This window comes from Agromyces sp. NPDC055658 (genome assembly GCF_053618155.1).
Map to the genome: position 1 here is coordinate 56,698 of NZ_JBSHHD010000010.1, position 51,194 is coordinate 107,891.

A 51,194-nucleotide genomic window follows, 5' to 3' on the forward strand; every position below is an offset into this window, starting at 1 on the left:
GGCCGCGGGGGCGAAGTCGATGCCGACCGCCGTCGCGCCGCGGTTCACGAGCGAGAGCGTGTCCGAGCCGAAGTGGCACTGCAGGTGCAGCACCCGGACGCCCTCGAGGCCGTCGGGATGCAGCCGGTCGATGCCGGCCGCGGCGATCGGGTCGAGCACTCCCCCGCCGGCGCGCAGCGGCGCCTGGTCGTAGAAGTCGCTCGCCAGGTGCACCCCGACGCGCTCGTCCCAGTTGGCCCGGTTGTCGTCGAGCCACTCGCCGTCGCGCAGGTCGAAGCCCATCGTCAGTCGCCTGAACCGCCGTCGGTCGTGCCGCCGTCGGTCGTGCCGCCGTCGGTCGTGCCGCCGCCCGACTCGTCGGTCAGGGCGATCATCTTCGAGATGATGTCGGCCAGCTGCGCGTCGGCCTGGCCGTATGCGGTCCAGTCGCCCTCCGCGAGTGCGGTCTTCTTGTTCTTCAGCGCCTGCTTGGCCTGGTTCAGCAGCGCCTGCATCTCGTCGCTCGGCGTCTCGGGCGTCGTCGGCGTCGAACCGCCGTTCTCGCCCTCGCCGCCCGGCTCGGGCTCGACGTTCTCGTCGCCCGTGGTCGCGCCCGAGTCACCGCCGAACAGCACGTTCAGCGCCTGGTCGAGCGTGTCCTGGAAGGCGATCTGGTCGCCGAACGCGACGAGCACCTTCTGCAGCAGCGGGTAGCTCGTGTTGCCCGTCGACTTCACGTAGACCGGCTGCACGTAGAGCAGTCCCCCGCCGACGGGCACCGTGAGCAGGTTGCCGTTGATGACGTCGGACTGGCCCTGCTTCAGCAGGTTGAGCGACTGCGACACGCTCGGATCGGAGTTGAACTTCGCCTGGACCTGGCCGGGGCCGGGCACGTTGTCGTCCTCGGGGAGCGTGAGCAGCCTGAGCTTGCCGTAGCCGTCCGACCGCTTGCCGTCTTCTGCACCTGCGTCGGAGTCGACCGCGAGATACCCGCGCAGCACGTTGCGGCTCTGGTCGCCCCGCGCCTCGGGGATGAACGTCGAGTAGAGCGAGTAGGCCGGTGCGTCCTGGCCCGGCATCTGCATCGTCAGGTAGTACGGCGGCTGCAGCAAGGCGGTGTTCGCGCCCGCGGTCGGCTCCTTCGGCGTCGTCCACGCGTCTTCGCGCGAGTAGAACGGACTCGCCTCGGTGACGTGGTAGCGGCCGAGCACGGCGCGCTGCACCTTGAACAGGTCGGACGGGTAGCGCACGTGGCTCATGAGCTCACCCGACATCTTGCTCATCGGCTCGACCGTCGTCGGGAAGACCTTCTGCCATGTCTGCAGCATGGGGTCCTCTTCGTCCCACGCGTAGAGCGTGACCGTGCCGTCGTAGGCGTCGACCGTGGCCTTCACCGAGTTGCGGATGTAGTTGACCTCGTCGAACGCGAGCGACGGGGTGAGGCCTTCGCTGTCGGCGATCGCCTCCGACATGCTCACCTTGTTCGAGTACGGGTACTGGTCGCTCAGCGTGTACCCGTCGACGACCCACACGATGCGCCCGTCGACGACGGTCGGGTAGGTGTCGGAGTCGAGCGTGAGGTACGGCGCGACCTTCTGCACGCGCTGGATCGGGTCGCGATCGTAGAGGATCTGCGAGTCGGTCGTGACCTCGTCGGAGAGGAAGATCTGCTCCGACTGGAACTTGAGCGCGTAGACGAGCTTCGTGAACACGTTGTCGAGCTTCGGCCCGCCGTCGCCCGCGAAGGTCGTCTGCGTCTGCTGCTCGTTGTCGCCGCCCGCCGGGTAGTCGAGCTCGATCGGATCGCTGCCCTTCGGGCCGCCCACGATCGAGTACTGCGGCGATCCCTCGCCGAAGTACACGCGAGGCTCGAAGTCGCCGAGCGTGCCCGACTGCGGGATGCCGGACTGGATGAAGACGGGCTGGCCGTCGACCGAGCGCTGGTTGCCGGCCGCGGCGACGAGGCCGTAGCCGTGCGTGTACACGAGGTGCGAGTTGAACCAGGTCTCGGCGTCGCCGAGGCCCGAGAGCTTGACGTCGCGGACGGCGACCACGGTGTCCTGGGTCTCACCGTCGATGTCGTAGCGGTCGACGTCGAGCTGCTTCGGGAACTGGTAGTACTGGCGGAACTGCTCGAGCTGTTCGAAGGCGGGCGAGATCACGAGCGGGTCCATCAGGCGGATGTTCGCGGTCGTCTCGGCGTCGGAGCGGAGCGCGCCCGGCTCGGCGTCGGTCTTCGCCTCGAACGGGATCTCCTCGACCTCCGCGACGCCGTACGCGTCGCGGGTGAGGTCGATGTTGCGCTGGATGTACGGCGCCTCGAGCGACTTCGCGCTCGGGTCGACCTGGAAGCGCTGCACGACCCACGGGTAGAGGGTGCCGATGAGCAGGCTCGTGACGATGAGCAGCGCCGTGCCGATGAGGGGCAGCCGCCACCTTCCGATGATCGCGGTCACGAAGAAGAGCACGGCGACGACGACCGCGACACCGGCGAGGATGCCTCGGCCCGGGATCACCGCGTTGACGTCGGTGTACGCGGCGCCCGTGATGAGCGAGCCCGATTCGGTGACGGTGGCGTACTGGTCGAGCCAGATGCTGATGCCCTGCAGCAGGAGGTAGATGCCCGCCGTGACCGCGATCTGGATGCGCGCCGACTTCGAGATGACGACCTCGCGGCCCGAGACGCGGATGGCTCCGTAGAGGTAGTTCGTCGCGATGACGAGCAGCACCGAGAGCAGGACGACCGCCGACGCGAAGCCGACGACCCCGCGATAGAAGGGGAGCTCGAAGATGTAGAACCCGATGTCGAGGCCGAACTGCGGGTCGGTCTGCCCGAACGGGGTGCGGTTCAGCCACGCGAGGGTGACCTCCCAGCGGCTCGAGGCGGAGACACCGGCGAAGACGCCGAGGACCACCGGGATGCCGTACATGGCGAGCCGGCGGAGCGGCTCGAACACCTCCTGGTAGCGGTCGAGCTGCGAGTTGAGCTTCGCGTACACCGGGCGCGTGCGGTACGCGATCTGGATCGAGCCCCACACCGGCAGGGCCATCGCGAGGAAGCCGATCACGAACAGCGAGGCACGGGCGATCCACTCGGTGGTGAGCACCGAGAGGAATCCGAGCTGCTGGTACCAGAGCACGTCGGCGTAGAGGCCGGTGAACACGAAGAACGCGATGACGAGCACCACCACGATGCCGATCGTGATGGCGATCGGCGCGCGACGGCGCGGAATCCTCGGTTCTTGCGGCTGTGCTGACACTCTCGGCCTCATGTTCGGTCGGGATGGGATCGGGACTCCATCCTAGAGTCGCGATGCTTGGAATCTGCTGGTCAGGAGGCGTCGCACGACGGGTAGGAACCCGTCACCTCGCCGTCGGCGAGGTCCTCGACGATCGTGCGCGCCTGGTCGAGCGTCGACACCGCGAAGACGTTCAGGCCGTCGGGGACATGCCCGACCACCTCGTCGCAGTTCGACTCGGGCGCGAGGAACCAGTCGGCGCCCGCGCCCTCGGCACCCCACAGCTTCTGGCGGATGCCGCCGATCGGGCCCACCCGGCCCGCCGAGTCGATCGTGCCGGTGCCCGCGACGACCTCGCCGCCGGTCATGGCGCCCGGCGTCAGCTCGTCGACGATGCCGAGCGCGAACATCATGCCGGCGCTCGGGCCGCCCACGTTGTCGAGCTGCAGTTCGACGTCGACCGGGAACTCGTAGTGCATGCGAACGCCGACCCCGAGCACGGGCGTGCCCCCGTTGTCGACCGGTGTCACCTCGACGGTCTGCTGCTCGCCGTCGCGCTCGATCACGATCTCCGCCGGGTCGTCCGTGCCGTGCTCGCCGACCGCCTCCTGCAGTTCGCCGATCGAGTGCACCGGGGTGCCGTCGAGCGAGACGATGACGTCGTCGGGCTCGATGACCCCGGCCGCGGGCGAGTCGTCGAGCAGCGACACGACGGTCACCTCGCGGGGGAAGTCGTAGCCCAGCTCCACGAGCGCCGCCGCGATCGCGTCCTGCTGGGAGTCGACCATCGCGGCCTGGTTCTGCGCATCGCGGTCGGAGTTCGACACGCCGGGCGGGAAGACGGCCTCGATCGGCATGACCGAGCGCGTGCGGTCGAACCATGCCGTCATCACCTCGATCCAGCTGGGGGTGTTGCCGGGCTTGCCGAACACGGAGACCGTGAGCAGGTTGAGCTCGCCGTCGGTCGGGTAGGTCGTCTCGCCGGGGATGTGGATCAGCGGCACCTCATCGCCATCGGCGTTCTCGGCCGAGCCGAGGGTGTCGTAGACGGGACCGGGCGCCTCGATCACGTAGGGCGACGGCATCACGGCGAAGACGAGCCCGATCACGACCGCGACCGTGACGGAGCCCCAGCCGATGCGCTCGCGGAGCGACCACTCGTGCCGGTGATGCGCCGACGACGAGTCGTCGGAGAAGAGGGCCATCGGGCATCCTTTCGCGCCGATCGCAGCGGGTGCGGGGGTTGCGGGGGCGGCCAGGCCGGCGCTGTTCGCGAAGGGCGGACACCCGAAGAGCCAGCCTAGGCCATTTCCCGGTCGCCACCCGGGATCGTCGCGTTACGGTTGAAGCGACGAGACGTGGAGGTGGCGCACGTGGCCGATCAGCAGGGTGAACCCGGCGACCGGAGCCCGGAGGACGAGTTCCGCGAGATGCTGCGGGAGCTGCTCTCGGGTGCCGGTGGCATCGACCCGTCGAAGCTCGCCGGCGCGGCCGGCCTGCCCGACGACCCGGCGAGCGTCGCGGCGCTGTTCGGGCAGTTGCAGCAGGCGATGAACCACAGCGGCGACGGCATCGACTGGAGCATCGCCACCCGACAGGGCGAGGAGCGCGCCGCGGCGGGCCAGCAGCAGATCTCCGACGCCGAGCGGGCCCGGTTCGACCAGGCGTTCCAGGTCGCCTCGCTGTGGCTCGACGAGGCGGTCGACTTCTCGTCGCTGCCGCAGACGCCCGAACTCCTCACCCGCAGGGCGTGGGTCGCCGCGACGATGCCGATCTGGACGCAGCTGGCCGAACCGGTCGCCCTCTCGATCTCCGACGCGCTCACGCGCGTGATGCTCGAGCAGGCGCCCGAAGAGATGCGCGGCATGATCGAGAATGCGAGCCGCATGCTGCGCGGCATCGGCGGCACGCTGTTCGCCATGCAGCTCGGCCAGGTCGTCGGCCAGCTCTCGACCGAGGTCGTCTCCGGCGGCGACGTCGGGCTGCCCCTGCTCGACGACTCGCGGGCGGCCATCCTGCCGCAGAACGCCGCCGAGTTCGGCCAGGGCCTCGACATCCCCACCGACCAGGTCGAGTTGTACCTCGCCGTGCGCGAGCTCGCGCACGCTCGGCTCTTCCGCCACGCGCGGTGGCTGCGGCTGCACTTCATCACGGCGATCACCGCGTTCGCGAAGGGCATCGACATCGACACCGACCGGCTCGAGCAGCTGGCCGAGGGCTTCGACCCCTCGAACACCGAAGAGCTGCGGCAGGCGGTCGTGTCGGGTGCGCTGATCCGCCCGAAGAGCGAGGCGCAGCAGGGCGCCCTCGCCCGCCTCGAGACGATGCTCGCGCTCGTGGAGGGCTGGGTCGACGCCGCCACCGCCGACGCGACCGGCCGACTCCCCCGTACCGACGCGATCGCCGAGACGATCCGACGGCGACGTGCGTCGGGCGGCCCCGCCGAGTCGGCGTTCGCGACGCTCGTCGGCCTCGAGCTGCGTCCGCGCCGCCTCCGCGAGGCGACCGCGATGTGGCGGGCCGTCACCGACGCGGTCGGCGTCGAGGCGCGCGACGCGCTGTGGGCGCATCCCGACCTCCTGCCGACGGCCGACGACCTCGACGACCCGAGCGGGCTCATCGCACGGCTCACCGGTGCCGACAGCGCCGAGAACGAGGCCGACGACGAGTTCGACCAGGCCCTCGAGCAGCTCCTCCGCGGCGAGACGCCGGCCGGCCCCGGAGAAGACGGCGAGTCGCCCGAGGCCTGAGCGCTCATCGCACGAGGGCACCCTGTGGAAGGATTCCGCGGCGGTGTCGGGTCCTGGGGCATGCTCTCGGCATGGCTCCGCGAATCGATCCGGCCCTCCCGCTCGTCTGGCGCTCGCCCGTCGAGCTGCAGCTCGGCGCCGAGACCCCGCGCGTGATCATCGACGACCCCGGCCCGCTCGAGACCGGGCTCATCGGCCTGCTGCGCCACGGCGCGAGCCTCGCGACGGTGCGCACGATCGGCGCCGGCCTCGACGGGTCTCCCGGCGACATCGATCGCGTGCTCGCGCTGCTCGCGCCGGCGTTCGTCGCGGACTCCGACGAGGCCGACGACGCCTCCGACCGTGCACCCGCCGAGACGGGGGCGCGGGCACTCGTCGTCGTCGACGGGCCGGCACCCTTCGCCGCGCGCCTGTCGGCCATGCTCGCCCATCTCGGCCACGCCACGACCACCCCCGCCGAATTCGACGGCGCCACGGCCGCCGCGGTGCCTGCGCTGGCGGTCCTCGCCGCGCACTGGGTCGTGCCGCCCTCGCAGCACCTGCGCTGGCTCCGGGCGGACGTGCCGCACCTCGTCGTCGTCGATGACGACCGGGGCTGGCGCGTCGGGCCGCTCGTCGAGCCCGGCCGCGGGCCGTGCGTGCGCTGCCTCGAGCTCGAGCGACGCGATCGCGACCCGGCATGGCCGGTGATCGCCGCGCAGCTCGCCGGTTCCCCGGCACCGTCCCTGCCCCGAGGCATCCGCGCGCTCTTCGACGCCGCCGTCGCGGCGGCCGGTGCCGTCGACGATCGACTCCGGCGCGGCGACGAATCGCTCATCGCGGCGAGCCTCAGACCGGGCGAGACGTCGCCGTCGACCTCCTATCGGCCGCATCCGGAGTGCGGGTGCCGAGCTCCTGCAGGAATCGCGACGGCTCCCGCTCCCCTCGCTGGCCGTCGCCCTGCCGGGCCCAGCTCAATCGCAGGCGTCGCCGTGCCCGCGTGAGGCCGACGTAGAGCAGTCGCCGCTCCTCGTCGATGGCGTCGAAGCCCTTGGCGTACGCGATCGGCAGCATGCCCTCGTTGAGGCCGACGAGGAACACCTCGTCCCATTCGAGGCCCTTCGCCGAGTGCAGCGTCGCGAGCGTCACCACCGCGAGCGCGGGCTCGTGCTGGGCCTCGGCGCGCGCGCGGAGGTCGTCGGCGAACTGACGGAAGGTCGTCCCGGCGGGGGCGTCGTCGACGAGTCGGGCGATCGCGTTGAGCGACTCCCACCGTGCGCGCACCGCGCCCGGCCCGTCGGGCGCCTGCACGCTCCAGCCGAGCGAACGCAGCACGTCGCTCACCGACTTGAACAGCGGTTCGCCCGTGATCGTGAGCGCGGCGGCCCGGAGCGCGTGCACCGCCTGGCGCACCTCGGGCTGGTCGAAGAACCGCGCCGCGCCGCGAACCCGCGACCCGACGCCGACCTCGTCGAGCGCGTGCTCGAGGATCGCCGACTGGGAGTTGACGCGCATGAGCACCGCGATGCGATCGGGCGTCACGCCCGCATCGACGCGATCGCGGATGAGCGTCGCGACGCCCCTCGCCTCGGCGAGGTCGTTCGCGTACTCGGTGACCTCGGGTTCAGGGGCATCCGCCCGCCCGTCGGTGACCGCCTCGAGGCGCAGGGCGCCCTCGCGGCCCCGCATCAAGCGGTTCGCCGTGTCGACGATCGGCCCGGTCGACCGGTAGTTGCGCTCGAGCCGCACGATCGTCGCATCGTCGTAGCGGCGCTCGAAGCCGAGCAGGTAGTCGCTCGTCGCGCCGGCGAACGAGTAGATGGTCTGGCTCGCGTCGCCGACGACGCACAGCTCGGTGCGATCGCCGAGCCAGAGTTCCAGCAGGTGCTGCTGCGCCGGCGAGACGTCCTGGTACTCGTCGACGATGAAGTGCCGGTAGCTCTCGCGCACCTGCAGCGCGACGGATGCCTCGGTCTCGATCATCCCCGCGGTGGTGAGCAGCACGTCTTCGAAGTCGATCATGCGCCGCTCGTCCTTGACCTGCTCGTACGCCTCGACGAGCTCGACGAACTGCTCGATCGTGAGCCGCCCGGGGGCGCCGCGGCCTTCGAGCCGGGCGCGATACGCCTCGGGGCCGTGCAGGCCGACCTTGCGCCACTCGATCTCCGCGGCGACGTCGCGCAGGGTCGGCGTGTCGACCTTGAGGTTCACCCGCTCGGCCGCCTGCCCGAGCGCACGCCCCTTGTAGTCGAGCACGCGCGGCGCCGGTCCGCCGACGACGATCGGCCAGAAGTGGTTGAGCTGCGCCAGCGCGGCGGCGTGGAACGTGCGTGCGCGCACGGCACCGGCGCCGAGCGCCGCGAGTCGCCCCCGGAGCTCGGCCGCTGCACGGGCGGTGAAGGTGAGGGCCATCACCCGCGCGGGATCGTACGAGCCCGAGGCGACGCCGTAGGCGATCCGGTGCGTGATGGCCCGGGTCTTGCCGGTACCGGCGCCGGCGAGCACGCAGACCGGTCCGTGCAGCGCCTCCGCCACGATGCGCTGCTCGTCGTCGAGCCCGTCGAGCAGCGGGTCGCCGGTGGTGCGGGCGTCGACGTCGGTCACGTGCCCGACCGCTCGGCGACCGCGGATGCGCGGTCGGGTTCCTGCGGGGCGGTCTCGACCGGGCCGCCGTACCACTGTTCGATGAGCCACCGGGCGATCGAGGTCGCCCCGGGCAGGAGCACCCCGCCCCACGCGTCGGCCAACTCGTCGCGCGTGAACCACCTGAGCTCGAGGATCTCCTCGCCGTCGGGGGTCGCGGTCGCCGGGTCCGCGCCGGGGGCGACTCGCGCGGCGAAGCCGAGCATGAGGCTCGCAGGGAACGGCCACGGCTGCGAGGCGCGGTACTCGACCCGGTCGACGGCGATGCCGGCCTCCTCGGCGATCTCGCGCACGACCGCCTCCTCGAGCGACTCGCCCGGCTCCACGAAGCCGGCGAGCAGCGAGAACCGGCGCTGCTCCCACAGTGCGTTGGAGCCGAGCAGCAGGCGGTCGTGGTCGTCGGTGACGAGCATGATCACCGCGGGGTCGGTGCGCGGGAACAGCATTGCGTCGTCGCGGTCGCAGCGCCGGACCCATCCGGCCTGGCCGGGTGAGGTGGTGGAGCCGCACCGAGGGCAGAATCCGTGCGCTGCATGCCAGTTCGCGAGGGCGAGCGCCTCGACGAAGAGACCGGCGTCGAGCGCGTCGACGGCCGTGGCCACGGCTCGGAGGCCCTGCCAGCGCGCAGCCTCGGGCTCGAGCGCGGCGGCCGTGTCGTCGTCGACGACGCGCGCCTCGTACGCGAAACGCGGATCGCGACCGAGGTAGATGCGCAGGTCGCCCGCCGGGGCCGCCGACGGCCGACGCAGCTCGAGCGCCGGCGCCGACCCGTCGACCTGCTCGGCCAGCAGCACGCGGTCGCCGTGCACGAAGAGCACCCGCGAGGCCGGGTCGGCGTCGAACGAGGACTCGAATCCGGGAGCGGTGCGGCGCCCGGCGTCGCGATCGATCACGGCCCGCGCGAACGGCGGCAGCGGGTCGTGCTCGGTCACTGGGCCCCTCTCACTGCGGTCTGCGGGAGTCGCCACCGCGGCTGCGGAGTCAGCGGGAAGGTGTGGCGGTCGCCCCTCGCCCGAAGATGCCTGCTTAAGCTGAATGCCATGGCCAGACCCCCTCTCACTCTAGCCGCGTTGGCCACGGCGGCGGTGCCCGGACTCGAGGTCAACGCGGCACGCGCGCACACGCGCCGCAGCCACGGGGCGTACGACGCCGTCGAGTTCCGCACCACCGACGGGCGCCACCTGATCATCCGCGTCCCGCGCACGCAGGCCGCCGAGTCCGAGCAGTCGGCCGACCTCGTCGCGCTCCGCGCGCTCACCCCCGGCATCCGCAGCAGGCTGCCGTTCGCCGTTCCGACGTTCGTCGGCCAGGCGCCCGTCGACGGCACGCGCGCCGTCGTCACCGACTTCCTCGAGGGCGGGATCTCGACCCCCGATGAGCTCACCTCGCACGACCGCCTCGCCGAATCGGTCGGCCTCGCGATCGCCGCGATCCACTCGCTGCCCGCCGGGTTCGTCGGCGACGCCGGCCTCACCCGCCAGTCCGCCGACGGCGCGCGGGAGTCGGTCGTCGCGCTCGTCGGCCGCGCCGCCGACACCGGGCACCTCCCCGCGGCGCTGCTGCGCCGGTGGGAGGAGGCGACCGACGACGACACACTGTGGCGGTTCCGCCCCACGGTCGTGCACGGCGGGCTCACCGCCGACGTCATCCTCAACGACGGCGAGACCGTAACCGGTGTGCTCGGCTGGTCGGGCCTCGCCGAGGGCGACCCCGCCCGAGACCTGCACTGGCTGCTCACCTCGCGCGGGGCGGCGGCCGAGCGGGCGCTCGGCGCGTACGTCGCGGCTCGCGAGGGCGGCGCCGACGCGCACCTGCCCCAGCGCGCCCTGCTCTACGGCGAGCTCGAGCTGGCGCGTTGGCTGCTGCACGGCGTCGACGAGCACGACCAGGCCGTCGTCGACGATGCGATCGGCCTGCTCGACGGGCTCGTCGAGAGCGTGCACGACCGCTCGAGCGAGCCGCTCTCGCCCGAGACGGGGCCCATCCTCGCCGTCGGCGATGTCGAGCGGATGCTCGACGAGACCCCTCACGACCGGCTTCCCTCCGACCGTGGCGGCGCCATGCTCACCGACAGCTACGACTTCTCGGCCCTGCAGTCGGGCGAGACGCCGATGGATGCCACGGCCCCGATCCCGCTCGACCTCAGCGACTGGGGCGATGCCGCCCCGCCGCGTTCGCCGGGGACCGCGGACAGCTCGAGCGAGGGGACGGACGGCGCCGGCGCTCAGGCAGGTGACGACTCGCGTGACGACGCCGACGACCAGGCCCGGCGCAACTCCGCCTCGTCGTAGAGGGCGTCGGGGCGGATGACCCGATCGTCTTCGACGAAGTAGAACACCGCGTCGACGGTCGACGGATCGACTCCGGCCCAGTGGGCGTACGCCAGTCGGTACAGCGCGAGCTGGGTCTGCTTGAGCTCGAGGTCGCGAGCATCGCGCGGCGCCTTGCCCGTCTTCCAGTCGACGACCTGCACGGCGATGCCCCGCGCGCCCAGCTCCGACGACGGGTCGACGTCGTAGACGGCGTCGAGCTTGCACACGAAGACGTTCTCGCCGAGCGGAAGGTGGAGTTCGAGCTCGACGGCGGCCGGTCGGCGGTCGCCCCACTCCGATGCCGCGAACCGCTCCTGCAGCGCACGGAGCCGATCGGGCGAGTCGTCGACGAGTGCGCCGCCGGCCGGGTCGTCGTCGAGTTCGACGAGCAGCGCATCGAGCTCGTCGAGCCCGGCCGGGGCGCTGCCCTCGATCGCGCCGATCGAGCGCTGCTCGACCCATTCGTGGAACAGCGTGCCGATGCGGGTCGCCCGGAACGGGCGCTGCGGCATCGGCCGGCGCAGCGCCGCCGCGACCTGGAGCGGGTCGTCGACGTAGTCCTTGAAGCGCGAGGCGGGGACGCGGACGGGGATCTCGGGCGCCGCGTCGGGTTCGTGCCTGCGCCGGCGCTCTTCGAGGAGCAGCCGGAGCTCGTCGGCCAGCCGCGGTCCGATGCCCTGGCCGGTGGGTCGGGTCGCCGCGAGCCGCACCGCCTCGGCCGCCGCCTCGACGGCATCGCGACGCCGGCCGAGCGGATCGAGCGGCCAGCGAACCCGCTCGGTCGAGCCGGTTCGCGGGTTCTCGGCTTCGGCGGGGGTGCTCGGCAGCGCATCGGCCGCGATCACGCCCGCGACCGCGAGTTCGCGCAGGAACGGGCTCGGCTCGCGGGCCGTCTTCTGGGTCGACCACCACGAGCCGGTGAGCAGCAGCTCGGACTTCGCCCTCGTGACCGCCACGTAGGCGAGTCGGCGCTCTTCCTCGGCGTGGCGCTCACGGTTCTCGTCGGCGAAGGCGGTGACGGCCTCGTCGAACTCGGCCTGGCTCTGGACACCTCGCCACTGCAACTCGGGCAGCTCGTCGTGGTCGCCCTTGAACTCGTTCGGCAGCTCGCCGAACGACAGCCAGCCCTTGGTCGAGCGCGGCTTCGACGGCACCTCGGCGTCGACCATGCGGGGAATCGCGACGAGGTCCCACTCGAGCCCCTTCGACCCGTGGATGGAGAGCAGCTGCACCGCCCCCGGCTCGGGTTCGTCGTGACGGGGCGAGAGCCGATCGCGCTGCTCGGCCTCGGTGAGCCACGCGAGGAACGCCCCGAGCGTCGGCTGCTCGGCCATCTCGACGAAACCGACGAGCAGTTCGTCGAACGCCTCGAGGCTCGGCGCTCCGAGCGGCTGCGCCGCGTTCGCGGCGACCTCGACGTCGAGCAGGAGCTCTTGTTGCACGAGGTTCACGAAGTCGACGAGCCCGAGTCCCGCGCGGCGGCGCAGCGACTGCAGCTGCGCTCCGGCGCGGCGCATGCGCGCGAGGCCGACCGGGCTGAACGCGCGGAGCGCCGAGTGCTGGTCGGGCGCCGTGAGCACGAAGTCGAGGGCGTCGACGATCGAGGGCGACTCGTCGACGGCGATCGACGAGCGCAGCCCCCTGCGCACGTCGTCGTCGAGGCGTCGCATCGCGAGGTCGCGGTCGGCGAGCCACTTGGCGAGGCCGCGGAGTGCATCGAGGTCGGCGGCCCCGATGCTCCACCTCGCGCCGCCGAGCACGCGGACGAGCTCGGAGCCCGCCGACGGATCGTGGAGCACCCGCAGCACGCACACGAGGTCGGCGATCACCGGCTGGTCGAGGAGACCGGCCATGCCGAGCACGTGCACGGGCACGCCCCGGGCCCGGAGCGCCTCGGTGAAGACCTCGGCGTTCGCGAAGGTGCGGCAGAGCAGCGCGCCGCTCGGGCGATCGCCCGTTCGGCCGAGGCGCGTCGCGAACCACTCGGCGACACGGGCGGCCTCGGCCTCGATCGTCTCGGCCCAGGCGACCTCGAGCCGGCCGGGCCCCGCGAACGGCGAGGCCGTGAGCGGTGCCTTCGGAATGCCGGCGTCGAGCGGGGCGATGAGCACGTTGGCGGCGTCGAGCACGATGCGGGGATTGCGCCAGCTCGTGGAGAGGTCGTAGACGGCCGCAGCGCCGGTCGTGGCGAAGTCGCGCCCGAACCGGGCGAGGTTCGCCGCGCTCGCGCCGCGCCATCCGTAGATCGACTGGTCGGGGTCGCCGACGGCCATGACCGGATGGTCGGCGAAGAGTGCCGACAGCAGGCGGGTCTGCACGACGCTCGTGTCCTGGTACTCGTCGAGCAGCACCGTGCGGTAGCGCTCGCGGTGCGCCGTCGCGACCTCGGGGTGCTGCTCGCAGATCGCGAGCGCGAGCGACACCTGGTCGGAGAACTCGACGAACCCGCGCTGCTGCTTCGCCGCAGCATAGGCGTCGGCGAGCTCGAGCAGCGGCGGAAGCGCCCCGACCACTCCGAGGGCGTCGACGAACGACGCGAAGTCGGTGCGCTTGCGCGGCGCCTCGATCGGCAGTCCCTCCATCTGCAGGAAGTCGCGCACCATGACGCGCACGTCGCGACTGTCGGCGACGTTCTCGGCGAGCGCCCGGCTGAGGCCCAGCACGGCGCCCGTGACGCGGTCGAGCGAGGCGTCGAGCTCGACGAGGCGGGGATCGGCCGATGCCTGCGCGACCGACCGCGCCAACTGCCAGGCCGATGCCTCGCCGAGCACCGAGGCGTCGGGCTCGCGACCGATCAGCATGGCGTGCTCGCGGTAGATCGCGCTCGCGAACGCGTTGTACGTGCCGACGGCGGCGGACTCGAGCGGGTCGAGCACGACCTCGGCGATGCCCTCGTCGACGAGTTGCCCGACTCGCTCGCGCACCCGCTCGGCGAGCTCGCCGGCCGCCTTGCGGGTGAACGTGAGCCCGAGCACCTCCGGCACTCCGACATGGCCGTTGGCGAGCAGCCACACGACGCGGTTCGCCATCGTCTCGGTCTTGCCGCTGCCGGCGCCCGCGACGACGATGCTCTGGCCGAACGGGTCGGCCTCGATGACGGCCCGCTGCTCGGGCGTCGGCGCGTGCAGGCCGAGTCGCGATGCGATGTCGAGCGCGCTGAGCCCCGCGCCCGTCGACGCCGATGACGCGCTCACGCGGACACCGCCGGGATCAGGTGCACCCGGTACTGCCAGGCGCCGAACCTCGAGCCGAAGCCGAGCTCGGCGGGCCCGTCGAAGCCCGACGCGGCCATCGTGCGCGCGACGTCGGCGAGCCGCTCGCGGAACTCGCCCTCTGCCTCGTCGTCGAACGGCTGCTGCGCCCGCTCGGTGTAGCCACGGCCGTGCGCCGGTCGTGCGACGTAGACGAGCTTCGCGCCGCCGAGCGATCCACCGCCGGGCACCGCCCCTGACCTGGCGGCCAGCTGGTACGCGGCGAGCTGCGGATGCGCCGCCGTCTGGGCCGCCGTCGGCGGGGTCCGGCCGGTCTTCAAGTCGACGATCACGGTCGTGCCGTCGGGCGAGACCTCGACCCGATCGATCGTGCCCGTGACGCGCACCCGATCGATCTCGAGCGTGAACCGCCCCTCGGCCTCGAGCAGCACCTTCTCGTCGTCGGCGAAGTTCGCGAGGTAATCGGCGGCGCCCTCGGTCATCTTGCGCGCGCCCCGGCGCTCGCGCTCGGCGACCCAGCCCGCCTCGAAGCGGAGTTCGTCGAGTCGGGCCGACACGCCCGCCCAGAGCGTCTCGACGCTCGTGTCGCCGTCGGCCCGGGCGCCGGCCTCTTCGACGACGGCGTGCACGATCGTGCCGATCGAGGCGGCGATGCCCGACGGGGGCGACGCGACGTGATCGATGAACCAGCCGAGCGGGGACTCCTCGACGCGGTCGATCTGCGACGGCGAGACCGCGACGACCGCCTCGGGGTCGCCGTCGAGGTCGACGAGCGGCGCCGAGGTCGAAGGCTCGGCCAGCCCGTACCAGTCGTCGGGATGGGCCCCGGCGACGCCGGCCTCGGCGAGCAGCGCGAGCGCCGCCGGCGCCTCGCCCGACGGCGACGCGACCGACTCGCGACGGAGCGCACCGACGAGGCCGCGCAGGTGCAGCGGGCGCGAGCGCGGCGTGCGCAGGCGGTCGGGCGCGTAGCCCATCAGCATCGAGGGCTGCTCGTCGTCGTTCGCGGTGCAGCTCAGCACCAGTTGCCGCTCGGCGCGCGACGCCGCGAGTGCGAAGAGCCGCAACTCGTCGCCCCGCACCGCGGCACGGGCCTCGGCGACCGTCTCGACCGACGGCACGGGCGCCCCGGACCGGAGGGCGCTCGCGGTGCGGGCGAGCAACCCGGCGTGCAGGAGCGTGCCGCGCGGGCGCAGGTTCGGCCATACTCCGTCTTGGAGGCCGGCGACGACCACGACGTCGAAGGCACGGCCGATGAGCGCCGGCGGCGTCGTGACGACCACCGACTCGGCCGCGCGCTGCGGCGCGAGCGAGTCCTCGGGCAGCTCGCTCGCGAGCACCTCGTCGATGAACCGGACGGCCGGCGCGTCGGGCTCTCGCTCGACGAACCGCTGCGCCGCGGCGAACAGGGCGACGGCGGCGTCGAGCGACCGGTTCGCCTCGTCGGCGAGCACGCCGGTGCCCGCCGCCTGCGGACCCCATTCGGCCGCGAGGGCGCTCGCGTTCCACACCGACCAGAGCAGCTCCTCGACCGTCCGGCCGCGCGCGGCCTCGGCTCGGGCGGCGGCCAGGAGCTTCGCAAGCCGTGCGGCCCGGCGCGCCGGTGCGGCGTCGATGGTGTCGAACCCGCCGGGTGCGGCGAGCGCCTCGACGAGCAGCTCGTCACCGGTGCGATCGCCGCCGCCCGCGAGTTCTTCGTGGCGGAGGGCGAGGCGGAGCCGCCTGAGCCCCACTGCGTCGAGCCGCCCGATCGGGCCCGTGAGCAGGCTCACCGCGAGCTCGGGGGTGAGGGGTTCGCGGTCGAGCACGAGCGAAACGGCCGAGAGGAGCGCGGCTGCCGCCGGCGCATCGCGCAGCGCCGTGCGCCCGGCGCCGCCGGCGGTCGGCACGTCGGCGAGCGCCAGCCCGCGCTCGAACGCGGGCACGTCGCCGCCGGAGCGGAGGACGACGGCCATCTTCGACCACGGCACGCCGTCGAGCAGGTGCCGTTCGCGGAGGAGCGCGGAGACCGCGCGGCACTCGGCCGCATGCGACGGCGCTTCGAGGCCGACGACGGACTCCAACGCGGGGCGGCCCTCGGCCGCGTCATCGGTGCGGTCGTACCGGTCGCCGCCGCGCACCGGCCGCGCCCCGCGACCTTCGTCGCCCGCACCGGCCCGGTCGCCCCGCTCGACGCCGGCGGCCCGGTGCGCCCCGCCGAGCGCGGCGCCGATGTGACCGGTGGCCGACTGCACGACGGCGCGCAGGGCGGCGTCGCCTCGATGCACCGTCGGCAGCACATGGCGTTCGACCGGCGCCCCGTCGAGCACGCCGGAGAGCGCACCGAGCAGTTCGGGCCGGCCGCCGCGGAATCCGTTGCTCGCGACGTCGGGATCGCCGATCGCGATCACCTGCACGCCGCGCGCGGCGAACGCGCCGAGCAGCGCCGCAGTCGCCTCTGTCGCCTCCTGCGCATCGTCGACCACGATGAGACGCAGCGCGGCCAGGCGCCCGAGGGCCTCGGCGGATTCGGCGTCGACCGTGCTGCGCCGCACGATCGCCGCGGCGAAGGCGGCGAGCTCGGCCGAGTCGTACTGGGTCGGGCGCACCTGCGCCTTGACCTCGTCGTACTCGGCGAGGAAGTCGGCGGCGGCCACCCATTCGGGCCGCCCGCACCGCTCGCCGAGTCGGGCGAGGGCCTCGGCGTCGACGCCGTGCTCGACCGCGCGCATCATGAGGTCGCGCAACTCGGTGCGGAAGCCCCGCAGCGCCCGCACCTCGGGCGAGAGCGGCTCGGGCCAGTCGGGCCCGAAGCCGTCGCGCACGCCGCCCTCGAGCAGTTCGCCGATGATGTGGTCGTGCTCGGCTCCGGTGAGCAGCGTGACGGGTCGGCCGGTGTAGGCACGCACGAGCTCGAAGGCGATCGAGTTCGCCGTCCTCGCGAGCGGCCCGCGCGTCGTGAGGCCGAGCCGCACCGCGAGCGCATCGCGCAGCGAGGTCGCCGCGGTGCGCGTCGCGGACACCACGAGCACCTCGTCGGCCGTGCCGCCCTCGCGCTCGATGCGGTCGGCGACGACCTCGATCGCGAGCGTCGTCTTGCCGCTGCCGGGCGCCCCGAAGACCGCCGCGTGCCCGCCGGAGACCAGACGGCGGACGAGCTCTGGAGCGGTTCGGGTGCCCTGCATGCCGGCAACGTTAACGGGTTCCGCCGACAGTGAACGCGAACGGCTCGCGCCTCGGCGATGTGTAGGGTTTCAGCAAGAGCAGAAAGGCGTACCGTGGACGTTCGCATCGGCATCCAGAACTCCCCCCGTGAACTCGGGTTCGAGACCTCCCAGTCGGCCGCCGAGGTCGAGCAGGCGGTCGCCGCGGCGCTCGCCGGGCAGGCCCCCCTGCTGAAGCTCGCCGATGACAAGGGCACCGTGTACGTCGTGCCCGCTGCTGCGCTCGCGTACGTCGAGATCGGCTCGGAGGAGTCGCGTCGCGTCGGATTCGTCGCCTGACGATGGAACTCCTCTTCGTCACGCTCGGCGGCGCCATCATCGGCATCGCCGCGCACTTCCTCTTCCCGCTCCGCAAGCTGCGGGGCGTCGCACTCGTGCCGGCGATCGGCGCGGGCGTCGCCGCCGTGGTCTGGGTGGCGCTCACCTGGCTCGGCTGGCCGTGGGACGGCGGATGGATCTGGGTCGTGTCGCTCGCCGCATCGGCGATCGCGTCCGCGGCCTCGGCCTGGCTCATCGGGCCTGGTCGCCAGAAGGCCGACGACGCCCGCTTCGAGCACCTCTCCCGGCACGGGCTCGGCAAGGCCTGACGGGCGTACCTGCCCGATCCGAACTCGTCCGTGCCCTCTGGCACGGGGGCGGTGTCAGGCCGTGAGCCCGAGCGCGTCCATGCGGCGGGTGTGCTCCGCGATGAGCTCGGTGAACACCGGCTCGACGCGATCGCCCGTGCGGTCCGCCGGCTCCGAGCCCCGCAGCGCCGAGCGCGCGATGAGCAGCGTGTCGCCGACGATGCTGCGTCCCCAGAGCGCGAGCCGGTCGGCGAGACCCGGTTCTGCCTCGATCGCGGCACGCAGTTCGGCGTCGAGCACCTCGCCGATCCCGCCGACGGCGAGGATCGACCGCACCCGCGCACGCAGTTCGACCGGCAGTCCCTCGGCCAGGCGGGTGAAGTAGTCGTCGAGCATGCCCGACGTCACGTGGATGCCGAGCATGAGCTCGTACTGGTCGGCGCCCGCGGTCGACTGCCCGAGCCGATCCGTCGCGGGCGCGAACGGCGCCATCACCGCGTCGGGTTCGACGTCCAGCCTGCGCAGCTCGGCGATGAGGTCGTGGTGCTTGCGCAGCGCGACGCCGGCTGCCGAGCTCAGCCGCTCCTTCGAGTGCATGGCCGCTGCGCCGATCACCGCCTGCGACAGGCTCTCGAAGAACTCGAGCTGGATGTACGCGGCCTGGCCGAGGAACGGCACCGGGTCGGGGACGAGCTCGGTGAAGTCGACCTTGGTGACCTCCGTCGGCGCGACCCGCGGACGCAGCCGCGGCAGCTCTTGACGCACGCCGCGCCGCTTGGACCAGAACACCACGCGAACAGCCTATCCGAGGCTCACAGGGAGTCTCCGATAGGGTGGTGGGGCATGCGGACGCTGGATCCGCGGCCGTGCGCCCGGGGATGAGTCGAGGCGCACCTTCCGACCTTCACTCTCGAAGCACGACCGACAGGCAGATCTTTGACCACTTTCACCGACCTCGGCATCGCGTCCGACATCGTCGACGCGCTCGCGGGCAAGGGCATCATCGATGCCTTCCCCATTCAGGAGCAGACCATCCCCCTCGCCCTCACCGGGCAGGACATCATCGGCCAGGCCAAGACCGGCACGGGCAAGACCTTCGGGTTCGGCCTGCCGCTCATCCAGCGCCTCGGCGACGACCCCGAGCACGGCGTCAAGGCGCTCGTCGTGGTGCCGACGCGCGAGCTCTGCGTGCAGGTGACCGAGGACCTCGAGCTCGCCACCTCGAACCGGCCCACGAAGATCGTGTCGATCTACGGCGGCAAGGCCTACGAAGGGCAGATCGAGCAGCTCAAGGCCGGCGCGCAGATCGTCGTCGGCACGCCGGGCCGCCTCATCGACCTCGCGAACCAGCGCCTCCTCTCGCTCGCCGACGTGCGCGAGGTCGTGCTCGACGAGGCCGACAAGATGCTCGACCTCGGCTTCCTCGCCGACATCGAGAAGATCTTCTCGAAGGTGCCCGCCGTGCGGCACACCATGCTCTTCTCGGCCACGATGCCGGGGCCGATCGTCGCGCTCGCCCGCCGCTTCATGTCGAAGCCGATCCACATCCGGGCGACCGACCCCGACGAGGGCCTCACGCAGGCGAACATCAAGCACCTCGTCTACCGCGCGCACTCGCTCGACAAGGACGAGGTGATCTCGCGCATCCTCCAGGCCGACGGCCGCGGCAAGACCGTCATCTTCACGCGCACGAAGCGTGCCGCCGCGAAGCTCGTCGAAGAGCTCAACGACCGCGGCTTCAACGCGGCCGCCGTGCACGGCGACCTCAACCAGGACCAGCGCGAACGCGCGATGGCCGCGTTCAAGGCGGGCAAGAAGGACATCCTGATCGCCACGGATGTCGCGGCCCGCGGCATCGACGTCGACGACGTGACCCACGTCATCAACCACACCATCCCCGACGACGACAAGACCTACCTGCACCGCGCGGGCCGCACCGGCCGCGCCGGCAAGACCGGCATCGCCGTCACGTTCGTCGACTGGGACGACCTGCACAAGTGGGCGCTCATCAACCGCGCCCTCGAGTTCGGCCAGCCCGAACCGACCGAGACCTACTCGTCGAGCCCGCACCTCTACACCGACCTCGACATCCCCGCCGGGACGAAGGGCCGCCTGAAGCCCGCCGCCCCCGCGGCGAGCGCGACGCGCTCGAGCACGGCCGGCCGGACCGAGGGCGACGCCGAGCGTGCTCCGCGCAGCCGCAACCGCCGTCGCACCCGCAACGGCGTGCCCGCGGGTGACGGCCAGGCGGTCGAGACCTCGGGCCAGACCTCCAAGGATGCCTCGGAGAAGGCTGCCGGCACCGGCACGCACGATGGCAAGGGCAAGGAGCACCACGACGGCAACGCCGCGCCTCGCCGTCGCCGTCGGCGGCGCGGCGGCAGCTCGGGCGGCGGGCAGACCGCCGCACCGGCGGCGCCGCAGGGCTGACCCCGACACCTCCACCTCGCGAGCGCGCAGGCCCCGTCGATGACGGGCGCCCGCGCGCTCGCGGCGTCTCAGCGCCCCACGAGTCGACGCGCTTCCGACGCCGCGGGCCTATTCGGGCGGCAGCACCGGCGCGCTGCCGCGCGCCTCGGCGACGAGCCGAGCGACCACGTCGGCCGCCGTGCGGCACTCCCCCAGGCGGTTCGGCTTGCCCGCGCCGTGGTAGTCGCTCGACCCGGTGATCTCGAGCCCGAACCTCGCCGCCAGTTCGCGCAGCCGGGGCTTGGCGTCGGCGCGGTTCTCGGGGTGGTCGACCTCGAGGCCGAACAGTCCGGCGTCGACGAGCTTGGCGAGGCGAGCGGGCGGCACGACCTGTTCGGCGCCGCGTGTGCCGGGGTGCGCGAGCACGGGCACGCCCCCGGCGGCGCGGATGAGGCGCACGCCCGTGAGCGGGTCGGGCGCGTAGTGCGGCTGGGCGTACCCGGCCCGAGGGTGCAGGATGCCGGCGAAGGCCGCCGAACGGGTCGCCGCATGCCCTCGGGCGACGAGCGCGTCGGCGATGTGGGGCCGTCCGATCGTCGCCCCCTCGACGGTCTGGTCGAGCACGTCGCTCCAGCTGAGGTCGTAGTCGCGCGCGATGCGCCGCACGATCTCCTCGGCGCGGGTGAGACGCGACTCGCGGATGCGAGCGGTCTCGGCGAGCAACGGCTCGTCGAGCGGGTCGACGAGGTAACCGAGCAGGTGCACGCTCGTGAACCCCTCGCGGGTCGACAGCTCCATGCCGGGGATGAGCGCGACGCCCGTCCCGGGCACCGCGGCGGCCGCCTCGGCCCAGCCGCTCGTCGAATCGTGATCGGTGAGCGCGACGGCCCGGAGCCCGGCGGCCGCCGCCTGCCGCATCAGTTCCGCCGGCGACTCGGTGCCGTCGGACACCACCGAGTGGGTGTGCAGATCGGCCTCGCCGATCGCGGCAGGAGCTCGCGACATCCCCCTATCGTATCGAGGGCGCCGTTCTCGGGGCCCTCTCAGAACCCGGCCCCGTAGGGTGGGTGGAATGCTCCCCCGCATCCTCGGCTGGGTCGTGATCGTCGGCACGGCCGCCCTCGCCGCCGTGCTCCTCTGGCCTCAGGCGTTCGGCTTGCAGAACCAGTGGATCGCGGCGCACGTCGTGGCGCTGCGCGGGGTCGCCGCCGTCTGCGGGGCGATCGTCGCGGTGCTGTTCCTCCTCCTCGCGATCCCGCGCCGCGGTCGTCGCTTCGCGATCGCCATGGCGATCGTGTTCGCCGTGTTCACCGCGGGCCAGGTCGCGGTGCTCGCGGTGCGTGGCACGGGCGGCGCGGCCACCGCCGCTGCCGACGACCGCGCGGCGGATGCCTCGGGGCCCGAGGCGTCCGTCACGGTGCTGTCGTGGAACACCCTCGGCGAGGTGCCCGACGCGTCGACGATCGCGGAGCTCGCCCTCACGGAGGGCGCCGACGTCGTCGTGCTGCCCGAGACGACCGACTCGCTCGGTGAGGAGGTCGCGATCGCGATGCGCGAGGGCGGCTCGCCGATGTGGGTGCACACGCAGGCGTACGACGACATCGCGAAGGCCCGGTCGACGACCCTGCTCATCAGCCCGGAGCTCGGCGACTACGAGGTCGTCTCGGCCGACTACCCAGGCCCGCCGGGCAATACGAACACGCTGCCGAGCGTCGTGGCCGACCCGATCTCGGGCGACGGGCCGCGCATCGTGGCCGTGCACGCGGTCGCGCCGATCCGCTGGGAGCTGCGGAACTGGCGCAGCGACCTCGACTGGCTCGCCGAGCAGTGCACCGGCGAGAACGTGATCATGGCGGGCGACTTCAACGCGACGGTCGACCACTTCGCCGGGCGCGGCATCGACGGCGGCGACCTGGGGCGCTGCCGGGATGCCTCGGTGCAGGCGCGCGCCGCGGCGCTCGGCACCTGGCCCACCGACCTGCCGCCGCTGCTCGGCAGCCCGATCGACCATGTGCTCGCGACGCCCGGCTGGGCGGTCGAGGACTTCCGCGTGATCGAGTCGCTCGACGACGCCGGCAGCGACCACCGCCCGGTCGTGGCGACGCTGACCCGGGCGGGTTGACGAGCCCCGGACCATCCGCCAGCACTCGGGGCCGGTGCGAGAATGGGGGCATGGCGAACTCGAGCGACACCTCCACCACCGAGACCGCGGCAGCGGCGAACCCCTCCGGCGACGAGGCCGGACGCAACGCGAACCGGTCGACCACGCCGGGCTCCGAGGGCTTCAAGGCGTTCATCTCGAACGGTTGGGCCGAACGCGCCGAGACGCTGCCCGAGGCGCGCCCCCAGGCCGCGTACGCCGCCGCGCGCCGCGCGAAGGTCTCGGCCGAGTTCCCGGGCCGGCGGCTCGTCATCCCGGCCGGCGACATGAAGCAGCGGGCGAACGACACCGACTACCCCTACCGGGCGCACTCGGCGTTCGCGCACCTCACCGGCTGGGGGTCCGACTCCGAGCCCGGCGCGGTGCTCGTGCTCGAGCCCACCGGCGACGCCGGGCACGAGGCGACCGTCTACTTCCGCGAGCGCGCGGGTCGCGACTCCGAGGAGTTCTACGCGAACGCGGCGATCGGCGAGTTCTGGATCGGCCCGCGCCCGTCGCTCGCCCACGTCGCGGCCGACCTCGCGGTCGCGACCCGCGACATCAGCGCCTTCGACGCCGTGGTCGACCGGATCGACACCGCGACGCTCGTGGTGCGCGAGGCCGATGCCGCGCTCACCGAGCGCGTCGACCACGCCCGCATCCGATTCGCGGCCGAGCGCGTGCTCAGCGAGAACGCGCAGGACGCGGCGTTCTCGCTGGAGGTGGGCGACGAGCACGAGCCCGACGGCGAGCTCGCGCGCGTCGTGAGCGAACTGCGACTCGTGAAGGACGACTTCGAGGTCGCCGAGATGCGGGCGGCGATCGCAGCCACCGAGCGCGGCTTCGGCGAGGTGCTCGCCGAGCTCCCCCGCATCACCTCCGAGGTGCGCGGCGAGCGCGTCATCGAGGGCGTCTTCGCGACCCGGGCTCGGCTCGACGGCAACGACGTGGGCTACGGCTCGATCGCCGCGGCGGGCCCGCACGCGACGATCCTGCACTGGACCCGCAACGACGGGCCCGTCGTGCCGGGCGATCTCGTGCTGCTCGACGCCGGCGTCGAGATGGACACGTACTACACGGCCGACATCACCCGGACGTTCCCGGTCAACGGCACCTTCTCGCCCGTGCAGCGCCAGGTCTACGAGGCGGTGCTCGAGGCAGCCGACGCGGCGTTCGCGATCGTGAGGCCGGGCATCGTGTTCCGCGAGGTGCACGCCGCGGCGATGCAGGTGATCGCGCGCAAGACGGCCGAGTGGGGCTTCCTGCCCGTGTCGGCCGAGGAGTCCCTCGAACCCGAGAACCAGTTCCACCGCCGCTACATGGTGCACGGCACGAGCCACCACCTCGGGCTCGACGTGCACGACTGCGCGCAGGCCCGCCGCGAGCTCTACATGGACGGCGTGGTCGAAGCCGGCATGATCTTCACGATCGAGCCGGGCCTGTACTTCCAGCCCGACGACCTGACCGTGCCCGAGGAGTTCCGCGGCATCGGCGTGCGCATCGAGGACGACATCCTCGTCACGGCGGACGGCGCCGAGAACCTCTCGGTGCGCATTCCGCGCACCGCCGACGAGGTCGAGGCCTGGGTGCGCGGCGCGAGCCGCTGAACGATGCGTTCGCTCCCGCCGTCATCGGGCGTGCACTCGCCGTCGCACGGGCGGTGAGTGCACGCCCGACGCTCGCAGATCAGGTGCGCTCGACCGTCGCCCGCCTCGCCCGCCACCAGGCCCAGAACCGGGCGAGCTGACGCTTCGTGAACGCCGCGGCGCGCTTCGCCCAGGCGAACTCGGTGCCGAGGATCGCGAGACCGAGGAAGACGACGAGCCAGCCGGGGCCGGGGAGCGGTACGAGCAGGAGGCCGGCCACCGTCACGATGCCGCCGAGCACCCCGACGAGCACGCGGTAGGCGCGCTGCAGGCCCGGGCGGCGACCGATCGCCTGCCGCAGCCGCCGCAGCGCCCGACGGATGGGTCGGTCGGGCCGCTCGGCAGCGGCGATCTCATCCGCGATCTCGAGTTCGAGGGCGGGCCGCGAGGCGTCTCGTCCGGTGGTCATGCGCGTCACGATATATCGCGAGTCTGGGAGCTCCCCGGGTCTGGCGGGTCGCGCCGGGGCACGGCTAGGGTCGGGACGAACCCCGATCGCACCAACGTGCTGGAGGATCCATGTCGCACCGCCGCAGCACCCTCGCCGTTCTCGGCGCCGCGGGCCTCGCCCTCGCCGTCGCCACTGCCCCCGCCGTCGCCTCCGCCGCACCGGGCGAGCCCGGCGCACCCCGGTACAGCGCCGGCTCCGACGGTGCGGGCGACCCGTACTTCCCGCTCGCGGGCAACGGCGGCATCGACCTCGTGCACCTCGGACTCGACCTCGACTACACCCCGCCCGCACCCGAGCCGGCCCCGCTCGAAGGGCAGCTCGACGGCGTCGCGACGATCGACCTGCGCGCGACGCAGGACCTCGACCGGTTCGACCTCGACCTCCGTGGGCTCACGGCGACGACGGTCACGGTCGACGGTCACGCCGCGCGATTCGAACAGACCGACAACGAACTCGTGATCACCCCGCGGCCGAAGCTGAAGCGCGGGCACGACGCCCGCGTCGTCGTCGAGTACGGCGGCACGACGACGAGGCCCACCGACATCGAAGGCGCGCTCTACGGCTGGGTGACGACCCGCGACGGCGCCATGGTCGTGTCGGAGCCCGACGGCGCCGCGACCTGGTTCCCGGTCAGCGACCACCCGACCGACAAGGCCGCCTACGACTTCGAGATCACGGTCCCCGAGGGGCTCGTCGCCGTCGCGAACGGCAGCCTCACCGGGTCGGACACGGCCGACGGTCGCACCACCTGGACGTGGCACGCTCCCGACCCGATGGCGGCGTACCTGGCCACCGCGAGCGTCGGCGACTACGTGCTCGACGACTACACGACCGCCGACGGCCTCCGCATCATCGACGCCGTCGACCCGGCGCTCCCGGCGTCCGCATCGGCCGCGCTCGCGCTCACGCCGCAGATGATCGACTTCTTCGACGACCGCTTCGGGCCGTACCCGTTCGTCGCGTACGGCGCGATCGTCGACGACGACTCGGTCGGCTACGCGCTCGAGACCCAGACCCGCTCGTTCTTCTCGCGCCGCGCCGCCGAGGGCACCGTCGCGCACGAGCTCGCCCATCAGTGGATGGGCGACCACGTGAGCCCCGGCCGCTGGGCCGACATCTGGCTCAACGAGGGCTGGGCGACGTACGCGTCCTGGATGTGGGCCGAGCACCAGGGTCGCGCCACCGCCGACGAGAGCTTCGACGAGGTGATGTCGATTCCGGCCGACGACGAGTTCTGGAGCCTCGTCGTCGCCGATCCGCAGCCGCTCGGCCTGTTCGCCGACCCCGTCTACGACCGCGGCGCCGCGACGCTGCACGCCCTGCGCGTCGAGATCGGCGACGACGCCTTCTTCGAGCTCGCGAAGGAGTGGGTCGACCGCTACGGAGGAGGCAGCGCGACGACGGCCGACTTCACGGCGCTCGCCGAGGAGGTCTCGGGGGCCGACCTCGACACCCTCTTCGCAGCGTGGCTCTTCACGCCCCAGAAGCCGACGACCTGGTAGGCCGGTCGGTCAGGCGCCGTCGCCCTCCGAGGCGCGACGGCGCGCCGCATCGGCTTCACGAGCGGCACGGCGCGCGGCATCCTGCGCCTCGCCGTACGTGAGGCCCTGCGGTTCGTCACCCTGGCCTGTTGCCGAGCCGGATGTCTCGTCGCCGGCGCCCGTCGTCGCGTCGCCGTCGCGCGGAGTCGGAGCCGGCGCGGCAGGCGGGGCCGACGCGGGCGTCGGGGTCGGTGCGGGCGGCGCCGCCGCGGCCGGGACCGCAGGGGCGACGTCGCTCGCGGTGCCGAGCAGGTTGCGCGCCCGGGCGACGTGCGACGGATCGGTGATGATGATCGCGTAGCGCCTTGCGAGCACCTGGATGTTCGACGTGAAGTCGCGACGGCGCCGGTTCACGGAGTACGTGACGACGCTGAAGATCATGCCGAACCCGGCACCGATGAGCACGGCGGCGCCGAGGATGCCGAGCGAGGCGCCGCTGGGCGCGAAGATGAAGAACAGCAACCCGAGGAAGAGGCCGAACCACGCCCCCGAGATCGCGCCGGCGCCGGCGGCCCGGCTCCACGTGAGCCGTCCGGTGATGCGCTCGACCGTCGTCAGGTCGGTGCCGATGATCGCCAGTTCCTTCACGGGGAACTCGGCCTTCGACAGGCGGTCGACGGCGTCTTGCGCCTCGGCGTAGGTCTCGAAGCCCGCGACCGTCTCGCCCTTCGGCATGGTCGGGAGCTCGCGGCCCGCGCGGCCGCCGAACGGCGTCTGGTTCGTCACCCGGCCATTGTCCCACGATGCGGGCCGGGTCGCCCGGATGGCGCCGCCGCCGAGGCATCCGGGGGCTAAGTTTGTAGCGTGAGCGCCACGAGAGTCTTCGTCGCCCGACTCGCCGGGTGCGCCGTCTTCGACCCCAACGGCGATCGAGTGGGCAAGGTGCGCGACGTCCTCGTCGTGTACCGCAAGAGCGACCCGCCGCGCGTGGTCGGGCTCATCGTCGAGATCCCGGGCAAGCGCCGCGTCTTCGTCTCGATCGGGCGCGTCACCTCGATCGGCGGCGGCCAGATCATCACGACGGGCCTCATCAACCTTCGCCGCTTCGAGCAGCGCGGCGGCGAGGTGCGCGTGATCGCCGAGATGCTCGGTCGCAAGGTCGGCTTCAACGACGGCTCGGGCACGGCCACCATCGAGGACGTCGCGATCGAGGAGCAGGAGCCCGGCGAGTGGGAGGTCGACCAGCTGTTCGTGCGTCGCCCCAAGGGCGCCTCGCCGTTCTCGAAGGGGCAGTCGGCGTACGTCACCTGGCGCGAGGTTCGCGAGCAGGTCGCGAAGGGCGAGGCCCAGTCGGCCGAACAGCTCATCGCGACGTACTCCGAGCTGAAGCCCGCCGACCTCGCTTCGACGCTGCTCGACCTGCCGGCGCAGCGCCGGCAGGAGGTCGCCGAGGAGCTGCCCGACGACCGTCTCGCCGACGTGCTGGAGGAGATGCCCGAGTCCGATCAGGTCGACATCCTCGCCGGTCTCGGCGACGACCGCGCGGCCGACGTGCTCGACCACATGCAGCCCGACGACGCGGCCGACCTCATCGCACAGCTGCCCGAAGAGCGCGGCGAGCACCTGCTCGAGCTGATGGAGCCCGAAGAGGCAGAAGACGTGCGGTTCCTGCTGTCGTACGGCCCCGACACGGCCGGCGGCCTCATGACGACCGAGCCGATCATCGTCTCGGCCGACGCGACCGTCGCCGAGGGGCTCGCGCTCATCCGCCGGCACGACCTGCCGCCCGCGCTCGGCGCGGCGGTCTGCGTCACGCTGCCGCCGTACGAGCCGCCGACGGGCCGGTTCCTCGGCATCGTGCACTTCCAGCGGATGCTGCGCTACCCGCCGCACGAGCGGCTCGGCACCCTCATCGACCAGGGCCTCGAACCCGTGACCGCCGACACCTCGGCCGCCGAGGTCAGCCGCATCCTCGCGAGCTACGACCTCGTCTCGGTGCCGGTGGTCGACGAGAAGCATCGACTCGTCGGGGTGGTGACGATTGACGACGTGCTCGACTACCTGCTGCCCGATGACTGGCGAAGTCACCCCGAGGAGGACGAGCTGGCCAAGCGCAGCACGGCGCGGGCGCAGCTGACGACGGGAAGCATCCCGATCCCATACGGAAGGAGGGGCGCAGATGGCACGCGCTGAGTCGGAAGACCGTCGATTCGACACGCCGAAGGGCATCCGCCGCACCGCCACCTTCCGCGGTTCGGGCGACAGCGACCGCTTCGGCCGCTTCACCGAGTGGGTGGCCCGCGGCATGGGCACGCCCGGCTTCCTCGTCGGGCTGTCGGTGTTCGCGATCGGCTGGATGGCGTGGAACACCTTCGCTCCCTCCGCCTGGCGCTTCGATGACATCGCGATCGGCTTCACGGCGCTCACCCTCATGCTCTCGCTGCAGGCGTCGTACGCGGCACCGCTGATCCTGCTCGCGCAGAACCGGCAGGACGACCGCGACCGCGTGCAGATCGAGCAGGACCGGCAGCGCGCCGAGCGCAACCTCGCCGACACCGAGTACCTCGCACGCGAGGTGGTCGCCCTGCGACTCGCCGTGAAGGAGCTCGCGTCGAAGGAGTTCATCCGCTCCGAGCTGCGCGCGATGCTCGACGAGCTCGACCGCCGCGACGAGGAGGAATCCGAACATGCCGGCTGACGCCGCCTCGGGCGACGCGGCGCTGCTCGAGGAGGCGGTGCGGCGCGTGCTCGCCTCCGTCATCGACCCCGAGATCCGCAAGCCCGTCACCGAACTCGACATGGTCGACCGCGTGGTCGCCCGCGAGGGCGGTCGCGTCGAGGTCGGCATCCGGCTGACGATCGTCGGGTGTCCCGCATCGGATCGCATCGAACGCGACGTGCGCCAGGCGGCCGAGTCGATCGTCGGGGCCGGCAACGCCGACGTGGAGCTCTCGGTCATGACGCCCGAGCAGCGGGCCGCCCTCACCGAACGCCTTCGCGGCGGCCGCGCCGCCCGCGGCAATCCGTTCGGCCCCGGCACCCTGACGAAGGTGCTCGCGGTCACGAGCGGCAAGGGCGGCGTCGGCAAGTCGACCGTCACGGCGAACCTCGCCGTCGCCCTCGCGGCGCGCGGGCTCGCGGTCGGGCTCATCGACGCCGACGTGCACGGGTTCTCGATCCCGGGCCTCCTCGGCCTCGTCGACGACGACGGCCTCGCGGCCCGGCCGACCCGGGTCGACGAGATGATCCTGCCGCCCGTCGCGCACGGCGTGAAGGTCATCTCGATCGGCATGTTCATCGAGCCGGCCGAGCCCGGGGCGCGCGCCTCGTCGACGGCCGTCGCCTGGCGCGGGCCGATGCTGCACCGCACGCTCTCGCAGTTCCTCACCGACGTGTACTTCGGCGACCTCGACGTGCTGCTCGTCGACCTTCCGCCCGGGACGGGCGACATCGCCATCTCGCTCGGCCAGCTGCTGCCGAACGCCGAGGTCGTCGTCGTCACGACGCCGCAGGCCGCCGCGGCCGACGTCGCCGAGCGATCGGGCGTCGTCGCGCGCCAGACCGGCCAGCGCATCGTCGGCGTGATCGAGAACATGGCGGGCCTCGTGCAGCCCGACGGGCAGGTGCTCGAGCTCTTCGGGTCGGGCGGCGGCGAGCTCGTCGCCGAGCGGCTCTCGGCCGGTCAGCCCGAGCCCGTGCCGCTGCTCGCGAGCGTGCCCCTCAGCATGGCGCTTCGCCAGGGCGGCGACGACGGCGTGCCCGTCGTCGTGTCGGCGCCCGACGACCCGGCCGCGCGCGCGATCGAGGCGGTCGCCGCACGCCTGGCCGGGATGCCTCGCGACCTCGCGGGCCGCCGCCTCGACGTCTCGGTGCGCTGAGCGCGAGCCGCTGGTCGACGAGCGCGCGCTCGGCCGACGGACACGTCACCGCTGAGGACAAGCTGCCCGCATCACGGCGAAACCGGAGAAGACGTCCTGAGCGGCGCGCTCGCTCCTGAAACGGGTGGACGGATCAGGTCGGCTCGACGACCCGTGCGAGCAGCTCGATGAGCAGGCGCTCGGTGAGCGACCCGGGCAGGGCCTCGACGAGCGCGAGCACGGGCGCGAGCCGGTCGGGCAGCGCCCCCTCGCCGCCGAGGAGCCCTGCGGCCGAGAGCACCGCGGCCGCGGCATCCGAGTCGAGCGAAGCGGCGAACAGGTCGAAGGCCGCCGCGTCGGTCCCGCCTGCATCGAGCAACGCTCCCCCGACCCCGCCGGGCAGGGCCTCCGCGAGCCCGGCGAGCGCGACCCGGCCGTCGATGCGCGGGATGCCGCGCACCTCGTCGGCCGCCGCCACGAGCGCCGGAACGAGTTCGGGCAGCACCCGCTCCGTGACCGGGGTGACCGTCAGGTGGGTCGTGTGCGGCAGTCGGGTGCCGTCGGCCTGGGCGAGTCCGGGCTGCAACTGCAGCTGCCAGCCGGCCTCGCGCGCGGCATCCGCCCAGTGGTGCGGGTCGACCCGCGACGTGACCGGAGCCGCCTCGTCGGCGGCGACCGCGAGCAGCGGCCCCACGGGCTCGCCGACGACGCGCAGGCCCTCGATGCCGTCGATCGCGGCGCGCAGCTCCGCGGTCGCACGCGCCGTCTGCGCGGTCAGGTCGCGGAAGCCGGGCTCGCCCAGCGCCTCGATGATCGCCCACGCCGCCGCGAGCGGCCCGGCCGGCTTCGAGCCCGTCATCGTGGGGTTCACGACCGGGTAGCCGGGCCAGCCGGTGGTCGCGAAGTACTGGCGGCGCTGGCGGTCGCGTCCGCGCGTGAGCAGCACCGAGGCGCCCTTCGGCGCGTAGCCGTACTTGTGCAGGTCGGCCGAGATGCTCGTGACGCCGGGCACCGACAGGTTCCAGGCGGGCAGCGGCTCGGGCCAGAAGGCGAGCGCGAATCCGCCGATGCAGGCGTCGACGTGGAGGGCGATGCCGCGGGCGGCGGTGATCGCGGCGACGTCGGCGACGGGGTCGAGGCTCGCGAACGGATAGGAGGGCGCACTCACCACCACGAGCGCGACGTCGTCACCCAGGCGCTCCTCGATCGCCGACGGCGCGAGGGTGCCGGTCTCCGGGTCGACGGGAACGAGGTCGAGCTCGAGGCCGAAGTAGTGGGCCGCCTTGTGGAACGCGGCGTGCACCGTGACGGGCGCGACGACGCGGGGCACCCGCGGCGAGCCGATCCGTGCGGCGCGCCAGGCGTCGCGGGCGGACTTCACTGCGAGCAGGCAGCTCTCGGTGCCGCCGGACGTCACCGAGCCGACGACGACCTCGCCGTCGGCGCCGCCGCCGTCGCCCCCGCCGAGCACGCGCCGGGCGAAGCCGACGACGGCGCGCTCCATCGCGGCGACGGAGCCGAACGTGGTCGGGTCGAGCCCGTTGACGGGTTGCACCCGCCGGGCGGCGCGGCCGGCGAGCTCGTCGAGTTCGTCGAGGCCCGAGTCGTACACGTACGACAGCACGCGGCCGCCGTGGGTGGGCGCGTCGGCGGCGCGCAGCGCGTCGAGCTCGCGCAGGATCTCGGATGCCTCGCGGCGGAACCCGATCATCGGGTGCTCCCTTCGGTGGTGCCGGCGGCACCGGTCGTTCCGGGGTCGCCGGCGATGCCGGCGAGGGCCGCGACGTCATGATCCACGTCGGCGCGGCGCAGCGGGTAGGCGCGCAGCACGACGACGCTGACCGCGACGAGCAGCGCGGGCACGAGGCTGAACGAGAGCGCGATGCCCGCGACCGCCGCCGCCGACTGCTCGACCGTCTCGGCGCCCCTCGACTCGAGGTAGCCGGTCGCGGCGAGCATGAGGGTGAGCAGCGTGGCGCCGAGCGCCATGCCGGCGGTCTCGCCCGCGGTCCACACGCCGCCGAAGCTGCCGGCGTTGTCGCGTCCGGTCCGCCGGGCGTCGTGCGAGATGACGTCGGGCAGCATCGCCATGGGCAGCGACTGCATGCCGGCGTAGGCGGCGCCCGCGACCGCGACGGGCAGGTACACCCAGGGGCCGGGCGCCCAGACGAGCAGGACCATGCTGAGGGCCGCGAGCGCGAACACGATGCTCGCGACGCGGAAGCCGCGCTCCTTGCCGATGCGGCGGGCGAGCCGCCCCCAGAGCGGGGCGAAGAACAACGCCGGGGCGATGAGCGCGACGAAGAGCAGCGTGACCGCGGTCTCGGACTCGAGCACCCACGTCGCCACGAACTGGGCACCCGCGAGCATGAGCCCGGTCGCGAGCCCCTGCAGCACGAACACCGCGAGCAGCACGCGGAACGGCAGGCTGCGACGCAGCGCACGCAGTCCCTCGCGGTACCCGCCCTCGGCCGACACCGCCGACGCCCGCTGCTGCGATCGGCCGAGGGCCGCGGCATCCGCCCGCTTCGCCGTGCCCGCGGCGATCAGCATGCCGACGCCGATGACGACGCCCGCGACGATCGCCATCACGAGGTAGCCGGTCGCCTCGTCGTCGAACGCGTTGCGGATCTCGGGCCCGCCGGCTCCGAACAGCAGGATCGCGAGGGTGAGCACGACGACCCGCCACGTCAGCAGTCGGGTGCGCTCGTCGTAGTCGCCGGTGAGTTCGGCGGGCAGCGCGATGTACGGCACCTGGAAGAGGCTGAACGCGGTCGCGGTCGCGAGGAACGCGACGAACACCCACACCCCGGACGCCCCGGGTGCGACGCCCGCCGGCACCGCGAACGTGAGTGCGAAGCCCACGGGCAGGGCGATCGCGCCGACGAGCATCCACGTGCGGCGGGTGCCGGTGCGCACGAGCGCCCGGTCGCTGCGCGCGCCGATCCACGGGTCGATGACGACGTCCCACACCTTCGCGGCGGTGACCACGAGACCGGCGATGAGGGCGCTCACCCCGAGCGTGTCGGTGAGGTAGTAGACGAGGACCAGTCCGGGCAGCGTCGCGAACCCGCCGGTGCCGAGCGAACCGATCGCGTAGCGGGCGACGACGCCACGGGACAACGCGCCTCGGGACTGGGGACGCTCCGCTGCGGTCATGGGGGAAGTGTACTCACACGGCGGCGAAGTGGGTCACTTGACCTAGACTGTGCGCATGCGCGCCCAGACCGCCTCCCCCGACCTGTTCCGCAGCCTGACCGACGACGTCGTCGCGTCGGGCGCGGAGACCACCGCCGTGCCGACGCCCACCACGGGCGAGGTGCTGCACGATCTGCCCCGCTCGAGCGCCGACGACGTGCACGACGCCGTCGACCGGGCACGGCTCGCCCAGCTCGCGTGGGCCCGCGCCGGCTTCGCGGAGCGCCGCCGCGTGCTGCTCGCCGCGCACGACCTGCTGCTGGAGCGACGCGACGAACTGCTCGACCTCATCCAGCTCGAGAGCGGCAAGACCAGGGGGCAGGCCTTCGAGGAGATCTTCGAGGCCGCGTCGGTCACCCGCTACAACGCGATCGCGGCCCGCAGGGTGCTGCGCGGTCGTCCCGTCCGTTCCGGCATCCCGACCGTCGCGACCTCGCGCGTGCGCTTCGCACCCAAGGGCGTCGTCGGTGTCATCACGCCGTGGAACTACGCGCTCAGCCTCGCCGCCATGGACGTGGTGCCCGCCCTCGCCGCCGGTTGCGGCGTCGTGCAGAAGGCCGACGACCAGGGAGCACTGTCGATCCTCGCGCTGCGTCGCGCGTACATCGACGCGGGCGTGCCCGAAGCCCTCTGGGCGGTCGTGACGGGCGATGCGGCCGAGGTCGGTGAGGCGCTCACCGACACCGTCGACTACATCTGCTTCACGGGCTCGACGGCGACGGGACGCAGGATCGCCGAGAAGGCCGGGCGGCGCCTCGTCGGCGCCTCGCTCGAACTCGGCGGCAAGAACGCCCTGCTCGTGCTCGACGACGCCGACCCGGCCCGCGCGGCGGCGAATGCGGCCCACGCCTGCTTCTCGGCGATGGGGCAGCTGTGCGTCTCGATCGAGCGCATCTTCGTCGACCGGGGGATCGCGGGAGACTTCGAGCGCGAGCTCGTCGACCGGCTGCGTACCGCGAAGCTCGGCACGTCGGTCGGCTTCGGCGCCGACTTCGGCTCGCTCGCGAGCGCCGCGCAGCTCGCGCGGGTGCAGGCCCACCTCGACGACGCCGTCGAGAAGGGCGCGACCGTGCTCGTCGGCGGCAAAGCCCGCCCCGACCTCGGCCCGTGGGTGTTCGAGCCCACGATCCTCACGGGCGTGACCCCTGAGATGCGCGTCCACGCCGAGGAGACGTTCGGCGCGATCGCGTCGCTCTACCTCGTGTCGGGCGACGACGAGGCGGTGCTCGCCGCCAACGCGAGCGAGTACGGGCTGAACGCCGCCGTCTTCACCGGATCGACGCGCCGCGGCCACCGCGTCGCCGACGCGCTCGAAGCCGGGAGCGTCAACATCAACGAGGGCTACCGCGGCTCGTTCGCCTCGGTCGCCGCCCCCATGGGCGGCGTGAAGCAGTCGGGCGTGGGCCGACGCAACGGCGAGGCGGGGCTCCTGCGCTTCGTCGAGCCCGTCACGATCTCGCAGGCGACCGGCCTGCTGCAGTTGCCGCGCACCTCGGCCGAGTACGAGGCGCAGGCGCCGCTGCTGCTGCTCCTGGCGCGGGCGCTCAAGGCCGTGCGCCGCGCCTGACCCGCGCGCGAGCCAGCCCGGTCGGTCGTGTCACGAGGGCTTCGGGATGCCTCGGGCACGAGGCATCCCTGCCGATCAGGTGGCCTCGGAGTCGAACGGAGCGGGCTCGCCCGCGCCGAGCGCCTCCCGCTTGCGCTTGCGCTGCAGGTAGGCGGAGTTCTCGTTGACGCCCGCGCGCGCCACGACCGGCGTCGGCGCCGCCTCTTCGGCGAACGGGTCGACGTCGGTGAGCGCCTCGCGGATGATGCGCCGCGGGTCGTACTGGCGCGGGTCGAGCTTCTTCCAGTCGACGTCGTCGAAGTCGGGGCCCATCTCTTCGCGCATGCGGTCTTTCGCGCCGTTGGCCATGTCCCGCAGCGAGCGCACCAGCCGGCCGAGCTGTGCCGCGTAGTGCGGCAGGCGTTCGGGGCCGAGCAGGAAGACGGCGATCACCCCGATGATGAGGAGCTTCTCGAACGTCAGACCGAACACCCCTACAGGATAGTCGGCGGCGAGGCATGCGAACGCCACGCCGCCGGCCCCCTAGGCTGGGGTGTCGAGAGAGCCACCAGGGAGCCGAACCGTGTCCGATCACGACCTGAACTGGAAGTACGTCGACGAGTCGGTCGTCGAGTCCGAGCCGATCATCAAGGCGCGTCAGCAGTCGCTCGAGCTCGGGGTCGATCCCGTCTCCCCTGCGGTGGGCGCCCAGCTCGCCGTCATCGCCGCCGCCTCGCGTGCGAGCTCCATCATCGAGGTCGGCACCGGGCTCGGCGTCTCGGGACTCTGGATGCTGCAGACCGCCCGGCACGCGATGCTCACGTCGATCGACACCGAGAACGAGTACCAGCAGCACGCCCGCCAGCACTTCGCCGACGCCGGCATCGCCGCGGCGCGCGTGCGACTCATCGCAGGTCGCGCGAGCGAGGTGCTCCCGCGCATGAACGAGAGCTCGTACGACATCGTGTTCGTCGACGCCGACGCCCCGTCGGTGATCGAGTACGCCGAACACGGCCTCCGCCTCGCGAAGCCCGGCGGCAGCGTGCTCGTGGCGCGCGCCCTCTGGAAGGGCCGCGTCGCCGACCCGGCCAAGCGAGACGAAGCGGCGAGCGCGTTCCGCACGCTCATCACCGAACTCGCCTCGTCGACGGCGGTCGCGACCGCGATCTCGCCCGCCGGCGACGGCCTGCTGCAGATCGTCAAGCTCGGCGCCTGAGCGCCCCTTAACGCCACGAGCCCCGAGAACGCTCTCGGGGCTCGAACAGTGCGTATGACTCAGGCAGGGTTCACGACGCCGCCGAGGACGTCGTAGAGCTCCTTGGCCTCAGCGTCGTTCACCGAGACGACGAGGCGCCCTCCACCCTCGAGCGGCACGCGCACGATGATGAGTCGCCCCTCCTTCACAGCCTCCATAGGCCCGTCTCCGGTGCGTGGCTTCATGGCCGCCATTGAGCTCCCCTTTCGCTGCTGAGATTCCATTATCGGACATCCCGAGCGTTGCTGTGAAATCGCCGCGAAGTTGTGGATGAGCGGTCGACCCTGATTCGCCCCCTGTTCACCGGCGTTTCGCCCACCCCGGATGTCAGGATTCCTGCCCCGATCAGGGAGGCGTCCAGTCGTAGTCGTCGACGCGCCAGACCCCGGCGAGCCACCAGTATTGGAGCGCGATGAGCAGCAGCACGATCGACCACCGGTACCATCGCGCCCTCGGCACCGCGAGCGCACCCACGATCGGGAACAGCGGCGCGAGGATGCGGAACGTCGACGACTGCGGGAAGAACACCGCGAAGAGGTACAGGCCGTAGCTCGCGAGCCAGAACCGGATGTCGACGCCGAGCCGGCGCACCGCAGGCAGGAACAGCATCGCCGCGAACCCGACCGCGAGCACGCCGACGGCGGCGATGCCCACCCAGGCCGGCAGCCCGACCCAGGTCGCCCACCACGCCCCGCCCTGGAACCAGGGCGTGAGCGGCACGAGCTCCTGCCTGCCGATGTACGCCGACCGCCAGGCCAGCTCGGTCTCGGTGTACCCGTCGACCTGCCCGGTCACGCCCCACACGATGAGCGGCCATGCGAACCCCGCGAGCACGGTGAAGAGCCCCACTCCGATCACGACGAGCTGCTCGCGCGGCGGGAACGGGTCGCGGTCGCGGTGCCACCAGCGCCACACGAAGTGCAATCCGAGGGTGAGCGCGAACGCGAGCGCCCCGGGTCGGGTGAACGCCCACGCGAGGACGACCGGTACGAGCCATCCGTACCGTCGATCGACCAGCAGGAGCAGCGCGAGCGCGACCCAGAGGAACCCGAGCGATTCGGCGTACCCGAACTGCATGATCGGCGACACCGGGGCGATCGAGAACAGCACCACGGCGAACAGCGCCCGGTCGGGTTCGAGGAAGCGCGACATGAGCCGGTGCAGGACGAGTGCGGCGCCGTAGCCGGCGGTGACCGCGACGATGACGGCCGCGAGCTTCCACGGCAGGCCGAGCAGGGTCGCGGCCTCGGTCGCGCCCGGGTAGAGCGGCAGGAATGCCCACGCGTTCTCAGCCACGTGGCCGTCGTCGGCGAGCGGCAGCTCGCGCGGATAGCCGCCGATGCCGATGATCTCGTACCAGCGGGCGTCCCACAGGCTCGCGAAGTCGAGGTAGCCGGGCTTCGCGCCCGTCCAGGAATTGGGCCCCTGCTGCCGCGCCACCTCGATCACCATGATCGTCGTCAGCACCCGGGCGGCGAGGTAGACGAGCGTGACCTTGACCCACCACGGGAGCAGCCGCCAGCGCACGCGCAGCGACCGGCGGGACACCCGGTACGGATCGGGTTCGCGCACCGCCGACCCCGAGTTCACGGAGTCTGCGCTCATGCCCCGGTGAGCCAGGCCCGCAGCGCCCGCTCGGTGTCGAGGATCTGGGCGACCTGCACGCGCTCGTCATCGGCGTGCGCCTTCAAGGGATCGCCCGGGCCGAAGTTCACGGCCGGGATGCCGAGGGCGCTGAAGCGCGCGACATCCGTCCAGCCGTACTTCGGCCGCGCCTCGGCGCCGACCGCGGCGACGAACTGCTGCGCGAGAGGGGCGTCGAGGCCCGGCCGCGCACCCTCGGCGCTGTCGACGATGTCGACGTCGAAGCCCTCGAACACGGCGCGGACGAGGGCGGACGCCTCGGCGACGCTGCGGCTCGGGGCGAAGCGGTAGTTCACGGTGAGCACGGCCGAGTCGGGGATGACGTTGCCCGCGACGCCGCCCTCGACGAGCACGCCGTTGAGGCCCTCGCGGTAGGCGAGCCCATCGACCTCGACCGTCTCGGCCTCGTACTCGGCGAGGCGCGTGAGCGCGGGCGCGAGCTTGTGGATCGCGTTGTCGCCGACCCAGCTGCGTGCGGAGTGCGCCCGCAGGCCCGTCGTGCGCACCTCGGCCCGCAGGGTGCCGTTGCAGCCGCCCTCGACCTGCCCGTTCGACGGCTCGCCGAGGATCGCGAAGTCGCCCTCGAACAGCTCGGGGCGATTGCGCGAGAGCCGACCGAGCCCGTTGAGCGAGGCGGCGACCTCTTCGTGGTCGTACCACATCCAGGTGAGGTCGACGATGGGATCGGTGAGCTCGAGGGCGAGCTTCAGCTGCACCGCGACGCCGGCCTTCATGTCGACGGTGCCGCGGCCCCACAGGTACTCGACGCCGTCGATCGTCTCGAACCGCGTCGGCAGGTTCTCGTTGATCGGCACCGTGTCGATGTGCCCGGCGATCACGACGCGGCGCTCGCGCCCGAGGTTCGTGCGCGCGACGACCGTGTCGCCGTCGCGGACGACCTCGAGGTGGGATGCCTCGGCGAGCGCCCGCTCGATGAGGTCGGCCAACGGGGTCTCGTCGCCCGAGACGCTGCGGATGTCGCAGATCGCCTGCGTGATGGCGACGGCGTCGGCGGTGAGGTCGAGCGAATCGGGGATCGCGGAGGGCATTCCCCGAGTCTATTCGCGGGTGGTCGGAGGGTCTGCGCGCACGACGACGACTCCTCGCGCCGACGGAGGGCGACGGGCGGATCGGGCTCAGCGTCCGCGAGCGCCGAGCATCGCCGCGTCGGCGGAGTGCGCCGCGTACGCGGCGCCGATCATCGGCGCCTCGTCCGAGAGCTCCGCCCGGATGACCGGGAAGCCCGGTCGGCGGAGCCCCGAGGACAGCGCCGGCTCGAGGAGGTCCCACGAGCGGGCGATCGTCCCGCCGATGATGAGCGCGTCGGCATCGAATCGGGCGAGCGGACCGTCGAGCGCTCGCCCGAGGAACGAGAACGCGTCCTCGAGCACGTCGCGCGCGATCGGATCGCCGCCGCGGGCCAGGTCGGCGATCTCCTTCACGTCGGGCACGGCTTCCGATCGGCCCGTCCTCCGCGAGTAGGCGGCCCTGATGGCCCGGCGCGACATCCGCGCCTCGATGCGCTGCCCCTCGAACTCGAGCAGATGCACCTCGCCGCCCGGAGCGGCGCCGTCGGTCCGTTCACCCGCGACGACCCATCCGGAGCCGACGCCGGTGCCGAGCGTGACGCAGCAGAATCTCGACAGGCCGCGGGCGGCGCCGGCCGCGTACTCGCCGAGTGCGAACGCGTCCGCGTCGTTGACGAACGTGAACGAGCTCGGCTCCGCGTCGAGGGCGTCGGCGAGCCGTGCGCGCAGGTCGATGCCGTACAGCGAGTCGAACTTCCCCACGCCGGTGTACCGCGCGATGCCGGCGGCGAAGTCGAACGGACCGGGCACTGCGACGGCCCAACGCCCCCCGTGCTCGGATCCGAGCACGCGGGCGGCGGCGGCGATGGCGTCGAGGATGTCGTCGGCGCTCCCGCCGGAGTTCAGGGGCCGGGTCAGGTGGGTGCCCCCGACGATCGCACGAGCGGCGAGGTCGATGACGGCGACGGCGACGTGGGTCCCGCCGAGTTCGATGGTCGCTACCCGGTTGCCGGTCACGGTGCTCCTTCCGTCGGCCCGTCGTCTGTTCCTAAGACAGCGCTGTCATACGGTGGAAGCTATCAGACTCCGACCACGGGTGTCCAACCTGGATCCCGCTCGATCGGCGCTCGACGTACGACGGACGCCCGGCGTCACACGCGGCAGCGCCCGCCGCCGCTCGCTACCCTTGGAGCATGCCCGCGAACGACGACGCCATCCGCCCTGCCCGCACGGCCTCCGCCGCCGGGCTCACGACGATCGCCGGCGACGGCACGGTGCTCGACGCGTGGTTCCCGAGGCCTCGGCTCGGCGCGGAGGCATCCCCCCTCGCCCCCGAGCACGCGGCCCTCGCGGGCGACGACGCCCGCCGCAACGTGCGCGTGGAGGTCGTCGAGCTCACGATCGACCTCGACGCAGCGCCCGGGGGCACCGCCGACGCCTACCTGCGGCTGCACGTGCTCTCGCACCTGCTCGCGGCCCCGAACACGGTCAACCTCGACGGCGTCTTCGCCCACCTTCCCGCCGTCGTGTGGACGAACGCCGGCCCCGTGCACCCGGCCGACTTCGACCGCCTGCGGCCGGCGCTCCAGCGCGCGGGCATCCACGCGACGGGGCTCGACAAGTTCCCGCGCCTCCTCGACTACGTGACGCCCGAGCGGGTGCGCATCGCGGACGCCTCGCGCGTGCGCCTGGGCGCGCACCTCGCTCCCGGCACGACCGTCATGCACGAGGGCTTCGTGAACTTCAACGCCGGCACGCTCGGCACCTCGATGGTCGAGGGCCGCATCTCGCAGGGCGTCGTCGTCGGCGACGGCAGCGACATCGGCGGCGGCGCCTCGATCATGGGCACCCTGTCTGGCGGCGGCACCCAGCGCGTCGAGATCGGCGAACGGGCGCTGCTCGGCGCGAACTCGGGCATCGGCATCTCGATCGGCGACGACTCGGTCGTCGAGGCCGGACTCTACGTGACCGCGGGCACGAAGGTCGTCATCCTGGGCGACGACGGCGACGAGCGCACCGTGAAGGCGGTCGAGCTGTCGGGACAGCCGAGCCTGCTGTTCCGGCGCAACTCGCTGAGCGGCCGGGTCGAGGTGCTCGCACGCGACGGGCACGGCATCGTGCTCAACTCGGCACTGCACGCGTAGGGGCGCATCGCCCTCCGCATCCCACTCCCCGGGCGCTCCTCGACGGGCGGGACGTGGGTCATGCGCCCCACTGGCTCGGGGTACAGTGGTGCTCCGAGGCCGCCGAGTGGCGGCCCTCGTCATGCGCATCACGAAGGAGTGACGTGGGTACCGACGCCCCGAGAACCAGCCGCCATCGAGGCCTGAGCTTCCTCATCGGCCTCCTGGTCGCCGTGCTCGTGCTCGCGGTCGTCGGGGCCGGCATCGGCTGGTGGACGGTGCAGCGCTCATTCCCCACGACGAGCGGACGCATCGACGTGCGGGGGCTCGACACCGACGTCACCGTCTACCGCGACGAGGCAGGCATCCCCCAGATCGTCGGCGACACGAGCCACGACCTCTTCTTCGCACAGGGCTACGTGCACGCGCAGGACCGGTTCTGGGAGATGGACTTCCGCCGCCACGTGACGGCGGGCCGGCTCGCGGAGCTCTTCGGCGAGTCGCAGGTCGGCACCGACACGTTCATCCGCACCCTCGACTGGCGCGGCATCGCCGAGCAGGAGTACGAGCTGCTCGACGAGGAGTCGCGCGCCTACTACGACGCCTACGCCGCGGGCGTCAACGCCTACCTCGACGAGCACTCGGGCGCCGACCTCTCGCTCGAGTACGCCGTGCTCGGGCTGCAGAACCCCGGCTACTCCCCCGAGCCGTGGACGCCGGTGGACTCGATCGCCTGGCTCAAGGCCATGGCGTGGGACCTGCGCTCGAACCTCGGCGACGAGATCGACCGCGCCCTGCTCACGACCGAGCTGACGCCCGAGCAGGTCGCCGAGCTCCACCCCGACTACGCCTGGGGGCAGATGCCGACGATCGTCGGCGGACCGATCGCCGCCGCTCCGGCGGCGACCGGGAGCCGGCTGCTCGATGCCGACGGCGCACCGCTCGCGACACCGGTCACGACCACGACGACGGATGCCTCGGCGCCAGGGTACGCCGCCCCGTTGACCTCGCTCGCCGCAGCCCTCGACGACCTCCCCGAACTGCTCGGTCCCGAGGGCGGCGACATCGGCTCGAACTCGTGGGTCGTCTCCGGCAGTCTCACCGAGAGCGGCAAGCCGCTCCTGGCCAACGACCCCCACCTCGGCCCGGCGATGCCGTCGATCTGGGCGCAGATGGGCCTGCACTGCACCGAGATCACCGACGACTGCGCGTTCGACGTGGCCGGCTACACGTTCTCGGGGCTGCCGGGCGTGATCATCGGGCACAACGAACGCATCGCGTGGGGGTTCACGAACCTCGGCCCCGATGTCGCCGACCTCTACCTCGAGCGGGTCGAGGGCGACTCGTACGAGCTCGACGGCGCGATGGTGCCGCTCACCCTCCGCGAGGAGGTGATCGAGGTCGCGGGCGGCGACCCGGTGACCATCACGGTGCGCTCGACCGGTCGCGGTCCCATCGTCACCGGCATCGGGAGCGACTTCACGGCCGTCGCGGATGCCGCAGCCGCGGCATCCCCCGACGAGGCCTCCGACCTGCAGGTCTCCCTGCAGTGGACCGCGCTCACGCCCGGCACGACCGCCCAGGCGATCTTCGCGCTCGACCGCGCGCGCGACTGGGACGGCTTCCGCCACGCGGCGTCGCTCTTCGACGTGCCGGCGCAGAACCTCATCTACGCCGACGACGAGGGCAACATCGGCTATCAGGCGCCCGGCAAGATCCCGCTCCGCAAGTCGGGCGACGGCACGATGCCGCTGCCCGGGTGGACGAGCGCCAACGGCTGGAGCGGCATGCTGCCGTTCGACGAGCTCCCGAGCGTGCAGAACCCGCCCGCCGGGTACATCGTGACGGCGAACAACGCGGCCGCCGGACCCGACGGCCCGCTGCTGACGAAGGACTGGGACTACGGCTACCGCGCCACCGGGATCGACTCGCGACTCCGCGCGGCGCTCGCGGGCGGAGCGAAGCTCACCGCCGACGACATGTCGTCGATCCAGCTCGACACGTCCGATGCGAACGCCGCCCGGTTCCTGCCGGTGATCGCGGAGCTCGACCTCTCGGGCGACGCCGCTCGCGGCGCCGAGCTGCTCGACGGCTGGAACGGGCACGCCGACGCCGACAGCGCCGAGGCCGCGTACTTCAACGTGTTCTGGCGGACGCTCCTCGACGACATGTTCGGCGGGCTGCCCGCCGAGACCCTGCCGCAGGGCGGCGACCGATGGTTCACGGTCGTGGGCACCCTGCTCGGCCAGCCCGACTCGTCGTGGTGGGGCGAGGCATCCGGCGAGGTACCGGCTCGTGACGCGGCGATCGCGAAGGCGCTCGACGAGGCGTGGGACGAGGCGGCCGACCTCATGGGCGACGATGCCGCCGACTGGCGGTGGGGCGACCTGCACACGCTGACGCTCACCAACCAGAGCTTCGGCGAGTCGGGCGTCGCGCCCATCGAATGGCTGTTCAACCGCGGGCCGTACGAGCTCGGCGGCGGATCGGCGATCGTGAACGCGATCGGATGGGACGCCTCGCAGGGGTACGGCGTCGACTGGGTGCCGTCGATGCGCATGGTCGTCGACCTCGACGACGTCGACCGATCGACGTGGATCAACCTCACCGGCGCCTCGGGGCACGCGTTCCACCCGAACTACGACGACCAGGCACCGCTCTGGCAACGGGGCGAGACGCGGCAGTGGCCGTTCACGCTCGACGCGATCGTCGCGTCGGCGCGCGACACGCTGCTGCTCCGCGCGGTCGAGTAGACGCTCTGCGCGGTATCGGGGGCGTCGCCGTGCCGTGGCTCCCCCGACGCTCCCGCGTCGCTCCCCGACCGCGCGGTCAGGTGCGGATCGCGTTGATCGCGAGCCCGAGCACACGACTGCGCTGCGCCTCGTCGTCGAACGACGACACGGCCGCGACTCCCGAGACGAGCTTCACGACGTCGCCGATGGTGACGTCGTCGCGCACCTCGCCGGCGGCCTGGGCGCGCGCGAGCAGCGGCTCGCCGGCGCCCAGCATGATGGACCGGCATTCGCCGAGCACGGACGACTCGCGGTTGAGCCCCTCGAGCAGGGCGTGCTTGGTGCCCACGTACGAGACGAATCGGTCGAGCCAGGTCTCGAGCGCGGGCCACGGCTCGAGCGCCGAGACCTCGTCGGCCGCCTGGGCGAGCGCCTCGACCTCGCCCAGGTAGAGCGTCTCGATGAGGTCGTCTCGGGTCGGGAAGTTGCGGTAGAGCGTGCCGATGCCGACCCCGGCGCGCCGGGCGATGTCCTCGAGCGAGGCCGACGAGCCGTCTTCGGCGAACGCCTGCCGCCCCGCCGCGACGAGCGCGTCGAAGTTGCGCGCGGCGTCGGCACGGCGGGGCCGCCGCGCCTCGAGGGTGTGCACCCGCAGCACCTCGGTCATTCCGCGCTCAACTCCTCTGCCGGTTGCGGCGGGCAGGTGACGTGCCGCCGACGAATTCCAGTGGACCCCTTGCGAAACGGAGGCCCCCTCCGGTAATGTCGTCTTCGTCGATAACCGGAGGCTTCCTCCACTCGGAGCCATACTCCACTTTACCTCGCTCCTCGCGTTCGCGCACCTGACCGAAGGGTCCGCAGTGTCAACCACCTCACGCGCCGCTTTCGCGGCCATCGCCGTGAGCGTCGCCTCGCTCGCGCTGCTCCAGAATCTCGTCATCCCCGTCATCCCGACCATCGCCGCCGACTTCGGCGTCGCCGCCGACACTGCCTCGTGGACCAACACGGCCTGGCTCATCGCGGCCGCCGTCGCCACTCCCCTGCTCGGTCGCATCGGCGACCTCCGCGGGCGCCGCGCCACCTTCCTCGCCGTGCTCGCGGTCGTCGCCGTGGGCGACATCGTCGCCGCGGTCGCACCCGACCTCACGACCCTCATCGCGGGCCGCATCCTGCAGGGGGTGGGCGGGGCACTGTTCCCCCTCGCGTTCGGCCTGCTGCGCGACGTCATGCCGCGCGAACGCCTCACCGGCGCGATCGGCGCGACGAGCGCGATCATCGGCATCGGCGGCGCCGCGGGCAGCGTGCTCGCCGGCCCGATCGCCGGCGTGCTCAGCTGGCGCGCGGTGTTCGCCGTCCCGCTCATCACCGCGATCGCGGGCATCGTGCTCGTCGCGCTCCTCGTGCCGGCGACCGGCACCCGCGCGACCGGTCGGGTGAACGTGCTCGCCGGCGTGCTGCTGTCGGGCTGGCTCGTCGCCCTCCTCGTCCCGCTCAGCTCCGGCGCCCGCTGGGGCTGGGGGTCGCCGCTCACGATCGGCCTGTTCGTGCTCGCCGCCCTGCTGATGGCCGCCTGGGCGGTCACCGAGCTGCGCTCGGCCGAGCCGCTCGTCGACCTGCGCCTGCTCTTCGCCCGTGAGCTCTGGCCGGTCAATGCGGCGTCACTGCTGCTCGGCGCCGCGGCATTCGGGTTCTGGGGCTACCTGCCGCAGTTCCTCGAGACGACGGCCGGCTGGGGGCTCGGCCTCGACGTGCAGGCCGCGGGGCTCGCCCTGCTGCCGCTGCTCATCGGCATGTCGGGCGTCGGCTTCGCCGCCGGGGCGCTCAGCCGCGTCATCCCGCTTCGCCTCATGCTCGCGGGCGGCGCACTGCTCATGGCCGCAGGCGTCGGGTTCGCCGTGTTCGACCACGACGCGGTGTGGAAGCTCGCGGTCGCCGGCGGCGTGTTCGGCGTCGGCATCGGGCTCGCCTACGCCTCGGCGGCGAGCATCGTCGTCGAGAGCGTACCCGCCGACCGCACCGGCGTGGCGACCGGCGTGAACGCGAACCTCCGCACGATCGGCTCGGCGATCGGATCGGCCCTCGTGAGCACCATCGTCTTCGGCAGCGCGGGCGGCACGGCCGCCCCGACGCAGACGGGCTACGACATCGCGTGGCTCACGGTCGCGCTGATGGCGGTGCTCGCCGCGGTCATCGTGCTCGCGGTCGGGCGAGCGCCCCGTACGGCGCGCCTCGACGAACTGGATGCCTCGCCGACGGCCGAACTCGTCGACGCGGCCTGATCGGCCGACGCGAAGGGTCCCGATTCCACCGGAATCGGGACCCTCGTCGTTCGTGCGCCCGACGCGCCGGGCTCAGGCGCCCGGGTAGTGCCGCACCGGCTCACCCGTGTAGAGCTGCTGCGGGCGACCGATCTTGGTCTGCGGGTCGAGGTTCATCTCGCGCCAGTGGGCGATCCAGCCGGGCAGGCGGCCGATCGCGAACAGCACGGTGAACATGCGCGTCGGGAAGCCCATCGCCTTGTAGATGACGCCCGTGTAGAAGTCGACGTTCGGGTAGAGCCGGCGCTCCTTGAAGTAGTCGTCCTGCAAGGCGAACTGCTCGAGCTCCTTCGCGATGTCGAGCAGCGGGTCGTCGATGCCGAGGCTCTCGAGCACGGCGTCGGCCGACTCCTTGACGATCTTCGCCCGCGGGTCGTAGTTCTTGTAGACGCGGTGCCCGAAGCCCATGAGCTTCACGCCGTCTTCCTTGTTCTTGACGCGCTCGACGAAGCGGGCGACGCCCTCGCCCGACTCCTGGATCCGGCCGAGCATCTGCAGCACGGCCTCGTTGGCGCCGCCGTGCAGCGGGCCCGAGAGTGCCTGGATGCCCGCCGAGATCGACGAGTAGAGGTTCGCACCGGTCGAGCCGACGAGGCGCACGGTCGAGGTCGACGCGTTCTGCTCGTGGTCCTCGTGCAGGATGAGCAGCCGGTCGAGCGCCTTCGCGAGCGTCGGGTCGATGCGATACGGCTCGGCCATGTTGCCGAAGTTCAGCCGCAGGAAGTTCTCGACGAAGTTCAGCGAGTTGTCGGGGTAGAGGAACGCCTGGCCGACGCTCTTCTTGTGGGCGTAGGCGGCGATCACCGGCAGCTTCGCGAGCAGGCGCAGCGTCGTGAGCTCGACGTGGTCGAGATCGTGCGGGTCGGACGAGTCCTCGTAGTAGGTCGAGAGGGCCGCGACCGCGCTCGACAGCACCGACATCGGGTGCGCCGTGTGCGGCAGCGCCGAGAAGAAGCGCTTGAGGTCTTCGTGCAGCAGCGTGTGGCGGCGCACCTTCTCATCGAACTCGCCGAGCTGGTCGGCGGTCGGCAGCTGGCCGTAGATGAGCAGCCAGGCGACCTCGAGGTAGGTCGAGTGCTCGGCGAGCTCTTCGATCGGGTAGCCCCGGTAGCGCAGGATGCCCTGCTCGCCGTCGATGTAGGTGATCGCCGACCGCGTCGATGCGGTGTTGACGAATCCGTAGTCGAGCGCGGTGAGCCCCGTCTGGCGCGTCAGCGTCGACAGGTCGATGCTCGCATTGCCGTCGACCGCGGGGCGCACGGGGAACTCGGCGGTGCCGCCGGGGAAGCTGAGGGTCGCGGTCTCGGGGTTCTGCCCCGCCGCGGGGTTCACGACGTCGCTCACGGCGCCTCCTGTGATCGTCACTTGCGCGGTCACCTGCCTTTCGGGCTCGCGGCGTAGGGTCGGCCACGGTCCGACCTACAGCCTAGACGTGCCGGAGGCACACTGTCGCATCCGCCAAGAGATCGCTGTATACATTGGCGGCACCTGACACTGCGCCGCGCCGGGTTCGTGTCGGGATGCTACGAGCCGGCCGCCGCACGCAGGCGCGACGCCGCCGCGGCGATGCGCTCGTCGGTCGCCGTGAGCGACAGGCGCACGTGCTCGGGGTGGTGCACGCCGTAGAAGTGGCCGGGGCCCCCGATGATGCCGAGGTCGGCGAGCCGGCCGATCGACTCCCACGCGTCGCGCCCCTCGGTCGCCCACAGGTAGAGGCCGGCGTCGCTGCGGTCGATGCGGAAGCCGGCCGCCTCGAGCGCCGGCTTGAGCTGCGCGCGGCGCGCTCGGTAGCGCTCCTTCTGCTCGGCCACGTGCGCATCGTCGCGGAGGGCTGCGATCATCGCCTGCTGCAGCGGCTGGGCGAGCATGAGCCCGGCGTGCTTGCGCACGTTCGTGAGCCGGCCGACGACCGTGCGGCACCCTGCGATGAACGCGGTGCGGTAGCCCGCCATGTTCGACTGCTTGGAGAGGGAGTACGCGACGAGCGTGTTCCGCCGGCTGTCGCCGACCACCCTGGGGTCGAGCAGGCTCGGCACCGCGCCCTCGGCCCACTCGCCCTCCCACCCGAGCTCGGCGTAGCACTCGTCGCCGACGATGACCGCGTCGAGCTCGAGGGCGCGCTCGCGCGCCGTGCGGAGCTCGTCGATCGTGAGCACGCGCCCGTCGGGGTTGCCGGGGCTGTTGAGCCAGACGAGCCTCGTCGCATCGGGCCATTCGGCGGGGTCGTCGCTCGCCATCGCCGTCGCGCCGGCGAGCACCGCACCCATCTCGTAGCTCGGGTACGCGGCCTTCGGGTGCACGACGACGTCGCCCTCGCCGAGCCCGAGCAGGAACGGCAGCAGCGCCACGAGCTCCTTCGAGCCGACCGTGGGCAGCACGTTCTCGCGGGTGAGCCCGGTCACGCCGCGACGCCGGGCGAACCACGCGACGATCTCGTCGCGCAGCAGGTCGGAGCCGACGGTCTGCGGATACGCGTGAGCGTCGGTCGAGGCGGCGAGCGCCTCGCGCACGATCGCGGGCGTCTCGTCGACGGGCGACCCGATCGAGAGGTCGACCACCCCGTCGGGGTGGGCGGCCGCCCGCTCGCGGTACGGGACCATGAGGTCCCACGGATAGTCGGGCAGTTCGCCCCGCGCCACGGTCGGAACCTCGCCGACTAGTGCGCCTGCGGCGGAAGCGCCGCGATGATCGGGTGGTCCTTCGCGATGACGCCGACCTTCGCGGCACCGCCGGGCGAGCCGATGTCGTCGAAGAACTCGACGTTCGCCTTGTAGTAGTCGGACCACTCGTCGGGCAGGTCGTCCTCGTAGTAGATCGCCTCGACCGGGCACACCGGCTCGCACGCGCCGCAGTCGACGCACTCGTCGGGGTGGATGTAGAGCGAGCGCTCACCCTCGTAGATGCAGTCGACGGGGCACTCGTCGATGCACGCACGGTCTTTCACATCGACGCACGGGAGGGCAATGACATAGGTCACGGTGGTTCGTGCTCCTTCGGAGAGGCTGGATCTTCAGTCTATGCGCGGGCTCGGGCCCGCGACGGCAACTCGGGCCACGCGACGACGAGCACGGCGATGAGCGCGGGCGCGAACGACCAGACGGTGCCGAGGAGGTCGCCGACGACGAGCACCGAACCGCCCGGCCCGGGCAGGTAGGTGAGCACGGCGACCATCACCACGAGGCCGGCCGCCGCGGCGGCCGTGATCGCGCGGCCCCGGGTCACGAGCCGGATGCCGACGAGGAGGGCGGCGATGCCGATGATCGCGACGACGAGGCCCCACGGGATCACCGCGTCACCGATGCGGAGCACCTGCCGGTGGCCGACCGTGGCGATCGCGCCGTAGACGGCGCCGACGAGTGCGGCGACGACGAGCGCGCCGACACGGGCGGCGATCGACGGCGACTCGTGGCGCACGACGTCACTCATCGGGCGGCAGGGGTGGGGGTCGGCATGCGACGAGTCTACCGGGGCGGGCCCTCGGTGGGCTTGCGCCGGCGACCGCCGGCGCAGCGCCCGCGGGAGCCGATGCCGTAGCGTGGTCGGCACGCACCGAAGCACCGAGAGGATCGACGATGACCGACGCCACGACCGCCGCCCCGACCGACGTCCCCGAGGTGCGGGTCGAACGCGACGCCGACCTCGCCGTCGTCACGATCGACCGGCCGAAGGCACTCAACGCCCTCTCCCCCGCCGTGCTCGCCGCGCTCGAGACGGCGTTCACCGGGTTCGCCGACGAGATCGCCGGCGACGGTGCGGCGGTGCGCGGCGTGCTGCTGACCGGCGCGGGCGGACGAGCGTTCATCGCCGGCGCCGACATCCGGGCGATGGCCGGCCTCACCCCCGAGGAGGGCGAGGCGGCTGCACGCGCCGGCCACCGGGTCGCCGCCGCGATCGAGGCGCTGCCGGTTCCCGTCATCGCCTGCGTCGACGGGTTCGCGCTGGGGGGCGGGCTCGAGATGGCGCTCGCGTGCGACTTCATCTACGCGACCGACGCCTCGGCGTTCGGCCAGCCCGAGGTGCATCTCGGACTCATCCCGGGCTTCGGCGGTACGGTGCGACTGCCCCGCACGATCGGCCTCGCACTCGCGAAGGAACTGATCTACACGGGCCGCCGCATCGGCATCGACGAGGCCGTCGCGGCGGGGCTCGTCGCCCGCCGCTTCGCCGACCGCGAGTCGATGTTCGCCGGCGCGCGCGAGACGATCGCGCTCGTGTCGCAGAACGCCGCCCCGGCCGTGGGCCTCGCGAAGCGCGTGCTCGTCGATGCGACGGGGATGCCGACCGCGACGGCGAGCGATCTGGAGATCGCGGGCTTCGGCGATGCGTTCCGAACGGCCGACATGCGCGAGGGGGTCTCGGCGTTCATCGAGAAGCGGGAACCCCGCTTCACCGGGGCGTAGGACGCCGAGGGGCCGAGGAGCGCGCGCCGACGGAGCACGCGTATCGAGACCGGCGATCGTCGGCGCTCCTCGACCACCCGAGAGGACGTCAGCCGATGTGGGCGGCGAGCCAGGCGAACCCGTCGAACCGGGCCCCGTCGGCACCGAACATCTCGAGGTGCAGGTGCGGGCCGGTCGACTGGCCGGTCGTGCCGACGAGGCCGAGCTGCTGGCCGGCGGCCACGCGCTGACCGACCGACACCGCGATCGAGCCGAACTGCATGTGCGCGTACGAGCTCGTGACGAGCTCGCCGCCGATGTTGTGCTCGACCTCGACGTTGACGCCCAGGCCGCCGCCGTTCTCGGTCGCCTTCACGACGACGCCGTCGGCGATCGACATGACCGGCGTGCCGTCGCCGGGCGTGAAGTCGACCCCGTCGTGGAACGTCGAGCAGCCCGCGCAGGGTGCATCGCGCGGGCCGTAGCCGCCGCTGCGGCGGTCGGGGTTCTGCACCGGCCACACGACCACGTCGGACTCGATGATCGACACCGAGCCGAGCCCCGCGACCTGCGAGACGATGGGCGGCGGCGCCTTGACGACGTCGTACGACTCGGCCGCGAGCGTCGCCTCGACGGCGTCGGCACCGACCTCGACGTGTTGCGGGGTGAAGCTCACGGTGTCTTCGACGGGGGCATAGACCGACGCGCGGGACTCGGCATCGGTCGCGGTCACGGCGAGGGCGGGCACGCTCGTCGCGACGATCATCGCGCCGACGAAGCCCATCGCGGCGATCGAGAGCGCCTGGCGAGCGGTCGCTGGGCGACGTGCGGGGCGGCGGGCAGGAACGGGGGCGGCCGCGCGGCGGCCGTGCTGGGGGGAAGTCATCACGCGTTACGTATCAAAGGGGGTCGGGTTTCGTGGCGAAACTGGCTTGAGATCGAGACAATCTCAGCTACCGTACGCAGCGTTTCTGAGAGGAACCTCCGATACGCATGCATGGAAGCCGTGCGCCCATGCGCGCTCTCCCCGCCCCGCCCCCGCCGCAGACACGACGACGCGGATGCCTCGGGGCCGGCCCCGGGGCATCCGCGTCGTGTGGTGGC

Annotated in this window: 41 protein-coding genes (1 of these 41 running past the window's edge); 17 read left to right on the forward strand and 24 right to left on the reverse strand. The window is 72.5% G+C overall.

The genetic code is table 11. The annotated features are described in order from the left end of the window. The 3 genes in view from ACWGPE_RS06825 to ACWGPE_RS06835 are tightly spaced (at most 59 nt apart) and all read right to left on the reverse strand, a layout consistent with a single transcriptional unit that may run on beyond the window. Nucleotides 1-282: the beginning of a class I SAM-dependent methyltransferase gene (locus ACWGPE_RS06825; protein ID WP_452048401.1), read on the reverse strand. 582 nt of this gene lie to the left of the window's left edge; only the first 282 of its 864 coding nucleotides appear in the window; it begins with the start codon at nt 280-282; the stop codon falls past the left edge of the window. 2 nt (nt 283-284) lie between these two features. After that, nucleotides 285-3,251 carry a UPF0182 family membrane protein gene (locus tag ACWGPE_RS06830; RefSeq protein WP_452048402.1) on the reverse strand — a complete coding sequence of 989 codons (2,967 nt, stop codon included), beginning with the start codon at nt 3,249-3,251 and terminating at the stop codon, nt 285-287. Nucleotides 3,252-3,310: 59 nt separating this feature from the next. Next, the gene (locus ACWGPE_RS06835) at nt 3,311-4,423 is read right to left on the reverse strand and encodes a YlbL family protein (protein WP_452048403.1); all 1,113 of its coding nucleotides are present in this window, start codon (nt 4,421-4,423) and stop codon (nt 3,311-3,313) included. A gap of 168 nt (nt 4,424-4,591) precedes the next feature. Between ACWGPE_RS06835 and ACWGPE_RS06840 the strand changes: the two genes are divergently transcribed. Next, on the forward strand, nt 4,592-5,968 hold the full coding sequence (locus tag ACWGPE_RS06840) for a zinc-dependent metalloprotease (protein ID WP_374201106.1): 1,377 nt from the start codon (nt 4,592-4,594) through the stop codon (nt 5,966-5,968). Between the two features lie 828 nt (nt 5,969-6,796). Here the strand turns inward: ACWGPE_RS06840 and ACWGPE_RS06845 are convergent. Continuing rightward, the gene (locus ACWGPE_RS06845) at nt 6,797-8,551 is read right to left on the reverse strand and encodes an ATP-dependent helicase (RefSeq protein WP_231430548.1); all 1,755 of its coding nucleotides are present in this window, start codon (nt 8,549-8,551) and stop codon (nt 6,797-6,799) included. Next, entirely contained in the window at nt 8,548-9,522 is a 975-nt protein-coding gene (nudC, locus tag ACWGPE_RS06850) for an NAD(+) diphosphatase (RefSeq protein WP_452048404.1), read from the reverse strand. Before nudC ends, ACWGPE_RS06845 begins: the two co-directional genes overlap by 4 nt. A 108-nt stretch (nt 9,523-9,630) precedes the next feature. Between nudC and ACWGPE_RS06855 the strand changes: the two genes are divergently transcribed. After that, nucleotides 9,631-10,881, forward strand: coding sequence for a phosphotransferase (locus ACWGPE_RS06855; RefSeq protein WP_231430546.1), 1,251 nt, complete (start codon nt 9,631-9,633; stop codon nt 10,879-10,881). Here the strand turns inward: ACWGPE_RS06855 and ACWGPE_RS06860 are convergent. Together ACWGPE_RS06860 and ACWGPE_RS06865 are read right to left on the reverse strand one after the other, a co-directional pair. Next, complete coding sequence (locus ACWGPE_RS06860; RefSeq protein WP_452048405.1) at nt 10,815-14,096, reverse strand: UvrD-helicase domain-containing protein; 3,282 nt, start codon at nt 14,094-14,096, stop codon at nt 10,815-10,817. The two genes, ACWGPE_RS06855 and ACWGPE_RS06860, sit on opposite strands and share 67 nt — an antisense overlap. Further along, a complete protein-coding gene (locus ACWGPE_RS06865; RefSeq protein ID WP_452048406.1) occupies nt 14,093-17,278 on the reverse strand; it encodes a PD-(D/E)XK nuclease family protein in 3,186 nt (1,061 codons plus the stop codon). Before ACWGPE_RS06865 ends, ACWGPE_RS06860 begins: the two co-directional genes overlap by 4 nt. 93 nt (nt 17,279-17,371) lie before the next feature. On the opposite strand from ACWGPE_RS06865, the gene ACWGPE_RS06870 reads away from it, so the two are divergent. Next, a complete protein-coding gene (locus ACWGPE_RS06870) occupies nt 17,372-17,596 on the forward strand; it encodes a DUF3107 domain-containing protein (RefSeq protein ID WP_231430543.1) in 225 nt (74 codons plus the stop codon). 2 nt (nt 17,597-17,598) lie between these two features. Beyond that, nucleotides 17,599-17,904 carry a hypothetical protein gene (locus ACWGPE_RS06875; RefSeq protein ID WP_231430541.1) on the forward strand — a complete coding sequence of 102 codons (306 nt, stop codon included), beginning with the start codon at nt 17,599-17,601 and terminating at the stop codon, nt 17,902-17,904. Nucleotides 17,905-17,958: 54 nt separating this feature from the next. On the opposite strand, the gene ACWGPE_RS06880 is transcribed toward ACWGPE_RS06875, so the two are convergent. Continuing rightward, on the reverse strand, nt 17,959-18,675 hold the full coding sequence (locus tag ACWGPE_RS06880) for a ferritin-like fold-containing protein (RefSeq protein WP_231430539.1): 717 nt from the start codon (nt 18,673-18,675) through the stop codon (nt 17,959-17,961). A 144-nt stretch (nt 18,676-18,819) separates the two neighbouring features. On the opposite strand from ACWGPE_RS06880, the gene ACWGPE_RS06885 reads away from it, so the two are divergent. Then, the gene (locus ACWGPE_RS06885; RefSeq protein ID WP_231430538.1) at nt 18,820-20,313 is read left to right on the forward strand and encodes a DEAD/DEAH box helicase; all 1,494 of its coding nucleotides are present in this window, start codon (nt 18,820-18,822) and stop codon (nt 20,311-20,313) included. A gap of 108 nt (nt 20,314-20,421) precedes the next feature. Here ACWGPE_RS06885 and ACWGPE_RS06890 read toward each other — a convergent pair whose 3' ends face one another. Then, nucleotides 20,422-21,297 (reverse strand): PHP domain-containing protein, encoded by an 876-nt coding sequence (locus tag ACWGPE_RS06890; protein WP_231430537.1) that lies wholly within the window; start codon nt 21,295-21,297, stop codon nt 20,422-20,424. Between the two features lie 67 nt (nt 21,298-21,364). On the opposite strand from ACWGPE_RS06890, the gene ACWGPE_RS06895 reads away from it, so the two are divergent. Both ACWGPE_RS06895 and ACWGPE_RS06900 read left to right on the forward strand, forming a co-directional pair. Then, complete coding sequence (locus tag ACWGPE_RS06895) at nt 21,365-22,414, forward strand: endonuclease/exonuclease/phosphatase family protein (protein WP_231430536.1); 1,050 nt, start codon at nt 21,365-21,367, stop codon at nt 22,412-22,414. Nucleotides 22,415-22,464: 50 nt separating this feature from the next. Beyond that, nucleotides 22,465-24,039, forward strand: a complete 1,575-nt coding sequence (locus tag ACWGPE_RS06900; protein WP_231430534.1) for an aminopeptidase P family protein — start codon at nt 22,465-22,467, stop codon at nt 24,037-24,039. A gap of 79 nt (nt 24,040-24,118) precedes the next feature. On the opposite strand, the gene ACWGPE_RS06905 is transcribed toward ACWGPE_RS06900, so the two are convergent. Further along, nucleotides 24,119-24,487 carry a TIGR02611 family protein gene (locus ACWGPE_RS06905; RefSeq protein WP_231430532.1) on the reverse strand — a complete coding sequence of 123 codons (369 nt, stop codon included), beginning with the start codon at nt 24,485-24,487 and terminating at the stop codon, nt 24,119-24,121. Nucleotides 24,488-24,597: 110 nt separating this feature from the next. Between ACWGPE_RS06905 and ACWGPE_RS06910 the strand changes: the two genes are divergently transcribed. Continuing rightward, nucleotides 24,598-26,031 (forward strand): M1 family metallopeptidase, encoded by a 1,434-nt coding sequence (locus ACWGPE_RS06910; RefSeq protein ID WP_231430530.1) that lies wholly within the window; start codon nt 24,598-24,600, stop codon nt 26,029-26,031. Between the two features lie 9 nt (nt 26,032-26,040). On the opposite strand, the gene ACWGPE_RS06915 is transcribed toward ACWGPE_RS06910, so the two are convergent. Continuing rightward, nucleotides 26,041-26,796: a general stress protein gene (locus ACWGPE_RS06915; protein WP_376931411.1), complete on the reverse strand. Its 756-nt coding sequence runs from the start codon at nt 26,794-26,796 to the stop codon at nt 26,041-26,043. A 78-nt stretch (nt 26,797-26,874) separates the two neighbouring features. Between ACWGPE_RS06915 and ACWGPE_RS06920 the strand changes: the two genes are divergently transcribed. Genes ACWGPE_RS06920 through ACWGPE_RS06930 form a run of 3 tightly spaced genes read left to right on the forward strand, consistent with a single transcriptional unit; the run spans nt 26,875 to nt 29,888 of the window. Then, the gene (locus tag ACWGPE_RS06920; RefSeq protein ID WP_231430526.1) at nt 26,875-28,203 is read left to right on the forward strand and encodes a magnesium transporter MgtE N-terminal domain-containing protein; all 1,329 of its coding nucleotides are present in this window, start codon (nt 26,875-26,877) and stop codon (nt 28,201-28,203) included. Further along, nucleotides 28,190-28,708, forward strand: coding sequence for a DUF1003 domain-containing protein (locus ACWGPE_RS06925; protein ID WP_231430524.1), 519 nt, complete (start codon nt 28,190-28,192; stop codon nt 28,706-28,708). Before ACWGPE_RS06920 ends, ACWGPE_RS06925 begins: the two co-directional genes overlap by 14 nt. Continuing rightward, nucleotides 28,698-29,888, forward strand: coding sequence for an Mrp/NBP35 family ATP-binding protein (locus ACWGPE_RS06930; protein WP_231430522.1), 1,191 nt, complete (start codon nt 28,698-28,700; stop codon nt 29,886-29,888). Before ACWGPE_RS06925 ends, ACWGPE_RS06930 begins: the two co-directional genes overlap by 11 nt. Before the next feature lie 133 nt (nt 29,889-30,021). Here the strand turns inward: ACWGPE_RS06930 and ACWGPE_RS06935 are convergent, their stop codons facing one another. Then, the gene (locus tag ACWGPE_RS06935; protein ID WP_231430520.1) at nt 30,022-31,578 is read right to left on the reverse strand and encodes a pyridoxal phosphate-dependent decarboxylase family protein; all 1,557 of its coding nucleotides are present in this window, start codon (nt 31,576-31,578) and stop codon (nt 30,022-30,024) included. After that, the gene (locus ACWGPE_RS06940; protein ID WP_452048407.1) at nt 31,575-33,026 is read right to left on the reverse strand and encodes an MFS transporter; all 1,452 of its coding nucleotides are present in this window, start codon (nt 33,024-33,026) and stop codon (nt 31,575-31,577) included. Before ACWGPE_RS06940 ends, ACWGPE_RS06935 begins: the two co-directional genes overlap by 4 nt. Nucleotides 33,027-33,081: 55 nt before the next feature. On the opposite strand from ACWGPE_RS06940, the gene ACWGPE_RS06945 reads away from it, so the two are divergent. Next, the gene (locus tag ACWGPE_RS06945) at nt 33,082-34,632 is read left to right on the forward strand and encodes a succinic semialdehyde dehydrogenase (protein WP_452048408.1); all 1,551 of its coding nucleotides are present in this window, start codon (nt 33,082-33,084) and stop codon (nt 34,630-34,632) included. Between the two features lie 75 nt (nt 34,633-34,707). Here the strand turns inward: ACWGPE_RS06945 and ACWGPE_RS06950 are convergent, their stop codons facing one another. Beyond that, nucleotides 34,708-35,103 carry a sec-independent translocase gene (locus tag ACWGPE_RS06950; protein ID WP_231430515.1) on the reverse strand — a complete coding sequence of 132 codons (396 nt, stop codon included), beginning with the start codon at nt 35,101-35,103 and terminating at the stop codon, nt 34,708-34,710. Nucleotides 35,104-35,194: 91 nt separating this feature from the next. Here ACWGPE_RS06950 and ACWGPE_RS06955 point away from each other — a divergent pair, with 91 nt between their 5' ends. After that, nucleotides 35,195-35,827, forward strand: a complete 633-nt coding sequence (locus tag ACWGPE_RS06955; protein ID WP_231430513.1) for an O-methyltransferase — start codon at nt 35,195-35,197, stop codon at nt 35,825-35,827. Between the two features lie 59 nt (nt 35,828-35,886). On the opposite strand, the gene ACWGPE_RS06960 is transcribed toward ACWGPE_RS06955, so the two are convergent. The 4 genes from ACWGPE_RS06960 to ACWGPE_RS06975 form a co-directional block, all read right to left on the reverse strand. Next, the gene (locus tag ACWGPE_RS06960) at nt 35,887-36,060 is read right to left on the reverse strand and encodes a DUF3117 domain-containing protein (protein ID WP_067875042.1); all 174 of its coding nucleotides are present in this window, start codon (nt 36,058-36,060) and stop codon (nt 35,887-35,889) included. Between the two features lie 151 nt (nt 36,061-36,211). Next, complete coding sequence (locus tag ACWGPE_RS06965) at nt 36,212-37,471, reverse strand: hypothetical protein (RefSeq protein WP_231430512.1); 1,260 nt, start codon at nt 37,469-37,471, stop codon at nt 36,212-36,214. Beyond that, nucleotides 37,468-38,559, reverse strand: coding sequence for a succinyl-diaminopimelate desuccinylase (gene dapE, locus ACWGPE_RS06970; protein ID WP_231430511.1), 1,092 nt, complete (start codon nt 38,557-38,559; stop codon nt 37,468-37,470). Before dapE ends, ACWGPE_RS06965 begins: the two co-directional genes overlap by 4 nt. An 87-nt stretch (nt 38,560-38,646) precedes the next feature. Continuing rightward, nucleotides 38,647-39,555, reverse strand: a complete 909-nt coding sequence (locus ACWGPE_RS06975) for an ROK family protein (RefSeq protein ID WP_231430510.1) — start codon at nt 39,553-39,555, stop codon at nt 38,647-38,649. Nucleotides 39,556-39,731: 176 nt separating this feature from the next. On the opposite strand from ACWGPE_RS06975, the gene dapD reads away from it, so the two are divergent. After that, nucleotides 39,732-40,682 carry a 2,3,4,5-tetrahydropyridine-2,6-dicarboxylate N-succinyltransferase gene (gene dapD / locus ACWGPE_RS06980; protein ID WP_231430509.1) on the forward strand — a complete coding sequence of 317 codons (951 nt, stop codon included), beginning with the start codon at nt 39,732-39,734 and terminating at the stop codon, nt 40,680-40,682. A gap of 143 nt (nt 40,683-40,825) precedes the next feature. After that, nucleotides 40,826-43,414: a penicillin acylase family protein gene (locus ACWGPE_RS06985; protein WP_231430508.1), complete on the forward strand. Its 2,589-nt coding sequence runs from the start codon at nt 40,826-40,828 to the stop codon at nt 43,412-43,414. 76 nt (nt 43,415-43,490) lie between these two features. Here ACWGPE_RS06985 and ACWGPE_RS06990 read toward each other — a convergent pair whose 3' ends face one another. Beyond that, the gene (locus ACWGPE_RS06990; RefSeq protein ID WP_231430507.1) at nt 43,491-44,060 is read right to left on the reverse strand and encodes a TetR/AcrR family transcriptional regulator; all 570 of its coding nucleotides are present in this window, start codon (nt 44,058-44,060) and stop codon (nt 43,491-43,493) included. 175 nt (nt 44,061-44,235) lie between these two features. Between ACWGPE_RS06990 and ACWGPE_RS06995 the strand changes: the two genes are divergently transcribed. Further along, the gene (locus ACWGPE_RS06995; RefSeq protein ID WP_255680322.1) at nt 44,236-45,672 is read left to right on the forward strand and encodes an MFS transporter; all 1,437 of its coding nucleotides are present in this window, start codon (nt 44,236-44,238) and stop codon (nt 45,670-45,672) included. Between the two features lie 72 nt (nt 45,673-45,744). Here the strand turns inward: ACWGPE_RS06995 and ACWGPE_RS07000 are convergent, their stop codons facing one another. The 4 genes from ACWGPE_RS07000 to ACWGPE_RS07015 form a co-directional block, all read right to left on the reverse strand. Next, on the reverse strand, nt 45,745-47,055 hold the full coding sequence (locus ACWGPE_RS07000; protein ID WP_231430505.1) for a citrate synthase: 1,311 nt from the start codon (nt 47,053-47,055) through the stop codon (nt 45,745-45,747). Nucleotides 47,056-47,234: 179 nt separating this feature from the next. Further along, nucleotides 47,235-48,350, reverse strand: coding sequence for a succinyldiaminopimelate transaminase (gene dapC, locus ACWGPE_RS07005; RefSeq protein ID WP_308191638.1), 1,116 nt, complete (start codon nt 48,348-48,350; stop codon nt 47,235-47,237). A gap of 17 nt (nt 48,351-48,367) precedes the next feature. Then, nucleotides 48,368-48,688: a ferredoxin gene (gene fdxA / locus ACWGPE_RS07010; protein WP_231430504.1), complete on the reverse strand. Its 321-nt coding sequence runs from the start codon at nt 48,686-48,688 to the stop codon at nt 48,368-48,370. Between the two features lie 38 nt (nt 48,689-48,726). Then, nucleotides 48,727-49,137: a histidinol dehydrogenase gene (locus tag ACWGPE_RS07015; protein WP_231430503.1), complete on the reverse strand. Its 411-nt coding sequence runs from the start codon at nt 49,135-49,137 to the stop codon at nt 48,727-48,729. Nucleotides 49,138-49,283: 146 nt separating this feature from the next. Here ACWGPE_RS07015 and ACWGPE_RS07020 point away from each other — a divergent pair, with 146 nt between their 5' ends. Then, complete coding sequence (locus tag ACWGPE_RS07020; RefSeq protein ID WP_231430502.1) at nt 49,284-50,111, forward strand: enoyl-CoA hydratase/isomerase family protein; 828 nt, start codon at nt 49,284-49,286, stop codon at nt 50,109-50,111. Nucleotides 50,112-50,199: 88 nt separating this feature from the next. Here ACWGPE_RS07020 and ACWGPE_RS07025 read toward each other — a convergent pair whose 3' ends face one another. After that, nucleotides 50,200-50,976 (reverse strand): M23 family metallopeptidase, encoded by a 777-nt coding sequence (locus ACWGPE_RS07025; RefSeq protein WP_231430501.1) that lies wholly within the window; start codon nt 50,974-50,976, stop codon nt 50,200-50,202. Between the last annotated feature and the right edge of the window lie 218 nt (nt 50,977-51,194).

Coding starts and splice junctions, on each gene's coding strand:
- ACWGPE_RS06830 (WP_452048402.1), bottom strand. CDS start 3,251: ATGAGGCCGAGAGTGTCAGCACAGCCGCAAGAACCGAGGATTCCGCGC.
- ACWGPE_RS06835 (WP_452048403.1), bottom strand. CDS start 4,423: ATGGCCCTCTTCTCCGACGACTCGTCGTCGGCGCATCACCGGCACGAG.
- ACWGPE_RS06855 (WP_231430546.1), top strand. CDS start 9,631: ATGGCCAGACCCCCTCTCACTCTAGCCGCGTTGGCCACGGCGGCGGTG.
- ACWGPE_RS06865 (WP_452048406.1), bottom strand. CDS start 17,278: ATGCAGGGCACCCGAACCGCTCCAGAGCTCGTCCGCCGTCTGGTCTCC.
- ACWGPE_RS06875 (WP_231430541.1), top strand. CDS start 17,599: ATGGAACTCCTCTTCGTCACGCTCGGCGGCGCCATCATCGGCATCGCC.
- ACWGPE_RS06890 (WP_231430537.1), bottom strand. CDS start 21,297: ATGTCGCGAGCTCCTGCCGCGATCGGCGAGGCCGATCTGCACACCCAC.
- ACWGPE_RS06895 (WP_231430536.1), top strand. CDS start 21,365: ATGCTCCCCCGCATCCTCGGCTGGGTCGTGATCGTCGGCACGGCCGCC.
- ACWGPE_RS06900 (WP_231430534.1), top strand. CDS start 22,465: ATGGCGAACTCGAGCGACACCTCCACCACCGAGACCGCGGCAGCGGCG.
- ACWGPE_RS06905 (WP_231430532.1), bottom strand. CDS start 24,487: ATGACCACCGGACGAGACGCCTCGCGGCCCGCCCTCGAACTCGAGATC.
- ACWGPE_RS06910 (WP_231430530.1), top strand. CDS start 24,598: ATGTCGCACCGCCGCAGCACCCTCGCCGTTCTCGGCGCCGCGGGCCTC.
- ACWGPE_RS06925 (WP_231430524.1), top strand. CDS start 28,190: ATGGCACGCGCTGAGTCGGAAGACCGTCGATTCGACACGCCGAAGGGC.
- ACWGPE_RS06930 (WP_231430522.1), top strand. CDS start 28,698: ATGCCGGCTGACGCCGCCTCGGGCGACGCGGCGCTGCTCGAGGAGGCG.
- ACWGPE_RS06935 (WP_231430520.1), bottom strand. CDS start 31,578: ATGATCGGGTTCCGCCGCGAGGCATCCGAGATCCTGCGCGAGCTCGAC.
- ACWGPE_RS06940 (WP_452048407.1), bottom strand. CDS start 33,026: ATGACCGCAGCGGAGCGTCCCCAGTCCCGAGGCGCGTTGTCCCGTGGC.
- ACWGPE_RS06945 (WP_452048408.1), top strand. CDS start 33,082: ATGCGCGCCCAGACCGCCTCCCCCGACCTGTTCCGCAGCCTGACCGAC.
- ACWGPE_RS06960 (WP_067875042.1), bottom strand. CDS start 36,060: ATGGCGGCCATGAAGCCACGCACCGGAGACGGGCCTATGGAGGCTGTG.
- ACWGPE_RS06965 (WP_231430512.1), bottom strand. CDS start 37,471: ATGAGCGCAGACTCCGTGAACTCGGGGTCGGCGGTGCGCGAACCCGAT.
- dapE (WP_231430511.1), bottom strand. CDS start 38,559: ATGCCCTCCGCGATCCCCGATTCGCTCGACCTCACCGCCGACGCCGTC.
- dapD (WP_231430509.1), top strand. CDS start 39,732: ATGCCCGCGAACGACGACGCCATCCGCCCTGCCCGCACGGCCTCCGCC.
- ACWGPE_RS06990 (WP_231430507.1), bottom strand. CDS start 44,060: ATGACCGAGGTGCTGCGGGTGCACACCCTCGAGGCGCGGCGGCCCCGC.
- ACWGPE_RS07015 (WP_231430503.1), bottom strand. CDS start 49,137: ATGAGTGACGTCGTGCGCCACGAGTCGCCGTCGATCGCCGCCCGTGTC.
- ACWGPE_RS07020 (WP_231430502.1), top strand. CDS start 49,284: ATGACCGACGCCACGACCGCCGCCCCGACCGACGTCCCCGAGGTGCGG.
- ACWGPE_RS07025 (WP_231430501.1), bottom strand. CDS start 50,976: ATGACTTCCCCCCAGCACGGCCGCCGCGCGGCCGCCCCCGTTCCTGCC.